Consider the following 57,249-nt stretch of genomic DNA (forward strand, 5'->3'; position numbering starts at 1 on the left):
CGCTGCAGCGCCGCCACCAAAAGGTGCTGGAAGAGGCGCCCGCACCGGGCATCGACGCCGCCGCGCGTGAAAAAGTGCTCAACGCCTGCCGCGATGCGTGCATCGATATTAACTACCGCGGTGCCGGCACCTTTGAGTTTCTCTATGAAGACGGCGAATTTTTCTTCATCGAGATGAACACTCGGGTGCAGGTCGAGCATCCGGTCACCGAGATGGTCACCGGCGTCGATATCGTCAAAGAACAGCTGCGCATTGCCTCGGGGCTGCCGCTTTCGATCACCCAGGACGACGTCAAGCTCAGCGGCCACGCCTTTGAATGCCGCATCAACGCCGAAGATGCCCGCACGTTCATGCCCTCACCGGGCCGGGTCACGCTGTATCACCCCCCGGGCGGGCTGGGCATACGCATGGACTCGCACATGTACACCGGCTACAGCGTCCCGCCGCACTACGACTCGCTGATCGGCAAGCTGATCACCTGGGGTGAAGACCGCGACATCGCCCTGACGCGGATGCGCAACGGCCTCGACGAGCTGCTGGTGGAAGGCATCAAGACCAATATCGATCTACACAAGGATCTGGTCCGCGACAGCTATTTCCGCCGGGGCGAAGTCACCATCCACTACCTGGAGCAAAAGCTGGACGCCTGACGCAAAGTCCTGCCCTTGCCGGCACCGCACGCGGGGTGGCAGCGCCATCCCGTCTTTTTTTGCGCCTTTATCCCTGTCTATTGTTCCACCTTTTGCCGCACCGCGCGGAGATGCACATGCCCTGGCTACAACTCAAGGCCCACGTACCCCCCGAACAGGCCGAGCCGCTGGAAGAACTGCTGCTTAGCGAAGGGGCAACTGCCATTGGCCTGCAGGACGCCGAAGATGATCCGGTATTCGAGCCCGAACGCGGTACCACCCCGCTGTGGCAAAAAACCGTGGTCACCGGTTTGTACGATGATCTGGAAGGCATCAGCGCCATGCTTGAGCGCCTTCATGCCGCCTGGGCCGAGCAGTTTCCCGGCGAGCCCTGCCCCGAGATCAACTACGAACTGCTTGCCGACCGCGACTGGGAACGCGAGTGGATGGACGGCTTCGAGCCGCTCAGGATGGGGACGCGGCTGTGGATTGTGCCCAGCTGGCACCAGCCCCCAGCCCCGGATGCGGTCAACCTCATCCTTGATCCGGGCCTGGCCTTCGGCACCGGCACCCACCCTACCACCGCACTGTGCCTTGCCTGGCTGGACGCGCTGGCCGCAGACGGCGAACTTGCCGAAAGCCGGGTGCTGGATGTCGGCTGCGGCTCGGGCATTCTCGCCATTGCCGCGCTCAAGCTTGGCGCGCGCCACGCCACGGGCACCGACATCGACCCCCAGGCGCTGGCTGCAAGCCGCGATAACGCCGAGCGTAACGCCGTCCACGACGAAAACCTGGCCCTGTTCTACCCGGAACAGCACGATCGTCAGCACCCCGACGCCGACTTTCCCGTGGTAGTAGCCAATATTCTCGCCGGCCCGCTGGTAGAGCTGGCCCCGGCCATTGCCGGCCGCGTGGCGCCGGGCGGGCGCATTGCACTTTCGGGCATTCTGGAAAACCAGGCCGAGCACGTGCTCGACGCCTATCGCGCCTGCGGACTGATCATGGACGAGCCCGCCGTACGCGAAGGCTGGGTGCGCCTGTCCGGTCACCGCCCCGGCGGCTGATATCTTCAACTGGAGCGGGCCTCGGCGTATCATGGCTGTCCCGCTCAAAGACGTTACGGCCCACAACCTTTAGCGCCCCTATGACACCCGCTGACGCTTCTGCTGCTACCGGCCCCGTTACCATCGGCCCCTACACGCTGCCCAACCGCGTGATGCTCGCCCCCATGGCCGGCGTCACCGACCGCCCCTTTCGCCAGCTTTGCCGGCGCCTGGGGGCCGGCTGGGTGGTGGGCGAAATGGTCACCTCGGACCCCGCGCTGTGGCATACGCGCAAGTCTCGCCAGCGCATGGACCACCGCGGCGAGCCAGCCCCCCGCGTTGTGCAGATTGCCGGCGGCGACGCCGAGATGCTCGCCGAGGCTGCACGCCTGAACGCGGAGCTGGGCGCTGAGGTCATCGACATCAACATGGGCTGCCCGGCGAAAAAGGTCTGCAGCAAGGCCGCCGGATCGGCGCTGATGCGCGACGAGGCTCTCGTGGCCGAAATCGTCCGTGCCGTGGTTGGCGCCGTGGACGTGCCGGTGACGCTAAAAATCCGCACCGGCTGGTGCGCGATGAGCAACAACGCCGTGCGCATCGCGCGCATTGCCGAAGACGCCGGCATTCAGGCGCTGGCGGTACACGGCCGCCACCGCCAGCAGCGCTATTCGGGCGCGGCCGAGTACGACACCGTCGCCGAGGTCAAATCCCGGGTAAGCCTGCCGGTGTTCGCCAACGGCGATATCGACACCCCCGCAAAAGCCGCCCAGGTGCTTGACTACACCGGCGCCGACGGCGTGATGATCGGCCGGGGCGCCCAGGGCAACCCGTGGATTTTCGAGCAGATCAACCACTACCTGGCCCACGGCACGCCGCCCGCACAGCCAACGCTTGCCGAGCGCCGCCGGGTGCTTTGCGACCACTTAGCGGCGCTGCACGCCTTTTACGGCGACTTCATGGGCGTGCGCATTGCTCGCAAACATCTGGGCTGGTACATCGCCGGCGACGCGCGTTTTGCCCCTGACCGGCAGCGCGCCCTGAAACAGCAGTTCAACGCCTTGGAAAGCCGCGCGGCGCAGTTCGACTGGGTGCATGCCCTCATGACGGCGGATGCCGCCGCGCGCCTGTCAGCCAAAGGAAGCCACGCCGCATGAACGACCGCGACCCCATACCCTGCCAGAGCCGGCCGGACGCCACCGTAGCGCACGATGCCACCCCTCAACAGAGCGCCCCGCCGCCGCTTCGCGACGCCGTGGAAGCCTCCATGCGGCGCTATTTTGAACACCTCGACGGCGGTGAGACCAGCGACCTTTATGCCATGGTCATCGCCGAGGTGGAAATGCCGCTGCTGGCCGCCGTGCTGGAATATACCCAGGATAACCAGACCCGTGCGGCCAAGGTGCTGGGGCTAAACCGCGGCACCCTGCGCAAAAAACTCAAACACTACGGACTGATCGATCACGATTCTGCCTGATTGCCGACGGTGCCGAGTGCCGGCACCGCCGTTTTTCCGCCCCACCGACAAGAGAGACTGATGGCTACTACCGCGCCCCCCGTTCGCCGCGCTCTGCTGAGCGTTTCCGATAAAACCGGCATCGTTGACTTCGCCCGTGGCCTGCACGAGCACGGCGTCGAGCTTTTGTCCACCGGCGGCACCTTCCGGCTGCTCCAGGAGCACAACGTGCCGGTCAAGGAAGTGTCCGAGCATACGGGCTTCCCGGAAATCATGGACGGCCGGGTCAAGACTCTGCACCCCAAAATTCACGGCGGCATTCTCGCCCGCCGGGGCCAGGACGACGCGGTGATGGCGAAAAACGACATCGCGCCCATCGACATGGTCGTGGTCAACCTCTATCCCTTCGCCGACACCGTGGCCAAGCCCGGCTGCACCCTTGAGGACGCCATCGAGAACATCGACATCGGCGGCCCCACCATGGTGCGCGCCTGCGCCAAGAACCACGCCCACACCACCGTGGTCGTCAACGCGTCCGACTATGACCGGGTGCTTGGCGAACTTGATGCCCACCAGGGCAAGGTCAGCCAGGCCACTCGTTTTGATCTGGCGGTGAAAGCGTTTGAGCATACCGCCGGCTATGACGGCGCCATCGCCGACTATCTCGGCCGCCGGGTCAGCGACGAAGACGCCGCGTTCCCGCGCACGTTCAACCTGCAGCTGGCCAAGAAGCAGGACATGCGCTACGGCGAAAACCCTCACCAGAACGCGGCCTTCTACGTCGACCCGAATGCCGCCGAGCCGGGCGTCGCCACCGCCGTCACGCGCCAGGGCAAGCCGCTGTCGTTCAACAACATCGCCGACACCGACGCCGCCTTCGAGTGCGTCAAGGCGTTTGACGACATCGCCTGCGTGATCGTCAAGCACGCCAACCCCTGCGGCGTGGCCGTGGGCCAAAGCGCGGCCGAGGCCTACGACCGCGCCTTTGCCACCGATCCCACCAGCGCCTTTGGCGGCATTATCGCTTTCAACGTCGCGCTGGACGCCAAAACCGCACGCGCGATTGTCGATCGCCAGTTCGTCGAAGTGATCATCGCCCCGGGGATCGACGACGACGCCGCCGACATCGTGGCGGAAAAACGCAACGTGCGCCTGCTGGACGCCAGCGCCGGCTGGCCGGGAAGCGACGAGCGCGCCGCGCTGGACTACAAGCGCGTCAACGGCGGGCTTTTGGTGCAGGAGCGCGACCGGGGCACGGTGGGCCGGGACGAGCTCAAAGTGGTCAGCGAACGCGCCCCGTCGGAACAGGAACTCAATGACCTGATCTTTGCCTGGCGCGTGGCCAAGTTCGTCAAATCCAACGCCATTGTCTACGCCAAGGGCGGCCAGACCATCGGCGTGGGCGCGGGGCAGATGAGCCGGGTCTACTCGGCGAAAATCGCCGGCATCAAGGCCGCCGACGAGAACCTCGAAGTGCCGGGCTCGGTGATGGCCTCGGACGCCTTCTTCCCCTTCCGCGACGGCATCGACGCCGCCGCCGACGCCGGCATTACCGCGGTGATTCAGCCCGGCGGCTCCATGCGCGATCAGGAAGTCATCGACGCTGCCAACGAAGCCGGCATCGCCATGGTGTTCACCGGCATGCGCCATTTTCGCCACTGATACGGCCGTTTGACCATAAAAAAACCCCAGCGGCCGTGTCGGCTGCTGGGGCTTGCGCCTGAGCCGCGGCGCTAGCTGATATCCATGCACAGATACTTGGTTTCGAGGTATTCATCCAGCCCTTGATGGCCGCCTTCACGCCCCAGCCCCGAGGCTTTCATGCCGCCAAAGGGCGCGGCGGCGTTGGAAATCGACCCGGTGTTAATGCCCACCATGCCGTAGTCCAGCGCATCGGCAACGCGCCAGGTGCGCGCCAGATCCTGCGAGTAGAAATACGACGCCAGCCCGTAGCGGGTATCGTTGGCCATCTCGATGGCGGTATCTTCATCGTCGAAGGGAAACACCGCGGCCAGCGGGCCGAAGGTTTCTTCCTTTGCCACCTGCATGTCCGGCGTCGCTGCGCTGATCAGCGTCGGGGAAAAGTAGTTACCGCCCAGCGGATGCGGATGGCCGCCCAGCATCAGCTCAGCGCCTTTGTCTACCGCATCCTTGACGTGCTCGCTGACCTTTTTGACGGCGGCCTCGTCAATCAGCGGGCCGATGTTGTTGCCGGCCTTTTCCCCGTCGCCCACGCTAAGCTCGCTGTTCATGGCGACCGCCAGCTTTTCACAGAAGGCGTTGACCACGCTTGTCTGCACCAAAAAGCGGTTGGTGCAGATACAGGTCTGCCCGGTATTGCGAAACTTGGCGGCCATGGCGCCTTCCACGGCGGCGTCCAGGTCCGCGTCTTCAAAGACGATAAACGGCGCGTTGCCGCCCAGTTCCAGCGAAATCTTCTGCACGTGCTCGGCGGCCTGGGCCATCAGCTGGCGGCCCACCTCGGTGGAGCCGGTAAAGGTGATTTTGCGCACCTTGGGCGACTGGGTCAGAGCCCGGCCGATGTCCTTGGCGCTGCCGGGCACTACGTTGAACACGCCGCGGGGAATACCCGCCCGCTCGGCCAAAAGCGCCAGCGCGGTGGCCGAAAACGGCGTCTGGCTGGCCGGCTTGATCACGATGGTGCAGCCTGCCGCAAGCGCCGCCCCGGCCTTGCGCGTGATCATCGCGGCGGGAAAGTTCCACGGGGTAATCGCGCCCACTACGCCCACCGGCTGGCGCGTGACGACAATGCGCTGGCTGGCCTTGGCGGCAGGAACGGTTTCTCCGTAGGCGCGGCGCCCCTCTTCGGCAAACCAGCGTAAAAAGCTGGCCGCGTAGGCAATTTCCCCTTCGGCTTCCTTGAGCGGCTTGCCCTGCTCGTGGGTCATCAGCATGGCAAGATCGTGCTGATGCTCAAGCATCAGCTCGTACCACTTCAGCAGCAGGTCGCCGCGCTCCAGCGCCGTCATCGCTCGCCAAGCGGGCAGCGCGGCATCTGCCGCGTCAATGGCGCGTCGAGTTTCCTCTTCCCCCAGGCGCGGCACGTTGCCGATAACCTCGCGGGTCGCCGGGTTATAAACGCTGATCTGCTCGCCGCTGTCGGCGGCGACCCAGCTGCCGTCAATGTAGGCAAACGGGCAGTACAGCTGGGTTTCTTTTAGCGATTCCATGGAGTCTCCAGACCGGGTCGTGGCATTCGGCATACAATACGGATGCCTCCATGCTAAGACGAAATAGCGCTCATGACCAAAAACAACGCGCCCCGGGCGTTAGCTGATCAGCGTTAAAAACTCCTGACGCGTGGATTGGTTGGTACGAAAAGCGCCCAGCATCACCGACGACGACATGCTGGAGTTTTGCTTTTCTACCCCGCGCATCATCATGCACAGGTGCTGCGCTTCGATCACTACCGCCACGCCGCGAGCCTCGGTCACCTCCTGTACCGCTTCGGCAATCTGCAGCGTCAGATTTTCCTGAATCTGCAGGCGACGTGCGAACATATCGGTAATCCGGGCAAACTTGGAAAGGCCCAGCACCTTGCCGCTGGGCATATAGGCGATGTGGCACTTGCCGATAAACGGCAGCAAATGATGCTCGCAGATGGAATACAGCTCGATATCCTTGACCAGCACCATTTCATCGGTTTGCGACTCGAACACCGCCCCGTTGACGATATCGTCAAGCGTTTGGTGATAGCCTGCCGTAAGAAACTGCATCGCCTTGGCGGTACGCTTGGGAGTATCTTTAAGCCCTTCACGCTCAGGGTTTTCCCCCAGCTTTTCCATAATCTGGCGGTAGTGGTGGGCGATGTCATCGGTCATAAAAAAGCCTCGTGGTTCATATAAGGATCACCTGCCGGCCGAACGCGCCTGTAAACGGCGGCAGGCAAGACTATACAGCAGCCGGCCGGCAATGTTTGCTCTTTGCCGACACCGGCTTTTGGCATGGCAAGGGCTGAAAGGCTGTGTGGCACAGTGACGCGACCTGTCATCGGCAAAATCTCATGGTGTGATATAGTCGACAGCGTTTATCCGCCGCCACCCAATGCGAGACAACCGCTATGCCTTTAACGAAAATGTCTTTCCTCTCAGCCCGCACAGGCGTTCGCGCACTGGCAACGGCGCTGCTGGCCGTGCCGCTTAGCGCCGCTGCCGCTACGCTCAGCCTGCCGGACGACGCCACCATCGGCGTTGAGGTAGTGGATGCCATTACCCTCACCGGTGAAACGTCTCGTCGAGAGGGCATTTTATTAAGGCCGGCCGATAGTCGCCGGGCATCCAACACGCTTCCCGAATACTGCGTCATCGTAGGGGACGCTCAGCGCGACGGTGAGCGCGTGCGTATTACCACGCACGATATTACCTGCATCGAAACCGCCGATGCTGACAGCTCGATTTTTTCCGGCCCGATGCAGGCCAGCGCCTACGACAGCGACGGCCAGTACGGCATCAGCTGTGAAAACGGCGCCTGCCGGCTGCCCGCCGGGCACCCCCTGACGCTGACGCTGACCGACGGGCTGGAGATTGTCGAGCAGGCCAACCCCTCAGCAGAAATCAACAAGCAGCGCCGCCAGGCCAACGGCGAAGGGGTCGCCAACCCGATTCCCGCTGAGCGGCCAGCGCCGGCAAGCGAAGCCGCAGACGACTAGCCGGCCCGCTTTCAGGCCAGCCAGCGCGGCGACGCCAGCCGCACTCGCTGCTGTTCCAGCTGGCGAATGTGGCTATCCCAATAGCCGCATTCCCCCACCCAGGGAAACGCCCGGGGGAATGCGGGATCGCTCCAGCGCGCTATTATCCACGCGCTGTGGCGCACCATGCGATAGCTGCGCAGCGGCTCAATAAGCGCAAGCTCTTCGTCAGGGAATCTCCGCTCTTGTGCGTACCCTTCACAGACTTCGCTTAGCTGGGCGCGCCAGGCATCGGGATCCCCGGTCGGCAGCAGCATCCAGATATCCTGAATGGCCGGGGCCATCAGACAGTCGTCGAAATCGACCAGGGTAAAGGCGTCCTCACGCCCCAGAATATTGCCCAGGTGGCAATCACCGTGACAGCGCAGCATGTTCGGCACGGCAACCTCGGCAAGCGCTTGGGTCAACCCTTCGGTCACGCTCTGATACGCACGCCGCTGCTGCTTGCTCAGCCAGCCGCTGGCCAGCACGCTGGCACTTGCGCGCACGGTATCCTCCACCAGCGCCAGCCGCGGCCGATGGGCAAACTCGCCCTGCTCGGCTGTTTTGTGCAACCGCCCGATCACCTCGCCCAGCGCAAACAGGTGGGCCGGGTTATCCAGCTCCGGCGCCTGGCCCGGCTGCTGGGGAAACAGGGCAAACGCAAAGCCGGCGAACCGGTGCAGCGTTTGTCCGCTGTTCAGCCGCGCCGGCGGCGCTACGCTGACACCGGCTGCCCGCAGCTCGTGCAGGTAGTCGTGCTCTTCCTGAATGGCAGCGGCGGTCCAGCGCCCGGGGCGGTAAAACTTGACCACCCAGCGGCCCCCGCTGTCGTCACGCAGCATCAGCACGCGATTTTCGTAGCTGTTCAGCGCAAAAGGCTCGCCCGCCGGATAAACGCCGACCGACTCAATGGCGCCCACAATAGTGGATGGCGATAACGCGCTAAACGCATGGGTCATGAAAAGCTCCGCCTGGCAAAACGCCATGATATCAGGTGGCGGCAAGCGATGTGCGTGCCACAGCGTAAACGACAACCTCGCAGGCCCCGGCCCGCCGGGCTGCATGCGCCAGCGCGTTGAGCGTCGCCCCGGTGGTCATGACATCGTCCACCAGGGCAATGCGTCCGGACAGCGGCGAGGCGACGGTGAAAGCATCCGCCAGGTTAGCAAAGCGCTCGCTGCGGGAAAGCGCGCGCTGGCTGGGAGTATCCACGCGGCGGGTCGCCTCAAGCACCGGAAGGCCAAGCTGCGCACCCAGCTCGTCGGCCAGCCAGCGCGACTGGTTGAAACCGCGCTGCCGTGCCCTGGCCGGATGCAGCGGCACCGGCAGCAGCGCCTGTGCCTCAGCCGGGCCCAGCGCCGAAACAAACAGCTCAGCCAGCAACATGCCGGCGCGCGGCGAAGCCTGAAACTTGAAGTCCTGTACCAGCTGACGCACGGCGCCTTCGTACACCAGCGGCACCTGAGCGCGCGAAAATGCCGGCGCTACGTCGCGACAGTGGCGGCACAGCGCCGGCGCACGGCGCAGCGGTTCGCCGCAAACGCGACAGCCGTAACGATTCCACGCAAGCGCCCGGTAACAGGGGCCACACCAGCTCGCACCCGGCGCCGATGTGCCCAAGCAAAACGCACAGGGCCCGGGCAGCGCCTGATGCAGCATCGCCTCGCCTGCCCGCAGCACGCCGGCGACTCTGCGGCTCATTCGAAAAACGCGCGCAACATGCGGCTTACCTGCCCGTGGCTTCATCGCTTCCTCTGATTTGACAGCACATTCGGTACGCCTAGCCGTTGACTTTAGCCTGATAGCCGGTAAAATTCGCCATCGTTGTGCGGATGTGGTGGAATTGGTAGACACGCTAGATTTAGGTTCTAGTGCCGTAAGGCGTGGGAGTTCAAGTCTCCCCATCCGCACCACCCTGCTCTCTTCCCGCTATTGCCATCTGACGACTTTACATCGTCACACCCGCCGTTACTTCAGCGCACCCCCTTTCTTTTGTGGCCCGGCCACGCTACTGGCTACACTCGTTATTTCACAATAGCGTATCGCTTTACAGCGGATCTTTTTTAACCGCTTGAGCGGCTTTTCTCTTTGAAAAGGATGAGGCAATGGAATGGCTTAATCCCGGCTTATTCACCGGAACGCTGACTGGGCATCCTGAAGCCCCGGGGAGCCGGTAGCTCGTCGCCGAACGCCGATTTCGAGACGGCACCGTCTTCCGGTGACGCTCTGTCCGGCTGCTATCGCCGTTATTCAGCCCCTTCCCTGCCTTGTCGTCGGTCATCCGGGCAGCCGGAACCGCCGGTCATCGACAGGACCGGCGTCTCACTGTCTTGCTTATGCGACCGCTGAGGCGTCAGCGCAACGCTGTCAGTTTTGGTAGCCCTTTCAGCAGAGTCGGCCACCATTTATCGGCTGCGGCGCCGAGGTGGACCGTGATACGTCGGGCGTGGAGGATCAGGGTGGCGGCCACCTTGAGGACCTGCTCACGCATTCGGATCAGGCTCCAGCCCTGTCGGGTTTGCCGTTCCAGCACGCAACGCAGACCATGCAGCACCTGATAGGCGTAAAGGCTCAGCAGAAGACTCGCCTCGTTGCGATCCATCACGTTCTGCTCGGTGGAGGCGCCGCGATCGGTCGACGAGAGGTGAACATCCAGCGCCGACTTGACCTCGCCCATGTGCGCCTCGGCGCTGCCGCGCTTGCGGTACAGTGATAACACCTTTTCCGGCGGCCAGTGGTACCGACTCAGGTTGGTCACCAGGAAGAAGGCGTGGAGCAACAGGTCGTCGGGGCGCTCCTGAACCACCAGCACGACGCGCCGTGGCTCGGGCCAGCTGTCGGCCCGGTATTCAAGGTCATGGCACCATTCCCGGGGCTGGTCCGGGGGTCGGCCGGGCGGCCGCTTGAGATACGGCGCCGCCAGCGTCTGAAGGGTGTTGTTGCTGCGCAGCCGGCCCAGGTACCCGATATCACGCTCTTCCATGGCCAGCAGCGTATCGTTGCCGGTAAACCCGGCATCGATACGCACTGTCACTGTCGCACCGGTGCCTTCATTGAGGCGCCGTACCAGGTGAGGGATCCAGGTATCGGCGTTCTCGGCAGGGCCCGCGTTACCCTCGCGCAGCAGGCCGCCGACCATGTCACCGGTTTCGGCCAGCGAGGCCACCAGCGGCGAATAAATGCGTGTGCCGTACAGCCCGTGAAAGGCCGACCCACCCTGACGACCATGGACCTCGATCGGCAGGCCGTCGATGTCCAGCGTCAGGTTATCGGGCTGCTCGCCGTGGTTCAGCGATGCCAGGCGCCAGATCGCCAGGCGCAACAGGCCTTCATGCACGGTATCGATGTTATCGGGCCCTCCGAGGCAGGCCAGCAGCCGCGACAGCGTCGCCTGCGACGGACGGTCCTGTGCCAGAGGCGTCATCCCGCGTGCATCGCTGCACGCCAGCTGCCAGAGCGGATCGTGACGCAGCGTGTCGGTATCGTCCAGGTCGATCCACCCCATGGCGCGCTGCAACACGACGGTTCGCAGCTGGCTGGCCAGGGAATGACGAATACGCAGTGGATCACGCCGGTCGACCAGGCTCTCTTCCAGCGCCTGGATGACACCGCTGTTGTCGAGGGCTTCACGCAGCAGCAGGGCACCGCTGTCGCTGGTGGTGCGGTGGCCGCTTAGCTCGGCCCGAACAGAACCATTGCAGGAAGGCGTCCACGACGATAATCTTTCACCCATGGCGAGAGGTCCTCTTGAATCAAGTTCTGGCTGGAACATCCTGATTCTACAAGAGAAACCCCTCGCCATCTTTATTTTCAAGCCAGCCTCATGAATAAGCCGGGTTAATGAAAACGGTCGGGCTATTTCGGCCGTTGCCGGCGTCTGCACGTTTTTTCTCTGGGTATTTTACGCTCAGCTGCTCTACGCCGGCTACGTACGCCAGCGGCGGCCGCGCATCATCATTAACCGCGGCAAGGGCATCGGTATAAAAGCGCTGTGCCTGATCAGCAACATGAGCAGCGAAGCGATCTATGTACAGCACCTGATTGCCGTGCTGCACACCGATGAGCGCAGCTATTCGCTGGACGTTGTGGAGTACCAGCAAGAAGGGGAAGAGCAAGAAGAAAGCGGCTATCGCACGCATCAGGGGCCGCTGAATTCGGGAGGGTACCTGCACATCCAGTCGTTCAACGCCATTTTTCAGCAGATTGTGCGCTACTGGAATATCAGCCGCGACGTGCTCAACCGCAGCAGTCTGGCGCTGGAAATACGCGTGGTGGCTATCTACGGCTCTGAAGACATGCCCACCGGCGCCTGGCGCACGTTTCGGCTGGATCTGTCGGCCGCTCCCGCTCACCAGCTGGTGCCCCACTCCATCGATACGCACCGCATGAGCAGCCGACGGCAGCGTAAACAGGTGCTGGAATGGGCAAAAGCCATTGAAATGCACAAGGTATACTAACGGGCAGCCTCTCACATCGGCCGTGAAATCAAGGCGATGAAAGGCAGCGGTTCAGGATAGCGCTATCGCTTGTTTTATCGGAAAAGCGCCACCATATTTTCTTACCCTCGCCGCCTTGACGCTTCAAGGCGTGCCGTTTGCTGAGCGAGTCGGAGCGAGCCATGCCGATACTGATCTTCCTTTCTCTATTTACCCTGCTTGATTTTGTCGTGCTGTTCAGCGTTGGCGGCCAGATCGGGCTTTTGGCCACTTTGCTGCTGGTGCTCATCACCGGTATCGGCGGGGTGCACCTGATCCGCCGCGAAGGCGCCTACACCTTTGCACGCGCGCAAAGGCGCCTCAACGCCGGCGAGCTGCCGTCAGACGAGCTGCTGACCGGCGCGGCGCTGATTTTCGGCGGCGCGCTGCTTATGGCGCCGGGCTTTTTATCCGACGCGCTGGGCCTTGCCTGTCTGATTCCTGACGCCCGGCGCTTGGTGCTCAAACTGCTCACCCGGCTGGGTTTTCGTGCCCGCATGAGCCAGGCCGGCACACGCTGGCACACCCGCAACCCCCATCAGGCAGGCAACCCCGACGACTGGAACGAGGCCCATGCTCGCTATCGAGACAAACGCTCAGCGCCCCACGCTGAGCAGCAGGAAAACGCGCCGCTGGAAGGCGAGTTTATCGCCCGCGACGAGGCATCGCGGCGGCGCTAACCGCAAAGGGCAGTAGCACCATGAAAAAAGCCACTTTTTTTCATTTACGCCCCTTGAAAGGATGCCTCAAGCCCCCATTTTTTAGCCAGCACAAGGAATCGGCCGGGCCGCAAGGCCGGGCCATTAACAAAGAAGGCTCTTTGCCTTCAGCTCTTTCGGGAAGCGCCCGCAAGAGCGTTATAAAAATCGCCTGACAAGGCATTTATAGAGACTTACCGTCACTATCAGGAGAGCGTGAATGAACATCCGTCCCTTGCACGACCGCGTCATTATCCGTCGCGTCGAAGAAGAGCAAACTACCGCTGGCGGCATCGTGCTGCCGGGCAGCGCTCAGGAAAAGCCCACGCGTGGCGAAGTGCTGGCAGCCGGTAACGGCCGGATTCTGGACAACGGCGATGTCCGCCCGCTGGACGTCAAAGTCGGCGACACCGTGATTTTCAAAGACGGCTTTGGCGTCGAAAAAGAAGAAATCGACGGCGAAGAAGTGCTGATCATGAGCGAATCCGACGTTCTCGCCGTCGTCGAAGGCTAAAACGCCCGCGATTTTCGTTTTCCGTTGACCCTTTCACTGTTTTAGGAATACCTCAACATGGCAGCTAAACAAGTCAAGTTCTCCGATGATGCCCGCAAGCGCATGACCCGCGGCGTTGACGTTCTCGCCAACGCGGTAAAAGCCACGCTCGGCCCGAAGGGGCGCAACGTGGTGCTGGAAAAATCCTTCGGTGCGCCGACCGTAACCAAAGACGGCGTCTCCGTCGCCAAGGAAATCGAGCTTAAAGACAAGTTCGAAAACATGGGCGCGCAGATGGTCAAGGAAGTCGCTTCCCAGACCTCTGACGCCGCCGGTGACGGTACCACTACCGCCACCGTACTGGCTCAGGCCATCGTCGCTGAAGGCCTCAAGGGCGTGACCGCGGGCATGAACCCGATGGATCTCAAGCGCGGCATCGATCACGCCGTGACCGCTGCGGTCAAGGAAATCCGTGCGCTTTCCGTACCCTGCACCGAAACCAGCTCGGTCGCCCAGGTCGGCACGATTTCTGCCAACGGCGACAAGAACATCGGTGAGATCATCGCCGATGCCATGCAGAAAGTCGGCCAGGAAGGCGTCATCACCGTCGACGAAGGACGCGGCTTTGACAACGAGCTGGAAGTCGTTGAAGGCATGCAGTTCGATCGCGGCTACCTCTCGCCCTACTTCGTCACCAACCAGGAAACCATGGCGGTCGAGCTGGAAGACCCCTTCATCCTGCTGGTCGACAAGAAAGTGTCCAACATCCGCGAGCTGCTGCCGACGCTGGAAGCCGTGGCCAAGGCCGGCAAGCCGCTGGCGATCATCGCTGAAGACATCGAAGGCGAAGCGCTGGCAACACTGGTGGTCAACAACATGCGCGGCATCGTCAAGGTTGCCGCTGCCAAAGCACCCGGCTTTGGCGACCGTCGCAAGTCCATGCTCCAGGACATCGCCATTCTGACCAACGCTACGGTGATTTCCGAAGAAGTCGGTCTGAGCCTGGAGCAAACGACCCTGGATCACCTGGGCACTGCCAAGCGCGTGACCATGTCCAAGGAAAACACCACCATTATCGACGGTGACGGCGCCGAGGCAGACATCGAAGCGCGCGTCAGCCAGATCCGCGCGCAGATCGAAGAGACCTCTTCTGACTACGACAAGGAAAAGCTCCAGGAGCGCGTGGCCAAGCTGGCCGGCGGCGTTGCGGTTATCCGCGTTGGGGCAGGCTCCGAAGTCGAAATGAAAGAGAAAAAAGCCCGCGTGGAAGATGCCCTGCACTCTACCCGCGCAGCCGTTGAGGAAGGCGTCGTGCCCGGCGGCGGTACCGCACTGGTTCGCGCACTGACCCGTGTTCACGGCCTGACCGGCGACAACGAAGACCAGAACCACGGCATCAACATGGCCCTGCGCGCCATGGAAGCGCCGCTGCGCCAGATCGTCACCAACGCCGGCGAAGAGCCCGCGGTGATTATCAACCGCATCAAGGACGGCGAAGGCAACTTCGGCTATAACGCCCAGACAGGCGAGTTTGGCGATCTGTTCGACATGGGCGTGCTCGACCCGGCCAAGGTCACTCGCACCGCGCTGCAGTCGGCAGGCTCCGTTGCCGGCCTGATGATCACCACCGAGTGCATGATCGCCGACGATCCGGACGAGCAGGACGCCGCTCCGGACATGGGCGGCATGGGTGGCATGGGCGGAATGGGCGGCATGATGTAAGCCGCACGCCCAAGCTTGCCCCGGGCGCCTGCGTGCAGGCGCCCGACCTTAAAAAACCCCGCGAAAGCGGGGTTTTTCTGTTTTCATGGACTTTTCGATCCGACAAGAGGCCTTAGCTGTGCTCCCCCGTATTCGTATCGTACTGGTGCAGACCTTTCATCCCGGCAACATCGGCGCGGCCGCCCGCGCCATGAAAACCATGGGCCTGGCCGAGCTTGTGCTGGTCAACCCTCGGGCGTTTCCCGACGACGAGGCCACCCGGCTTGCCGCCGGCGCCGGCGACGTGGTGGCAAACGCTCGGGTGGTCGCATCGCTGGATGAGGCGGTCAGCGACTGCGTGCAGGTTATCGGCGCCAGCGCCCGGCTGCGCAGCCTGCCGCTGCCCCACTTTAGCGAGCCCGATGCCATGGCAGACAGCGCGTTGCAAAACGCTCAAAGCGCGCCGGTAGCCTTGGTATTCGGCCGTGAACGCTCAGGGCTGACCGCCGAGGAAATCCGCTGCTGCACCCACCAGGTCAGCATTCCGGCCAACCCCGATTACGGTATCCTGAACCTGTCTCAGGCAGTACAGATACTGGCCTACGAGCTTCATCGGGCATGGCGCACTCGCCACCAAAGCAGCTTTATCTATCAAACGCCCGGTGAGGCCACCCCGCCCACGCGGGAGCAGTTCAGCCATTTTCAGCGCCATCTGCACGATGTCATGCAAAAAAGCGGATTTTTATCCCAGCCCCACGCTCGCACCGAAGAGCAGCTGCAGGCGCTTTTTACCCGCGCCGAGCCCAGTCGCAAAGAACTTTCGATGCTGCGCGGGCTGCTAAGCGCGCTACACCCCGATGCCTCGTCTGATCGCAGCTGAGCCTTTAATCGCCTGTAGCAGCCTTAAAGCAGCATTGCCGCTGTCCAGCCAAAGGCAATCATCGGCAGGTTGTAGTGCAAAAACGTAGGTACCACGCTGCCCATGATATGGTCGTGCTGGCCGTCAACGTTGAGCCCTGAAGTCGGCCCCAGCGTAGAATCCGACGCCGGTGAGCCGGCGTCACCCAGAGCGGCCGCCGTGCCCACCAGCACCGTAGTCGCCAGCGGTGAAAACCCGAACTGCACGGCCAGCGGTACAAAAATGGCGGCGATAATCGGGATAGTGGAAAACGACGAACCGATCCCCAGGGTGATGAACAAGCCCACCAGCAGCATGGCAATCGCCGCCAGGCCACGGCTGTCACCAAACAGGGCAAAAGCGCCCTGCACCAGCGCATCGATCTCGCCGGTGGTTTTCATCACCTCGGCGAAACCTGCCGCCGAGATCATGATAAAACCGATCAGCGCCATCATGCGCATGCCGCTGGTGAATAGATCATCGGCCTCGCGCCACTTGAAAATACCGCCGAGTGACAAAATCCCGATACCCACCAGGCCCCCCAAAATCATCGAGCCGCTATAAAGCTGCAGGCCAAGGGCCGCGACGATGGCCAGCCCGGACATCACCAAGCCCAGCGCATGGGGGCCGGTTTCTGAGTGTCCGGGCTGGGCGGCAACGCTTGCCACCTCCCGAGTTTCATAGCGGCGCGGGCGGCGATAGCTGATAAACACCGCCACCAGCATGCCCACCGCCATGCCGCCCACCGGTACGGCCATAGCCAGCGGCAGGGTGCCCCGGGTAATTTCCAGCCCCAGCGGCGCGCCGGCGCTGTTGATGTTGGCAAGCAAAATATCGTTGAGAAAAATGGCCCCGAAGCCTACCGGCAGCAGCATGTAAGGCGCGGTCAGGCCAAACGTCAGCACACAGGCAATCGCCCGGCGGTCAAGCCTGAGCTGATTCATCACCTTCAAAAGCGGCGGAATCAGAATCGGGATAAAGGCGATATGCACCGGAATCAAGTTCTGCGAGGAGATCGACACCAGCAGCACCGCCACCAGCAGCAGGTATTTTACCCGCGCCTGGCGGGCAGCGTCGGCTTCCTGGCCGAGCATATTGATCAGCCGCCGAGCCAGCATATCCGGCAGGCCGGAACGCGAAATGGCCACGGCAAACGCGCCCAGCGTGGCATAGGCCAGGGCCACCTGCGCCCCTCCGCCTACGCCTTCGTTGAAGGCATCCAGCGTTTGTTCAAGAGTAAGCCCGCCGGCAAGGCCGCCCACCAGCGCCCCCACTACCAGCGCAAAAACCACGGAAACCCGCGCCAGCGCAAGGGCGACCATCACCAGTACGGCGAGAATGACTGCGTTCATCGACAATATCCCAGGACGTCAGAAGTAAGAGAAAAGGCATTTGATTTTAGCAAACACCGGTGGCGTTGGGGCCCCGAGAGCGTAAAATGCCGATAACTTTCGACGTTTTTCCGGTTCACAAAGACCGCTGCACGTTCAAGGAGAGACACGCCGCTATGCCCCAGACGCCCGCGCTTACCCACTATTACCGCGATACAAGCTGCGCCATCGCGCTCGTTTTCCATGCTTGAAGTCGTCACGCTATCGTTTGCGTTTGTGTTCGGCATCGCCGTGCGCCAGATCGGCCTGCCCCCGCTGGTTGGCTTTCTTGGCGCGGGGTTTGCGCTCAACGCCTTCGGCCCCGTCATGGGGCTGCCAAGCGATGCCGGGCCGATTCTTGAGCACACCGCGCACCTGGGCGTGCTTTTGCTGCTGTTCACCATCGGACTCAAGCTCAATATTAAAAACCTCATTGAGCCTGTGGTGCTGGGCAGCGCCTTTGCTCATTTGCTGATCAGCAGCGCGGTGTTTACCGCAGGTTTCGTATGGATCGCCGGCCTGACGCTGGAAACCGCTATTCTGCTCTCCATTGCGCTGTCGTTTTCCAGTACGGTGCTGGCGGCCAAGGTGCTGGAGGGCAAAGGCGAGCTGCGCGCTTTTCACGGGCGCATCGCCATCGGCATTCTGGTCATGCAGGATCTGGTAGCGCTGGCCGTGCTCAGCGTCTACAGCGGGCAAACGCCGTCCATCTGGGCGCTTTGGGTGCTCGCCCTGCCGCTTTTGCGCCCGCTGTTCTACTGGCTGATGCGGGTGGCCGCCCACGACGAGCTTTTGGTGCTGATGGGGGTGGTGCTGGCCGTGGCCGCCGGCGGCATGGGCTTTCAGGCGGTGGGCTTAAGCTCTGAGGTGGGCGCGCTGGCCATGGGGCTTACGCTGTCGCAGCACCCCCGGGCGCAAGAGCTTTCCCAGGCGCTTTGGGGCATCAAGGAAGTGCTTTTGATCAGCTTTTTTCTCCAGATCGGCATGTCCGGTTTGCCGGATACCGATGCGCTGCTGTTTGCCGTCGTGATGGCGATGCTGCTGCCGCTGAAAGGCGTGCTGTTTTCCGCACTGATGATTATCTTTCGCGTGCGCGTACGCAACGCTTTTCTCGGCGGGCTGAGCCTGGCGGCGTACAGCGAATTCGGGCTTATCGTCGCCGCCAGCATTCTGGAAGACTGGCTGGTGCCGCTGGCGGTCACCGTGGCGCTGTCGTTTGTGATTGCCGCCCCGGTCAATCGCTTTGCCCACGCCCTGTTTGACCGTCTGGAAAAGCATCTGACGCGGTTTGAAACCAACGTCAAGCATCCCGACGAACAGCCGGTAGAGCTGGGCGATGCCAGCGTACTGGTGCTGGGTATGGGCCGTATCGGCAGCTCAGCCTACGACTTTTTTGCCGAACAGGGCATTCGCGTGACCGGCCTGGATTCTGATCCCAACAAGGTCGGCCGGGACGGGCGTCGAATACGCTATGCCGACGTGGAAGACAGCGGTTTCTGGCAGCAGCTGGATATATCCCGGCTGCAGGCGGTCACCCTTGCCACCCCCAACACTGAAAGCAAGCTGATCGCCTCTCGGCAGCTGCGTAAAGCCGGCTTTACCGGCAGCATCGTCGCCGGCATGCATTTTCAGGATGAAGACGAAAAGACCGCGCTCAAGGCCGCCGGCGTGGATCAGACCTATCAGCTGATGTCCGGCGCGGGTATCGGCATCGCCGAAAAAACCTGCGAGTGCCTGCAGAAATCCACGGCGTAGCCGCACTCCGGGCGCAAAAACCCCGGCACGCTGACGCGCGCCGGGGTAGTTCGATGCGCCTTGCCTTGCGCGCCTAGCGCATCAGGCTGCCGCCGCTGTCGTCATCCAGCGACACGCCTTGTACGCCAAGCTCGGCTTCCAGCGCCAGCAGGTAGTGGCGCAGAGCGCGCCGGGTGGCCTGCTCATGCAGGCTTAGCCGCACCTGTTCGGTTACCGCCTCGTAGGGCAGCCGGCGGCTTTCCTGGCGATCATCAACCATGACCAGGTGCCAGCCGTAGCGCGATGCCAGCGGCCGGTCGTGAAGCCCTTGGGGCAGGTGCTTGAGTGCGCGGTCCAGCTCGGCCACGGTTTGCCCGGGGCTAAGCCGACCGAGTTCGCCACCGTCTTCCCTGGACGGGCAATCGGAATAGCGCTGGGCCAGCTCGGTCATGCGCTCGGGGTGCTCGGCCAGCGCTTCGAGCAGTTCAACGCCCAGATGGTACTGGGCGTCCCGGGCCTCGGCGTCGTCCGGCGGCGCGGCCAGCAGGATGTGGCGCACGTCGAGCTGAACCGGCTGGCTGAAGCGCTCGGGATGAGCGGCATAAAAGCGCCGGCAGTCATCTTCCGAGGGCTCGGGCACGGCAAGCTCGGCCTCCAGCAGCTGAGCCACGGCCTCGTCCACCGCTTCTGCGTCGCTGCCCTCGGCTGTCAGCCCTAGCTGCTGGGCGCGCTGATGGAGAAGCTCGCGCACCACCAGAGCGCGGGCGGCCTTTAACTGAGCGCTGCCGGCGCTGTCCGCCGGGTGGTACTGCATTTCAGCGGCAATATCCGCCTCGCTGATTGCGCGGCCGCCAACGCTCACCGGCGGGGGCGTTTGCGCCCCCGGCAATTCTTCAATATCAATCATCTGCATGGACATGCGTCTTCCTCTCTGCCTGCGTCAACCGTCTAGCGCTCAGCCTCTTTTACGCACCAGCTGGTAGCGCCGCGTAACGTAGCCAAACGGTATGCTCCAGACGTGCACCAGGCGAGTAAACGGAAACAGCAGGATAATGGTCAGGCCGAGGAAGACGTGAACCTTGTAGATCCATGCCACATCGGTCATGTAGTCGGCGGCGCCGCCGCTGAAAAACACGATAGACTGCGCCCAGCCGGCAAGCGTGAGCATCATCTGCCCGTCCAGGTGACCCAGCGAGAAGAACACCGTGGTGGTACCCAGCGCGCCCTGAAACACCAGGATGGCCAGAATCAGCGTATCCATGGTGCTGGAAGACGCCTTGACCCGGGGGTTGGTCAGGCGCCGATACAGCAGCATACCGCCGCCGATCAGTACCATGACCCCGGCAATACCGCCGATGACAATGGCCACGACCTGCTTGGCGCCGGCGCTGATAAACGGCGCGTAGACCCAGTGCGGCGTAAGCATGCCGAACAAGTGGCCGAAAAAAATCACCAGAATGCCGATGTGAAAAACGTTGCTCGCCAGACGCATGTTTTTCGACGAAAGCATCTGGCTGGAACCGGTTTTCCAGGTGTACTGCCCGTGGTCATAGCGCAGCAGGCTGCCGACCAGAAAGACCGTACCGGCCAGGTACGGGTAGTAGCCATAGATCAGGTGTTGCAAATATTCGATAAACATGGCGTTTCTCCTTTAGCCAGCAGACAGGCCGGACGGCATGATTTTCACGGGGTCGCTTGGCGTTTCGTGCTTGCGTTCGGCCAGGCGGCGACCTTCCGCCGACTGCAGCGCGCAGTCCTGGTCGGAGTCGGCGGTAAAACGCACCGCCTCTTCTTCCCAGACGGCGTCCAGCGCTTCGGGCGTATCGTCAGGCGCCTCGGTACGTGCGGCTTCCCGGTGGGCCTCAACGTCGTTTTCAGCGCCGATCAGCGCCAAAAGGCCCAGCGGCACCAGGGCATAATCGGCCTCACGCTCTTCCATGCGCGCCGCCAACAGCGCCAGAATATGGCGGATTTCCCCCAGCCAGCGGCCGATATCGGCCTCCTCCCGGGTCGACAGATATTCCAGAAACAGCGGCAGATAGTCCGGCAGCTCGCGGGCATCCAGCTCAAAGCCGGCGCTTTCATACTCGTTCATCAAATCGACCATGGCCTGGCCGCGATCTCGAGACTCGCCGTGAACGTGCTCAAACAGCAAAAGCGACGTCGCCTTGCCCTTGTCAAAAAGCGCTACGTATTCGGCCTGCAGCGCCAAAAGCTCGGCATCGGCGATGCGCTGACACCAGTCCATCAGCGTACGCCGGCGCGCTACCGACCAGCGGCGCTCGGCGTGGATGATCTCGATCATCTCGCCGGCGGCGTCCTGCAGCTCGGCGGTCGGGTAGTCCAAAAGCCTGGCAAGCACGCGCAGGCTGAGCATGCCGGCCGGTGCCTCAGAAGCACCGGCGGTGGCAGCCGCGTCGGGAGTATAGACTTCGGCGGCGCTACTCATGGGGCACCTCCAGCTTGGTTTCTGCCGGCTTGTGCGCTTCAGGCTCATACACGTCTACCGGCTTGACCAGCGTTGAGGTAGTCGACTGCCCGTTGAACAGGCTCGCCTCGCTCTCGCCGTGGCAGCCGTCGCCAAAGCTGAAACCGCAGCCGCCGCGCTCGGGGAAGGCGTCGGTGGCCAACTCCCGGTGGCTGGTGGGAATCACAAAGCGGTCTTCGTAGTTGGCAATGGCCAGATAGCGGTACATGTCTTCCACTTGCGCTTCGGTAAGCCCTACGTCGTCCAGCACGGCGGTGTCGGCCTTGCCCTCGACGTGCTTGCCGCGCATGTACAGGCGCATGGCCATCAGCCGCTTGAGCGCCAGCACGATAGGCGCTTCTTCGCCGGCGGTGAGCATGTTGGCCAGGTACTTCACCGGGATACGCAGGGATTCAATCTTGGGCATCACGCCGTCAAACTCAACGTCGCCGGCCTCGGCGGCGGACTGAATCGGCGACAGCGGCGGCACGTACCACACCATCGGCAGCGTGCGGTATTCCGGGTGCAGCGGCAGCGCCAGCCCCCAGTCCATGGCCAGCTTGTACACCGGCGATTCCTGGGCGGCCTTGATGACGTTGTCCTTGATGCCGTCCTTTTTCGCCTGGGCGATAACCTCGGGATCGTGCGGATCAAGAAAGATCTCGCGCTGGCGATGGTACAGATCCTGCTCGTCCGGGGTGCTGGCAACCTCTTCGATGCGGTCGGCGTCGTAGAGCAGCACGCCCAGATAGCGAATGCGGCCCACGCAGGTTTCCGAGCATACCGTAGGCTGGCCGGCCTCAATGCGCGGATAGCAGAAGATGCACTTCTCGGATTTGCCCGACTTCCAGTTGTAGTAGATCTTCTTATACGGGCAGCCGGAGATGCACATCCGCCAGCCGCGGCACTTGTCCTGGTCGATCAGCACAATGCCGTCTTCTTCGCGCTTGTAGATCGCCCCGGACGGGCACGCCGCCACGCAGGTGGGGTTCAGGCAGTGCTCGCAAAGCCTTGGCAGATACATCATGAAGGTGTTTTCAAACTGGCCGTAGATATCGGCCTGCACCTTCTCGAAGTTCATGTCACGGCGGCGTTTGGCAAACTCGGTGCCGAGGATTTCTTCCCAGTTGGGGCCCCATTCCACCTTGGTCATGCGCTGGCCGGAGATCAGCGAACGCGGCCGCGCGGTGGGCTGGTGCTCGCCCTGCTTGGCGTTGTGCAGGTGCTGATAGTCGAAGGTAAACGGCTCGTAGTAGTCGTCGATTTCGGGCAGATCGGGGTTGGCGAAAATACTCGCCAGCACCCGCCACTTGCCGCCGATGCGCGGCTCGATCTTGCCGTTTTTGCCGCGCATCCAGCCGCCGCGCCACTTGGCCTGGTTTTCCCATTCTTTGGGGTAGCCGATGCCGGGCTTGGTCTCGACGTTGTTGAACCAGGCGTATTCCACGCCTTCACGACTGGTCCAGACGTTTTTACACGTCACCGAGCAGGTGTGACAGCCGATGCACTTGTCGAGGTTCAAGACCATGCCGACCTGGGAGCGAATCTTCATTTCACGGCCTCCTGAACGTAGTCGTTATTCTCGCCGTCGAGCCAGTCGATGTTGTGCATCTTGCGGACCAGCACAAACTCATCGCGGTTGGAGCCCACGGTGCCGTAGTAGTTGAAGCTGTAGGAAAGCTGGGCGTAGCCGCCGATCATGTGCGTCGGTTTGGGGCACACTCGCGTCACCGAGTTGTGAATGCCGCCCCGGGTGCCGGTTACCTCGGAGCCGGGAATGTTCACAATGCGCTCCTGGGCGTGGTACATCATCGCCATGCCGTTTTTGACCCGCTGGCTGACCACCGCCCGCGCGGCAATCGCGCCGTTGGCGTTGTAGGCCTCGATCCAGTCGTTGTCTTCCACGCCGATGGACTGGGCGTCTTCTTCGGACATCCAGATGATCGGCCCGCCCCGGGACAGCGTCTGCATCAGCAGGTTGTCCGAGTAGGTGGAGTGAATCCCCCACTTCTGGTGCGGCGTGAGGAAGTTCAGCGCGATTTCCGGGTTGCCGTTGTCCTGGGGCACCGAGACGCTGGCCGCCGCTTTGGTGTCAATCGGCGGGCGATACACCAGCAGGCTCTCGCCGAAGGCGCGCATCCAGGGGTGATCCTGATACAGCTGCTGGCGACCGCTCACCGTACGCCACGGAATCAGCTCGTGAACGTTGGTGTAGCCGGCGTTGTAGGACACGTGCTCGTCTTCCAGGCCCGACCAGGTGGGGCTGGAGATGATCTTGCGCGGCTGGGCCACCACGTCACGAAAGCGGATCTTTTCGTCTTCCTTGGGCAGCGCCAGATGGGTGTGATCGCGGCCGGTGATCTTCGACAGCGCCCCCCAGGCCTTCACCGCTACCTGACCGTTGGTTTCCGGCGCCAGAGTGAGAATCATCTCGGCGGCGTCAACGGCGCTGTCCAGTCGCGGCTGGCCTTTGGCCGGGCCGTCAAGCTTGCGATGATTCAGCTTGCCCAGCAGGCCCACTTCGGATTCGGTTTGCCAGCTGATGCCCTTGCCGCCGTTGCCGACGTTTTCCAGCATCGGGCCGATGGAGGTGAAGCGCTCGTAGGTTTCCGGGTAGTTGCGCTTGACTTCCATCAGGTGGGGCATGGTCTTGCCGGGCACCGGATCGCACTCGCCTTTTTTCCAGTCAAGCACCGAGGTTTGCGCAAGTTCGCCGGGGGAGTCGTGCTGCATGGGCAGCGTCACCAGGTCGGTTTCTTCGCCCAGGTGCCCCTCGCAGGCCTTGGAAAATGCCTTGGCAATGCCTTTGTAGATTTCCCAGTCGCTGCGCGACTCCCACGCCGGGTCGGTGGCCGCGGTCAGCGGGTGGATGAAAGGGTGCATGTCTGAGGTATTGAGGTCGTTTTTCTCATACCAGGTGGCCGTAGGCAGCACGATGTCGGAATACAGGCAGGTGGTGGACATGCGAAAGTCCAGCGTCACCAGCAGATCGACCTTGCCTTCCGGGGCGTCGTCGTGCCACTTGACCTCTTCGGGCTTGTGCGCGCCGGCCTCGCCCAGGTTCTTGCCCTGGATGCCGTGGCGGGTGCCCAGCAGGTACTTGAGCATGTACTCGTGGCCCTTGCCCGAGCTGCCCAGCAGGTTGGAGCGCCAGACAAAGAGGTTGCGCGGGAAGTTCTGCTCGCTATCCGGGTCCTCCGCGGCAAAGCTGAGCTTGCCGCTTTTGAGCTGGTCAACCACGTAGTCGGCGGTGCCCATGCCGGCCTTTTCCGCCTCGCCGGCGAGATGCAGCGGGTTGGTATTGAGCTGCGGGGCGGACGGCAGCCAGCCCATGCGCTCGGCGCGGACGTTGTAGTCGATCAGGTTGCCAGCATAGTCTTCGGCCTTGGCCAGCGGTGAGAGCAGCTCCTTGATTTCCAGCTTTTCGTAGCGCCACTGGCTGGAATGGTTGTAGAAAAACGAGGTGCCGTTCATGTGGCGCGGCGGGCGCTGCCAGTCGAGGCCGAAGGCCAGCGGTGTCCAGCCGGTCTGCGGGCGCAGCTTTTCCTGGCCCACGTAGTGCGACCAGCCGCCGCCGCTCTGCCCCACACAGCCGCACATGATCAGCATATTGATCAGGCCGCGGTAGTTCATGTCCATGTGGTACCAGTGGTTCATCCCGGCCCCCACGATGATCATGGAGCGTCCGCTGGTCTTGTGGGCGTTGTCGGCAAATTCCCGGGCGATGCGGATGGCCTGCTCGGCGGATACGCCGGTAATTTTTTCCTGCCATGCCGGCGTATAGGGGCGAATCTGGCCGTAGTCGGTGGCACCGTCGTCTTCACCCTCGGCGCCGAAGCCTCGATCGATGCCGTAGTTGGCGCACATCAGGTCAAATACGGTAACGGCCAGCACCTCCGAGCCGTCGGCTTTTTTCAGCCGCTTGACCGGCAGGCTGTGGTAGAGAATCTCGTCGTGAGCACCTTCGTTTTTCACGCTTTCAAAGTGCTTGCGCTCGATGCCGCCAAAGTACGGGAAAGCGACCCGGGCCACGTCGTCGCGCTTTTTATCCAGGCTCAAAAGCGGCGCCAGCTCGACGCCGTCGGCGTCCAGCGATTCCAGGTTCCACTTGCCGGGCTGGGTCTCGTCTTCGCCCCAGCGGAAACCGATGGAGCCGCGCGGCACAACCAGCTGATCGCGGGCGTCGTCCCACACCAGGGTTTTCCACTCGGGGTTGTTGTCCTGGCCAAGGCTTGCCTCGAAGTCGCTGGCGCGCATCTGCCGGCCGGCGGCGTAGCTGCCGTCTTCCCGGGGCTCAAGCTCTACCAGGCACGGCATGTCGGTGTAGCGACGCACGTAGTCGGTGAAGTAGGCGCTGGGGTTATCAAGGTGGAATTCCTTGAGAATCACATGCCCCATGGCCAGCGCCAGCGCGGCGTCGGTGCCCTGCTTGGCCGACATCCATTCGTCGGTAAGCTTGGAGACTTCGGAGTAGTCCGGCGTGATCGATACCGTCTTGGTGCCCTTGTAGCGCACCTCGGTGAAAAAGTGCGCGTCCGGCGTGCGCGTCTGCGGCACGTTAGAGCCCCAGGCAATGATGTAGCCGGAGTTGTACCAGTCGGCGGATTCCGGCACGTCGGTCTGCTCGCCCCAGGTTTGCGGGCTTGCCGGCGGCAGATCGCAGTACCAGTCGTAAAACGAAAGGCACACCCCGCCGATCAGCGACAGGTAGCGCGCGCCGGAGGCGTAGGAAATCATCGACATCGCCGGAATCGGGGAAAAGCCGATGATGCGGTCCGGGCCGTACTGCTTGGCGGTATAGACGTTGGAGGCGGCGATGATTTCGTTGAGCTCGTCCCAGTCGGCGCGAACAAAGCCGCCCATGCCCCGGGCGCGCTTGTACTGCTTGGTGAGGGCCGGGTCTTCGACAATGGTCGCCCAGGCGTCCACCGGGTCTTTTTTATCCGCCAGCGTTTTGCGCCACAGCTCCAAAAGTGGCTTTCTGATCAGCGGATACTTCAGCCGGTTGGCGCTGTACATGTACCAGGAGTAGCTGGCACCGCGCGGGCAGCCGCGGGGTTCGTGGTTGGGCAGATCAGGGCGGGTACGCGGATAGTCGGTCTGCTGGGTCTCCCAGGTCACCAGGCCGTTTTTAACGTAGATTTTCCAGCTGCACGAGCCGGTGCAGTTAACGCCGTGGGTGGAGCGCACGATCTTGTCATGCTGCCAGCGGCGGCGGTAGCTGTCTTCCCACTGGCGAGACTCCTGGCGCCGTTCGCCGTGGCCGTCGGCAAACGGCTCGCGCGCCTTGCGGAAAAAATTCAGCCGGTCAATGAAGTGACTCATGGTCGATCTCCGTGGCTTTTAATGAACAGCTTTAATCAAAAAGCTGGAGTCAAAGCAATTACCTGATAGCAGGTATCTTGAGACCGATTTTGCCGGATTAGCCTGGTGATTTCTGCCCGGTTACCTCTATAAACTTGCCCCCTACCTCTTAGGTGATACAGGGCAAAAATAAAAACATGCATTTTATATACATGATTGAATCGGCAGGCGTTTTCGGCGGGCGCGGCCCTGCTCTGCGACAATTCACCACGACAAACCGTCAGGTGCAGGGCCGCGCTGCGTTAGCAAACGCCCCCAAAGGTCGTATAATAGAGGGAAAGGTTTTTTTAGGCGATTTTCTATGCATTTAACGCGCTTCACTGACTATTCTGTTCGCGTGCTGCTGTATCTTGCCACCAAAGGCGAGCAGCGCTCAACGATCAGCGAAATCGCCGAGACGTTCCATGTTTCACGCAACCACCTGATGAAAATCGTTCAAGAGCTCAACCAGAAAGGCTACTTGAAAGCAATACGCGGCAAGCACGGCGGGCTTTTGCTTAATCGGCCACCGGCAAGCATCAGCCTGGGGGCCATCGTGCGCGACACCGAGCAAGAAATGGCGCTGGTGGAGTGCTTTCGTCAAGACAACGCCTGCGTCATTACGCCCCAGTGCAGGCTGCAGCCGATTCTTGCCGAAGCCTTGAGCGCTTTTATGGGCGTGCTTGACAGCTATACGCTTGCCGACATGCTCGACGGCCGTAGCGCTGAGCTGGCCCGACTGATGAAAATCCCCGCGGTTAATACCTAGCCTTTTAACAGCGCAGGCTACCTCAGCCCAACGCCTGCCTCGCCCAAAGGGGTAGCTCGGCCACTTCTTATACCTCCAAAGACGTAATACACTGCCCGTGCCGTCAGGCGCGCCGAGTGCGCGCCGTATCAATACACGCCGGCCCACGGGAGATATATGAACGCCTTACGGCATTCGCTGGTTGCGCGCATTGTCGTTTATCTAATGCTGATCAGCTGCCTGGCGCTGGCCAGCATCGGGTTGACCGTGCTCATGGCGAAAAGCACCCAGGGCAATGCAGCAACGATCAACGAAGCCGGCGCGCTGCGCCTTGCCAGCGCCCGCGTTATTACCGCTTTGGAACGCCCGGATGCCGACCCCGTCAGCCAGGCCCAGACCTTACAGCAGCGGCTGGAAAACCCCGCGCTTAAAATCCGCCCCCGTTACGGGGTGATCGGCCGTCAGGCCGCCCGCGAAACCAATGCCGCCCTTGTCACGCTGCGCACTACTTTTCAGCGCCAAATACTGCCCGCCGTCACCGCCGCCCGCCGCGGCGAGCCGGCCGCTGTCTCGCGTGCCCGAACGCAGATTAACGATTTCATCCACCAGATCGATCAGTTTGTCACGCTCCAGGAGCGCGCCACCGAAGCCCGGATTACCCTGATGGGCAGGGTGCAAATGCTGTCTCTTGGCCTGGTCGCCCTTTTGCTGCTTTTTGCCATGCTTGACATGCGCCGCAACCTCGCCCGCCCGCTGCGCCGGCTGATGCAGCTAAGCCAGCACTTCAGCCAGCGCCGTTTTGACTATCGCAGCCATTTCACCTGCCCCGACGAGCTGGGCAGGCTGGGGCGCACTCTGGATCACATGGCCGCCGAGCTGGACGCCAGCTACCAGGCGCTGGAAAACCGCGTCACGCAGAAAACGGCCGAGCTGGAGCGCCATAACCATGCGCTGCAGGTCATCCATGACAGCAGCCGTGACCTTTACGCCAGCGGCAACGATCTGTGTGCCAGTGCCGCACCGCTGCTGCGCCGGCTGGAAAACATCCTCGATATCGGGCCTATCGTGCTGTCGTTGCACAACGAGCACGACGGCAGCGACATCGAGATTCTGGCCACACACTCGCCAAAGCGCCCTCTCTACTGCCGTGACCTTGCGTGCTTTGCCTGCATCGGTGAAAACGACACCGACGCCGCGGATCGGCATATTCCGCTGGTTGACGCCAACGCCCGTGCGCTGGTGTTTCCCGTTGTTGCCGGCCACTTGACGCTGGGCTATCTGACGGTGAGCTATCTGGAAACGCCGCCTCCATCCACCCGCCAGCTCCTCAACACGCTGACCGATCAGCTGGCCACCGCTATCTACCTGGAACAGCGTATCGAGGAGCGACAGCAGCTCTCGCTGATTCAGGAGCGCACCATTTTGGCGCGAGAACTCCACGATTCGCTGGCACAGTCGCTGTCGTATCTGAAAATGCAGGTTGCCCGGCTTGAACGCATGCAGGCCCGGGACTTTCCCGCTGAGCGCCAGAGCGAAGTGATCGGCGATTTACGCGAAGGCCTCAACAGCGCCTATCGCCAGCTGCGCGAACTGCTGACCACCTTTCGCCTATCGCTGGACAAATCCGGCCTGCAGCCGGCCCTTGAGCAGACCGTCCACGAATTCAGTCAGCGGCTGGAATTTCCCATTGAGCTGGTGTATCAAATACCGCCTTACCTGCTGAGCGCCAACGAAGAAATCCACCTGCTGCAGATCACTCGGGAAGCGCTCGCCAACACCGTCAAGCATGCCCACGCCCACTGGGCACGCGTCAGCCTGACCTTCCGCCAGGCACGCCTGCACCTGGCGATCGAAGACGACGGTATCGGACTTGAAAACCATGACTCACCGCCCATGCACTACGGGCTTATCATCATGCGGGACCGCGCACGACACATTGATGCCGAGCTTGAGCTGCAAAACCGCGCAGAAGGCGGTACCGGCGTGCATCTTTACATGTCCCCCCAGGCGGATCGGCTGATTAAAGAAGAGAGTTCGTGAATATGACCCATAACGTAACCGACTCACCTGCAACCATCATGGTGGTTGACGATCATCCCTTGCTGCGCCGCGGGGTGGAGCAGCTGCTGGAGATCGAAGACGATCTCAGGCTGGTATTCGATACCGGCTCGCCCCGCGAAGGGCTCAAAAAGGCCCTTGAACACGAGCCCGACATGCTCTTGCTTGATCTGAACATGCCCGACCTCGACGGGCTTGAAGTGCTCAAGCGCCTGCGCAACGGTGGCTATGCCGGCCGCATTATCATGTACACCGTTTCCGATCAGGAAGACAACGTGGTGGAGGCCCTGCGCAGCGGCGCCGACGGCTACCTGCTCAAGGACATGGAGCCCGAAGAGCTGGTGCACCAGCTGCGCCAGGCCGCGCTGGGGCGCATGGCCATCAGCGATGATTTGACCAGCCTGCTGGCCCGCGCCCTGCGCACCCAGCACCATGCCGAGCGTGCGCCCACGCTGGATGTTTTGACGCGGCGCGAGCGCGAAATTCTGGTCGAGCTTGCCGCCGGTATGTCAAACAAACTGATCGCTCGCAGGCTGGACATTACCGAAGGCACGGTCAAGGTTCACGTCAAGCATCTGCTGAAAAAACTGCGGCTGCGCTCACGCGTCGAAGCTGCCGTCTGGGCGGTACAGCAGGGACTTGCGCCAGATCATTAAAACCGCCGTTTGCGGTGGCTACCTCCAAAGAGCAAGCCGGCGGCCAAGATGCGACCCAAAGCCCTTCTTCCACAGCAAAGCGTATGAAAAACAGCGGCTTATACGAAAGTGCAACTACCCCAAAAGTAGTAGCCAATGGGTACAGATGGTTGGCTCCCCCGTTTATTCTCGTCTCGGCAATGCGTATCTTTCCGTACAGCACTGCTTTTTGCGCTACCTGTATCCAAGGGGATATGCCATGACCAGAAAAAATGCCGATATTGACCAGTGGGATATTGAAGATCCCGATTTCTGGCAAAAAGAAGGCAAAGCCGTTGCCACCCGCAACCTGTGGATTTCCATCCCCAGCCTGCTGCTCGGGTTTGCGGTATGGATGATGTGGGGCATGATCGCCACCCAAATGCAGAACCTGGGGTTTGCTTTCAGCGTCGATCAGCTGTTTTCGCTGACCGCCATTGCCGGGCTGGCCGGCGCCACGCTGCGTATTCCCGCCTCGTTCATGATCCGCGTGGCCGGCGGGCGCAACACCATTTTCCTCACCACCGCTTTGCTGATGATTCCCGCCGCGGGCACCGGCATTGCGCTGATGAATCCGGCCACGCCGTTCTGGGTTTTTCAGGCTCTGGCGCTGCTGTCGGGCATCGGCGGCGGCAACTTTGCCTGCTCGATGAGCAACATCTCCAGCTTTTTTCCCAAAAAGCAGCAGGGCTACGCGCTAGGGATGAACGCCGGGCTGGGCAACTTTGGCGTCACTACCATGCAAATTCTGGTGCCGCTGGTGATGACGGTGGGCATTTTCGGCCCTCTGGCCGGCGGCCCCATGGCGCTGGAAAGCGCCAGCGGCACGCTGATCGGGCGCATTGACGCGGGCACCGATACCTGGATTCAAAACGCTGGCTTTGTGTGGATGCTGTTTTTGATTCCGCTGGCGTTTGCCGGCTGGTTCGGCATGAACAATCTCAAAGCGCTCTCCCCCCAGACCGGCAACCCGGCCACGGCATTCGGCAAAATACTCGGGCTCTACGCGCTGGGCATGATAGCCTCTGTGGCAGGCGTCGTAGCGCTTGACTGGATCAACATGTGGCTGGCTCTGCCGCTGACTATCCTGCTGACGCTGGGTCTTTTGCTGCTGCTTCCCGGCACGCTAAAGCCTGCGATTCGCAATCAGTACAGCATCTTCGGCAACACCCATACCTGGGCGATGACCGTTATCTACACGGCCACGTTTGGCTCTTTCATCGGCTTTTCTGCTGCCCTGCCGCTTTCCATCAACATTATTTTCGGCAACATGATGGACGTAGCCGCTGACGGCACCGTGACCCGCATTACCAACCCTGATGCGCCCAGCGCACTGACCTGGTCGTGGATCGGTGCCTTCGTCGGCGCGCTGATTCGCCCGGTAGGCGGGTGGATTGCCGACAAATTCGGCGGCGCTATCGTCACCCAGATCATCTCGGCTGTCATGGTGCTGGCCTCTGCCGCCACCGGCTATGTCATGATGCTGGCGTACAACGCAACCGATCCCAACCAGTATTTCTGGGCATTTCTCGCGCTGTTCATCGTGCTGTTTGCCGCCAGCGGCATCGGCAACGGCTCTACTTTTCGCAGCATCGGGGTGATTTTCGACGCCAAGCAAAAAGGCCCGGTGCTGGGCTGGACGTCAGCCATCGCCGCCTACGGCGCCTTTATCGCCCCCCAGGTCATCGGCGAACAGATCAAGGCCGGCACACCAGAGCTTGCCATGTATGGCTTCGCTGCCTTCTACGCCGCTTGCCTGGCCATCAACTGGTGGTTTTATCTGCGCGGCAACGCCTATGTGAAAAACCCGTAGCGCTTCAGAGCATGGCCAGACTATGGCACTCCGGGCCATGCCGCCGAGCACGCTTATAGAACACTTCGCCACTGAAGAGGTAACCCATGGAACACCTTAAGGGCGTTACTCGCCCTCAACAGTACCGAGCGCTATCGTTTAGTACCCTGGCCTTTACGACCTGTTTTGCGGTCTGGACGATCTTTTCCATCATCGGGGTGAAAATCAAACAAGACCTGGGCCTGAATGAAACCCAGTTCGGCATTCTGGTGGCCACACCGGTACTCACCGGCTCTATCAGCCGCATCTTTCTGGGCATCTGGACCGAGCAGCTCGGCGGACGGCGCGTTTTCAGCCTGCTGATGCTGGTCACCGCCGCCTGTGTTTTCCTGCTGTCCTACGTCGAATCCTATGCGATGTTTCTCGTCGCGGCACTGGGCGTGGGCCTGGCCGGCGGCTCGTTTATCGTCGGCATCGCCTATACCTCTTACTGGTTTGAAAAGGAAAAACAGGGCACGGCACTGGGCATTTTCGGCGCGGGCAACGCCGGCGCTGCGGTAACCAACTTCGCCGCTCCCTTTTTGCTGCTGGCGGTCGGCTGGGAGAAAACGGCCGTCGTCTACGCCGTTGTGCTGGCGGTGATGGCTGTGGCCTTCTGGGTTTTCACACAGGAAGATCCGCTGACCCGCTCGCGGCGCGGTCAGGGCGGCAAGGCAACGTCTGCCATCGCCCAGCTGGCACCGCTTAAGGATATTCGGGTATGGCGTTTTTCTCTTTACTATTTCTTCGTCTTCGGTGCCTTTGTTGCGCTGGCTTCGTATCTACCCCGCTACTATGTCGGTGCCTACGAAGTAAGCATCACCGTGGCGGGCACCCTGGCGGCGCTCTATACCCTGCCGGCCAGCGTTTTCCGGGCCTTTGGCGGCTGGCTATCGGATCGTTACGGCGCTCGGGTTATCATGTATCTGACGTTTTTTGCCTCTCTGGCCTGCCTGTTTTTGCTGGCTTACCCGGAGACCCGCTACGTGGTACAGGGCAAGGAAGGCGAAATCGCCTTCTCCATGGCTATGCCGCTGTGGGGCGTGGTGATCATCACCGTGCTGCTGGGTTTTTTCATGTCGCTGGGCAAAGCGGCGGTCTACAAGCATATTCCCGTCTACTACCCCCACAACGTCGGCTCTGTCGGTGGCCTGGTCGGCATGATCGGCGGGCTTGGCGGTTTTTTCCTGCCGATTCTGTTCGGTGCAGTGCTTGACCTCACCGGCATCTGGACCAGCTCTTACATGGTGCTGTTCGTGCTGGTCGCCGTTTCTCTGGTTTGGATGCACGCCGCCATTCGCCGCATGGAGCGCCGGCAGATTCCCGAACTCAGCGAGGAGCGCTATCGCTACCTGCCGGAAGTGCAGGACCCAACGCACACGCCGTCTCGTTAACAAACCCTATCGCCGCTAGTATACTGATGGCCGTGACTCTCACGGCTATCAGGAGTGAATCATGGCAGGTGGCTGGACGCGCGACGGCGCCGTACAAGACCAGATTGACGCCAGCGTGGAAGACGCGGTAGAGCGTGCCAGAAGCGACTTGCACGCCGGCGACTCGGCGGCGTTTTGCGAAGAATGCGACGCGCCCATCCCCGAGGCGCGGCGCAAAGCGATTCCCGGGGTTCAACTATGCATTGATTGCCAGGCCGAGCGAGAAAAGCAGCGCAACGCATCGGGCGGCATCAATCGGCGCGCCAGTAAAGACAGCCAGCTGCGCTAGTACCCGATCGCCAGATCGCGGCGGTGCTCTACCAGCCGGCGATGGGTCAAGGCCACACCTTCGCCCTGGGCGGCAAGCGTGAGCGTCGATTGACACCTTCAGGGCACCTATCTGGACCTTGACCTGCTCGAATCACGTTTGCGCGTGCTGGCTCGCCGGGCGTAAGGCCAGCGTTCGCCCCGCCAATGTTCAACAAAGCTAAATACGCCGCTAGACGAGAGCAGCCGGGGAAAGCAAAAATCAGGAGGTCTGAAACGAGGAGTTTGAAACTGAGGCTTTGAGACAAGGGGCTAAAATGGAGGCGGCCCCAAAAGCCACATCCCGGCACACGCATCCACCACTACCGTTGCTCCCTTCCGGGCCTGGCGGGGTTCGCGGTTTCGCGTTGCGAGAGGACCTAAGGGGCCACCATCGCCGCAGGCTGGCGCCTGCGCTTTTCGCCGTGGTGGCTACGCCCTGATTCGAACAGGGGACCCCATCATTATGAGTGATGTGCTCTAACCAACTGAGCTACGTAGCCTTTTCGCCATCAGCGGGGACGTATTGTGCCTTCAGTTTGCGGCAAAGGCAAGCCCTTTTTCCTGCCCTTGCCGCCGATGGCGTTACCCGACTCGCATCAGTTCAGCGCGGAGCGCACGGCCGGCGCGCCCGGTTCACCGTTCACGGTGGTAACCCCGTCAAGCCAGCCATCGAGCACGTCGTCGTTGGCTTTCAGATAGGCCCGGGCGGCATCCCGAGGGTCTTCGCCCTCGTCCATGATGCTGGCCATCAGCCGGTTTTCCATCTCCAGGGTGAACGACAGGTTGTCCAGCAGCGCGCCGACGTTGGGGCACTCTTCCACGTAGCCTTCGCGGGCGTTGGTGTACACCGTAGCGCCGCCGAAGTCAGGACCGAAATACGCATCCGCGCCGGACAGGTAGGCCATGTCGAAGTTGGAGTTCATCGGGTGCGGCTCCCAGCCCAGAAATACCATCCACTTTTCCTTGGGCGTGCGGGCCTTTAGCTCGGAGAGCATGCCCGCCTCGCTGGAATCCACCAGCTGCCAGCCGTCCAGCCCGTAAGCGCCATCATCGATCATGCCCTGGATCATCTGGTTGCCGTCGTTGCCGGCCTCGATGCCGTGGATGCGGGCATCGAACTTGTCTGCGTGATCGGCAAGATCAGTCACCGAGGTCACCCCGGCGTCGTAGACGTACTGGGGAACGGCCAGCGTATACTTCGCCCCCTCCAGATTGGCACTCAGACGCTCAACGCTGCCGCCGTCGACGTAGCGGTCGCTGATGGTCGCCATGGTCGGCATCCAGTTGCCGAGAAAGACGTCGAAATCGTTGTTCTTCATGCCCGAGTAGGCAATCGGCACGGAAACGGTATCCACTCGGGTGTCATAGCCCAGCCCTTCCAGCACCTCAGCGGTCAGTGCCGTCGTTGCGGTAATGTCCGTCCAGCCGACTTCGGCAAAGCGTACGGTATCGCACTGCTGGGCCAGTGCAGATGCCGGCATACCGGCGGCGAACGTCAGGGCGGCAACCCAGCGCAGGGAAGACGAGGCAGACAAGCTCATGGGATTTTCTCCGAACACGTTGTTAATTGAACGTTCAATAAAAAGATGTCACGCTACACAGGTAATCACGCCTTCACGCTGGTTTCAAGGGCAACACGCCAGGCCATGATGCAATACGCGCATTGAACAATGGCATAATCGCCCGCTTTATCATGTCTTGTTCAACACGTTTCAGGAGGTACCGCCGTGCCCAAGGTGGGAATAGAGCCAATACGCCGCCGGCAGCTGATCAACGCCACCATGGGCGCCATTGATGAAGCCGGGCTGGCCGACGCCACCATTGTGCGCATCGCACGACGTGCAGGCGTATCAACAGGCATCATCAGCCATTATTTCGGCGGCAAGGACGGCCTTCTGGAAGCCACCATGCGCCAGATCCTCACCGATCTGGGCAATGCCGTCGGCGAGCGCCGGCGCAGACTTGCCGACGATTCGCCCCGGGCCTGCATCGGCGCGGTGATCGAGGGCAACTTCGATCGCACCCAGGTCACCGGGCCCGCTGCCAAGACATGGCTGGCGTTCTGGACGAGCAGCATGCACAAGCCGGCCCTTGCGCGGCTGCAAAACGTCAACGACCGTCGCCTATACGCCAACCTGTGCTTTCACTTTTCGCGGGTGATGCCCCGCGCCCAAGCTCGCGACGCCGCCCGGGGCCTGGCGGCGATGATCGACGGACTGTGGCTGCGCGGTGCACTCACGCCCGACGGGCTCGACGCCGAAAGCGCCCGGCGCCTGGCGTTTGCCTGCCTTGATCAGCTGTTGGCCCAACACGGCGGCACGCCGGCCGCCGCTACAGGAGAAACTCATGGTTAATGCTATTCAGCCGCTCTATATCGACGGCTCCCCCGTTGTTGCGACGTCAGGCGATACGTTCGATGTGACCAACCCCTTTGATGCCAGCCGGCTGGCCACCGTCGGCCAGGCAAGCCGGGAAGACGTGGATACCGCAGTGGCCAGCGCTGCCCGGGGGCAGAAAATCTGGGCGGCCATGACCGGCATGGAGCGCGGCCGAGTGCTCAACCGCGCCGCCGCCATGCTGCGCGAGCAAAACGACGCCCTGGCCGCGCTGGAAACCCGCAACACCGGCAAGCCGCTGAGCGAAACCGCCGCGGTGGACGTGCAGACCGGCGCCGATGCGCTGGAGTATTACGCCGGGCTGGCACCGGCCATCGAGGGCAGCCAGATTCCGCTGCGCGAGACTTCCTTCGTTTATACCCGCCGGGAGCCGCTGGGCGTGATCGGCGCCATCGGCGCGTGGAACTATCCGCTGCAGATCGCCTGCTGGAAAGCCGCCCCGGCGCTGGCCGCGGGCAACGCCGTGGTGTTCAAGCCCAGCGAAGTCACCCCGCTTACCGCGCTGAAGCTGGCTGAAACCCTCACCGCTGCCGGCCTGCCCGACGGCGTGTTCAACGTAGTGCACGGCGACGGCCGCGTGGGCGAAATGCTCACCGGCCACCCCGGCATCGCCAAGATTACCTTCACCGGCGAGGCCGGCACCGGCCGCCAGGTGATGGCCGCGGCCGGCGGCTCCACGCTGAAAGACGTCACCATGGAGCTTGGCGGCAAGTCGCCCATGCTGGTGTTTGCCGACGCCGATCTGGACCGCGCCGCCGACGCGGCGATGATGGCCAACTTCTACTCCAGCGGCCAGGTGTGCACCAACGCCACCCGGGTATTTGTCGAACGTTCGGTGAAGGACGTTTTCGAACACAAGCTGCTGGAGCGCGTGGCGCGCATTCGCGCCGGCGACCCGCTGGACCCCGAGGTCAACTTCGGCCCGCTGGTGAGCTTCGAGCACCAGCAAAAGGTGCTGGACTACATCGCCCTGGGCCGCGAAGAAGGCGCGCGGGTGCTGACCGGCGACGACGCGGCCTTTACGCAGGGCACGTTCGCCAACGGCGCCTGGGCGGCGCCCACCATCTTTACCGACTGCCGCGACGACATGCGCATTGTGCGCGAGGAAATCTTCGGCCCGGTAATGGCGCTGCTCGCCTTTGACGACGAGGCCGAAGCCGTTCGCCGGGCCAACGACACCGACTACGGGCTGGCCGCCGGCGTCTTCAGCGAAAGCCTCAACCGCGCGCACCGCGTCATCCATCAGCTGGAAGCCGGCATCTGCTGGATCAACACCTGGGGCGACTCCCCCGCGGAAATGCCCGTGGGCGGCTACAAGCGCTCCGGCATCGGCCGGGAAAACGGCGTGGAAACCCTGGCCCACTACACTCAGACCAAATCGATCCAGGTCGAAATGGGCCCCTTCGAATCAGCGTTTTAAAACGCCTCAAGGAGACTGCCATGTCCCGGACACGTGAATTCGACTACGTCATCATCGGCGCCGGCTCGGCGGGCAACGTGCTCGCCGCGCGCCTGACCGAAGATCCCGACACCACCGTTTTACTGCTGGAGGCCGGCGGCCCCGACTACCGCCTGGACTTTCGCACCCAGATGCCCGCGGCCCTTGCCTACCCGCTGCAGGGCACGCGCAACAACTGGGCCTTTGAAACCGACCCGGAGCCGCACATGGGCGGCCGGCGCATGGAATGCGGGCGCGGCAAGGGCCTGGGCGGCTCGTCACTGATCAACGGCATGTGCTACATCCGCGGCAACGCCCTGGACTATGACGGCTGGGCGCAGCGCCCGGGGCTTGAAGACTGGGACTATCTGCGCTGTTTGCCCTACTTCAAGAAGGCCGAACGCCGAGACATCGGCGCCAACGACTACCACGGCGGCGACGGCCCCATCGACGTGGCCACGCCCAAGCCGGGCAACAACCCGCTGTACCGCACCTTCATCGACGCCGGGGTGCAGGCCGGCTACGCCGAAACCGACGACGTCAACGGCTACCGCCAGGAAGGCTTTGGCCCCATGGACCGCTTTGTTACGCCCAACGGCCGGCGCGCCTCCACCGCCCGGGGGTATCTCGACACCGCCAGAAAGCGTGACAACCTGACCGTGGAAACCCACGCGCTGACCGACGTCATCGAGTTTGACGGCAAGCGCTCCGTGGGCGTGCGCTACGCGCGCAAGGGCAAGCCGCAAAGCGTGCGCGCCCGGCGCGAGGTGCTGCTGTGCGCCGGCGCCATTGCCTCGCCGCAGATTTTGCAGCGCTCCGGCGTCGGCGATCCGGCCCTGCTTGAACGCTTCGGCATTGCCCCCGTTCAGGCGCTGCCCGGCGTGGGCGAAAACCTCCAGGACCATCTGGAAATGTACCTGCAGTACGAGTGCAAAAAACCGATTTCGCTCTATCCCGCGCTCAAGTGGTACAACCAGCCCAAGATCGGCGCCCAGTGGCTGTTCGGCGGCACCGGCATCGGTGCGAGCAACCAGTTCGAGGCCTGCGCTTTCATCCGCTCAAGCGAAGACGAAGCCTGGCCCAATCTGCAGTATCACTTTCTGCCCATCGCCATCAGCTACAACGGCAAAAGCGCGGTACAGGCCCACGGCTTTCAGGCCCACGTAGGCTCCATGCGCTCGGAAAGCCGCGGCCGGGTGCAGCTCACCTCCACCGACCCAGCGGCCGCGCCCAGCATTTTGTTCAACTACATGGCCACGGAAAAAGACTGGCAGGAGTTTCGCGACGGCATCCGCCTGACGCGCGACATCATCGCCCAGCCGGCGTTCAACGCCTATCGGGGCCGGGAAATCGCCCCGGGTGCAGATGCGCAAACCGATGTCGAGCTGGACGATTTCATCCGCAACAACGCCGAAACCGCCTACCACCCCTGCGGCACCTGCCGCATGGGCGATGACGATATGGCAGTCACCGACGGCCAGGGCCGAGTGCACGGCGTTGACGGCCTGCGCGTGGTGGATGCCTCGCTGTTTCCGGTGATTCCCACCGGCAACCTCAACGCGCCGACCATCATGCTCGCCGAAAAGATCGCCGACCGGATTCGCGGCCGCGAGCCGCTGCCCCGGGCCGAGGTGCCCTACTACGTGGCAGGCCAGCCGGCCGGCGACGACGCGGCCAAGACCGGCTGATGCGATAGCGGCCCGGCGGCAAACGCCGGCAGCCTGCTACCCGCTCTGAAAAAGCGCTGCGGCCCGATCGCAGCGCTTTTTTGTGCCCGTCTGCGCTCAGCTCTACATTGACAGACAGCGCCGGCCTGCCCGATGCGGTGGCTCATAAAATGCCTCACGAAAACGACACGGCGCTTGCACGCTGCGGGCCGTGTCTGCCACTATCCAAACAGGCATCCAAACAACTGTTTGAAACCGGTTGCAACGCTGAGGCACAACCGCCGTAACGTTCGATGCCCCCACACAGACCGGCGTCTCGCTCGGACGCCATCGGGAGAAAACCTATGCTCACCCTGCTGCTGATCGCGCTGGCCGTGGCTGGCCTGCTGATAACAATGCGGCGCGAAGCCGGTGCCGGCGCCGCCCTGCTGGCCACCGGCATCCCCGGCCTTTTGGGCCTTGTCGCGGGCACGCCGGTCATCGGCGTGCTGCTTTTGATCGTCGCGGCGGCCATTGCCGTGGCCGGCCTTCCGGCGCTGCGCCGGCGCTGGCTCACCCCGCGCCTGTTTGCGCTGTTTAAAAAAGTAGCACCCAAGGTGTCGGCGACCGAGCGCACCGCGCTTGAGGCCGGCACCGTCGCCTGGGACGGCGAACTGTTCTCGGGCCGGCCCCAGTGGCACAGGCTGCTGGCCTATAGCGACGCCGGTTTGACCGACGCCGAGCAGGCGTTTCTCGACGTTCAGTGCGCCCGCGCCGCCGGCATGTGCAACGCCTGGGACATCACCCGGGAGCGCGCCGACCTGCCCCGGGCGCTGTGGGACTATCTGAAACAGGAAGGCTTTTTCGGGATGATCATCCCCGAAGCCTACGGCGGTCTGGGCTTTTCCGCCAAGGCGCAGTCCATGGTGCTGCAAAAGCTTGCCGTCAACGAGACGCTGATGGTCACCGTAGGTGTGCCCAACTCCCTGGGCCCGGGCGAGCTTTTGCTCAAATACGGCACCGAAGAGCAGAAAAACCACTACCTGCCCAGGCTTGCCGACGGCCGGGAGATTCCCTGCTTTGGCCTCACCGGCCCGCGGGCGGGCTCGGACGCCACCTCACTGCCGGATACCGGCATCGTCTGCAAACAGACCGTAAACGGCGAAGAAGTGCTGGGCGTGCGCCTGAACTTTGAAAAGCGCTGGATCACGCTTGCCCCCATCGCCACCGTGGTGGGCCTGGCCTTTCGCCTGTTCGACCCGGATCATCTGCTAAGCGAGGAAGCCGACCGCGGCATTACCCTGGCGCTGGTCCCCCGGGATACCGCGGGCATGGAAATCGGCCGGCGCCACGCGCCCATCGGCAGCCCGTTTTTGAACGGCCCGATCAAGGGCCGGGACGTGTTCGTGCCGCTTTCCACCGTCATCGGCGGCGAGGCGATGATCGGCGAAGGCTGGCGCATGCTGGTGGAATGTTTGTCCATCGGCCGCTGCATCACTCTGCCCTCCGGCGCTACCGGCACCGCGCGCTACGCGCTGGGCTGGAGCGGCGGCTTTACCCGCATTCGCCGCCAGTTCAACGTGCCGGTCGCGGATATGGAGGGCGTGCAGGAGCCCCTGGCGCGCATGGCATCGCTTGCCTACATTGCCCGGGCCACGGTCTACCAGACCGCCAACCTCATCGACCACGGCGAAAAGCCCGCCGTGCCCTCGGCGATTTTGAAAAGCCAGCTCACCGAGTTCCAGCGCGTGCTGCTCGGCGATGCCATGGACGTCCACGGCGGCAAGGCGGTCACGCTGGGCCCGCGCAACTATCTCGGCATCGGCTACAGCGCCAACCCGGTGGCGATTACCGTGGAAGGCGCCAACATCATGACCCGCAACCTGATGATCTTCGGCCAGGGGGCGATCCGCTGCCACCCCTACGTGCTTGACGAGCTCGCGGCCAAGGACGCCGACGACGCCTACGCCTTCGACAAGGCGTTTTTCGGCCACGCCGGGCTGATATTCGGCAACGCTGCCCGTGCGTTCACCATGGGGCTTGGGCTGGGCAGGGCCAAGGTGCCCTTCAGCGAGCCGGCGCGCACCTACGCCCGGGATATTTCTCGGCTTTCCGCCGGTTTCGGCCTGTGCGCCGATGCCGCCATGGCAAGCCTGGGCTCGGCGCTAAAAAAGCGCGAAATGCTCTCCGCTCGACTGGGCGATGTGCTTTCCAACCTCTATCTGGCCTCGATGACGCTCAAACACTGGGAAGCCGGGAACAGAGTCGAAGGCGAAGAGGCGCTTTTGCACTACAGCTGTCGCTTTTTGCTCTATCGCGCCGAGCAGGCGCTTGTGGAGATCTTCGATAATCTGCCCAACCGCGCGCTGGGCAAAACGCTAAGGCGGATCGTCATGCCCACTGGCCGGCGCTGGCATACGCCCCACGACGATCTGGCGCGGGATATCGCCAAGCGCGTATCAACCCACTCGGCGCTGCGCACGTATCTTCTGGAAAACACATGGGATAAAAACGACGGTGACCAGCCCAATCCGCTGGCCACGTACAACGCCCTGCTGGCCGACTACGATCGCGCCGAGGCGCTGTACCGCACGCTCAACCGCGCCTACGCCAAGGGTGAGCTTCCCGAGACTGCGCTGCACCCCGAGCAGCGGGTCGAAGCCGGGCACAAAAAAGGCCTGATCAGCGACGAGGACGCGCAGTTCATGCGCGGCTTTGAAGCCGAAGTGCTGGAGCTTCTCACCGTGGACGACTTCGCCTTTGACGCGCTGGCCAGCAACAAAGACGAGGTGATTGACCACCTCGGCCAAGCGCCCTCTGCCTGAGCGTTCAACGTTTTACCCGCCAACCCGCCAACCCGCATCGCCCCGGCCCGCCGGGGCGATGCGTTTTTGTGGCAGGTTGCAAGGGCGCAGGCGACGGGGGCTAAAGCGGCCAGCGCCACAAAATCACAGGAATGGCCACGGCCATGACGATAAGCGAAAGCGGCAGGCCCAGCTTCCAGTAGTCGCCAAAGCGGTAGCCTCCGGGGCCCAGCACCAGCGTGTTGGACTGATGCCCGATGGGCGTTAAAAAAGCGCAGGAGGCGCTCACCGCAATCACCATCAAAAACGGGTCCAGCGAGACGTTCAACCCGTTTGCCAGGCTGGCCCCGATGGGCGCCATCAAAACCGCCGCTGCGGCGTTGTTGACCACGTTGGACAACAGCATCGAAACGACGAACAGCCCGACCAGCGTCACCACTGCCGGCCACTGGCTCCCCGCCTGAAGCATACTTTCGGCAATCAGCTCAGCACCGCCGCTGCTGTCCAGCGCCTTGCCCACCGGCAGCATCGCGCCCAGCAGCACAATCACCGGGCCGTCAAGCGCCTGATAGCCTTCGCGCAGGGTAAGCACCCCCGCCAGCAGCGTGACCACCGCCGCTGCGCTAAGCGCGACCGCGGCCGGCAGCCAATCCAGCAGCATGGCGATAATCGCCAGGCCGAATACGCCAAGCGAGAGCGCCATCTTGCGCGGCTTGCCAAACGTCAGCTCGCGGTTTGCCAGCGGCAAACAGCCCAGGGTAGCAAGACTTTCATGCATCTCGCTTTCGCTGCCCTGAAGCAGCAGCACATCCCCGGCCTGAAAGCGGATATCACGCAGGCGCTGCTTTAGCCGGGTGCCGTCCCGGGCCACGGCAACCAGGTGCAGCCCGAACTGATGCTGCAGCCGCAGCTGGCGCACGCTGCGATGGATCATCATTGAATCGTTGCGCACCACCGCTTCCACCAGCTGCAGCCCTTCTGTGTCCACTGCGCGGGAGCGGCCGTCACTTTTATCGGCATCGGCACGCGCATCCTGGTGGGCCTGCGGCTTCGAGTCCTTGCCGGTATCGTCGGGCTCACGAACCACGCTCAGGCCGAGCTTGTCTTCGAGCTGCTTGAGCTCATCGGTATTGGCTTCCAGCAGCAAAATATCGCCGGTTTCAAGCGCGCCGTAAAACGCATAGCCGGCGCGGCGCTTGTCATCGCGCACCACGGCCAGCACCGGAACCGCCTCGTCGATCTCCTCGCGCAGCTGCTGCAGCGTCAGGCCGTTGGCCCCGGCGTCTTCGCCGACTTTCAGCTCGACCAGATAGCTTGCGGTATCAAACATGTCGCTATTGGCAGCCTGCCCGGCACGCCGGGGCGTTAAACGCCAGCCCACCAGCACGATAAACCCCATCCCGGCCAGCGCCACTGCCGCCCCGACCGGAAAAAAGCTGAAAAGGCCGAAATTCTCACCGGTAATGTTGCCGCGAAAACTGGCAATAATGATATTGGGCGGCGTGCCGATCAGCGTAGTCAGCCCGCCCAGCAGCGAGCCAAACGCCAGCGGCATCAACAAAAGCGACGACGAGGTATCGTGTTCGCGTGCCAGGCGCAGCGCCACCGGCAGCAAAAGCGCCAGCGCGCCGACGTTGTTCATGACCCCGGAAAGTACCACCACGGTTCCCACCAATACCGTTAGCTGCAGCGTCAGCCGCTCACCGGCTTTGAGCACCTGCTCGGCGATCAGATCCACCACGCCGGCCCGCTCGAAGCCGCGGCTTAGCACCAGCACCGCCGCCACGGTAATCACCGCTGGATGACCAAAACCGGCAAACGCGTCGGCGGCGGGCACCAGCCCCAGCACCACCGAGGCCAAAAGCGCGCAGAGGGCGACCAGATCGTAGCGCACGCGCCCCCACATAAAGGCGACAAGCGTTACCCCCAGAACCACAAACGCCACAGTGCTAGGCGCTATGCCAACGGGCAGCGTGTCCAACATTCCGGTCTCCTGTCAGGACGGAAAGGCGTTATGAAAGCAGCCCGCGATACGCGCGGGCAATAAAAACGGGTACCTGCAAGAATACAGGTACCCGTCGAGGCGTCATGCTATGGCCGTCAGGCTATGCGTTGCCGGCCTTGCCCTGGGGCTCGGCTTTTTTATCCTTGCCGCTTTGGTTCTTGCCGTTTTGCGCGCCGGCTTCGCCACCTTTCTGCTTAGGCGCGGGGTCAACGTTTGCGTCTTGGCCCGGCTTACCGGCGCCGCGCTGGCTATCGGACGATTGCCGGTCTGACATGTGTTGCCCGGCTTTTTTACCTTCGGGTTTTTTGCCTTCGCCCTTCTTGTCTTCAGCCTTCTTGCCTTCAGCCTTCTTGCCTTCGGCCTTTTTACCTTCGCCTTTTTTGCCTTCGCCCTTAGCGCCTTTTTGTCCGGCGCTTTGCGGCTTGGCGCTGTCCTGGGTCAGCTGCTGTTCCAGCGAGCCAAGCTCGGTGCGCCACTGGTCAAGCTGGCTCTGCAGGCTTTCCAGCTGCCCCTGGCGCCGGCTGATACCGCTATTGACCTTGTCTAACGTGCCGCTGCCGGCAGTCAGTTCGCGGGTCAGCTCACCGAGCTTGCTGCGCGTTTGCTCAAGCTCTTGCGCCTGCGCGCCGCGTTTATCTTCCAGCGCGGCGGCTTTATCCCGCAGCGCTTTAATATCGTCGCGCAGCGCGTTACGCGTTTGGCTCAGCTCGTCACGCTCGCGGGTAACGCGGGTGATCTGCTGGCGCACGCCGTCCAGCTCATCTTCTGCGCTGTCGATATCCTGCTTAAGCGCTTGCAGGCGCTCTTCGGCCGCCTGGCGCTGCTCTACCGCCTGCTGGCGCTCGTTTTCTGCCTGCTGGCGGGCCTGCTCCGCCTTTTGCCGCGCGTCTTCCGCGCTTTGGCGGGCTGCTTCGGCTTCCTTGCGCGCCGCTACCGCTTCGTTTTGCGCGGTCTTGATCTGCTCTTCCTGTTCGGCAAGCTCGGCAAGCTCCTGCTCGGTATCGCGCACCTTCTGGTTGAGCGTCTCAAGCTTTTGCTGCTGGGCCTCACGCTCGTCTTGCTGGCTTGCCAGCGCCGCTTCGGCGTCTTCGATCTTGCCGCGCGTCTCGTCCAGGGTGGCCTGGGCGCTGTCCTGCTGCGCTTTAAGCGAGGCAATCTGCTCTTCCAGCCGGGCTATATTCTGCTCGGCTTGTTGCTTTTCGGAGAGCTGATCGTTGAGCTGGCTGTTTTTCTGCTCGATATCGGAGAGCCGGTCGTTAAGCTGGCTGTTTTTCTGCTCGACATCGGAAAGCTGGTCGTCGAGCTGGCGGTTTTCCTGCTGGGCATCGGCCAGCTGGCCTTCCAGATTTTCGATGCGCTCACCGCGAGAGCCGGCGCTGGACTGGGCGATAATCGCCCATACCACGGCAATGGCGGCCAAACCGGCAATCGCCTTGACGCGGTTGTCTTTCATCAGCGAGCCCGCCGCAGGCGCAGCCGGCGACGCTGGCGTGCGCGCCTGAGACGCGCCGCTGTCGGCGGCCGCGCCGGACTGGCTGCTCTGGCCATCGGCCGACGGCTGCTGCGTATCCTGCGTCTCGCCTTTGGCATCGGGCTTGCTTTCTGCCGGGTCCGAATCTTTCGCGTGATCGTCTTGTGAGCGCTGATCTTCTGGACGATGATCATCTGCCATAGTGGACTCCCCTTTGCATTGACGCGGTCAATAAAACGTGATGAATGAGACGATACAGTAAGACTGCGCATACCGCCCGCTTGAACGGCCGCCCCTTACCAGCATACACACCGAGTCGCGTCTGGCTACCCGCAGCGCCGTTGCTAGGTCACACCGCGCGCCGGCGCGGGCCGATCCTCGTCGATAAAGCTGTAGGCACGGCCACCGGGCGCATTAAACCAGGCAAGCGAGCGATGAAGCTTGACCACCTCGCCGATGAGCAAAAGCGTCGGCGATTGGATCGCATCGGCCCGGTCGCATTCAGGCAGGGCCCCAAGGGTGCCAATATGCACGGTCTGGTCTCGCGTGGTGCCCTGGGAGACCAGCGCCAGCGGCGTATCCGGGGCCAGACCGTGCTCGATGAGCCCCGCGCTGATCGCCGCCAGGCTGGTCAGGCCCATATAAAACACAAGCGTTTGCCCCGGCCGCGCAAGCGAGGCCCAGTCAAGCTCGCAGCGCCCGCTTTTCAGATGCCCGGTGACCAGCCGCACCGACTGGGCATAGTCGCGGTGCGTCAAAGGGATACCGGCATAGCTTGAGCAGCCCGAGGCGGCGGTAATGCCGGGGATGACTTCCACCGAAATCCCCTGCTCGACCAGCGTTTCCAGCTCCTCGCCGCCGCGGCCGAAAATAAACGGATCCCCGCCTTTAAGCCGCACTACGGCGTACCCTTTAAGCGCCCAGTCCGCCAGCGCCTGGCTAATATCTTCTTGCGCTACGCTATGGTGGGAGCGCACTTTACCCACGTACCGTCTGTGCACGCCGGCCGGAATAATCGCCAGCACTTCCTGGCTGATCAGGCGATCGTGAAGCACGATATCGGCGTTTTGCAGACGCTGATAGGCTTTCAGCGTCAGCAGCTCCGGGTCGCCGGGGCCGGCACCGACCAGGCTGACGCTGCCGGACGGCTGGCGAGAAATTTGATCCAACAAAGCCACTAAACACCTCGACAAGAGTCTACAACCGGGGAAATTCCAAAGAGAACAAAAGCAAGATAGCGAACTTTACGCCGTCTCAGAAGCAATCCATCACAAAAACACAAGATTGAAAAAAATCGCGATGCGATCGATAAAACATGGACAGTGGCAGAGTATCCGCCACGATGGCATGATGATGGACCCATGGGGCCGGCGCTTTGGCGTTATCGGCAAGCGTTTTGTCAACGCCAAAGCCGCTTCATTACCACACCGCCAGCAACGAGGTAGTTCTATCCATGTTCGAGCATATTGAGCGAGTCCCCGGCGATGCCATTCTCGGGCTGATTGAGGCCTTTAAAAAAGACACCAATCCGCAAAAAGTTGATCTCGGCGTCGGCGTGTATCGCGATGCCGCCGGCAATACGCCGGTCATGCGGGCGGTGAAAGATGCCGAAGCTCGCCTGCTCAACAATGAAACCACCAAAGCCTACATCGGCTCTCACGGCGCGCCGGCCTACGCCGATGCGGTGCTGCCGCTGGTGCTGGGCGCCGACTCTCCGGTGCTGGAAGCCGATCGCGCCAGCGCTACCCAGTCTCCCGGCGGTACCGGCGCACTGCGCCTTGCGGCAGACTTCATCGCCAAGGAGCTGCCCGGCAAGGGCATCTGGGTCAGCGATCCGACCTGGCCCAACCACCACGGCATCTTCACCGCGGCCGGCATCACGCTGCACAAGTACCCTTACGTGGACGCCGACAACCGCCTGGACTTCGACGGCATGCTGGCCGCGCTGAAACAGATCCCCGAAGGCGACGTGGTCGTGCTTCACGCCTGCTGCCACAACCCCACGGGCTTTGATCTCTCTGCCGAGCAGTGGCACGCCGTGCTGGAAGTGGTGCGCAAGCGCCGCCTGCTGCCGCTGATCGACTTCGCCTACCAGGGTTTTGGCCAAGGCCTCGACGAAGACGCCTACGGCGTGCGCCTGTTTGCCGAGCAGCTCGACGAAGTGCTCATCACCAGCTCCTGCTCGAAGAACTTCGGCATCTACAACGAGCGTACCGGCTGCTTGATCGCCGTGGCCAAGGACGCCGAGCAGAAGGACAACGTGCGCTCGCAGTTTGCCATTGTCGCCCGGGAGAACTATTCCAACCCGCCGGCCCACGGCAGCTCGATTGTGGGGGAAATTCTCCACGATCCGGAACTTGCCGCCACCTGGCGCGAGGAGCTCACCGAGATGCGCGACCGGGTCAACGGCCTGCGTCAGGACTTCGTCAAGGCGCTGGAACCTTACGGCCTGGCCGACAAGTACGCCTGCGTGGGCGAGCAGCGCGGCATGTTCTCCTACACCGGCCTGACGCCGGATCAGGTAGACCGCCTGCGCGACGAGTTCGGCATTTACATGGTGCGCTCGGGTCGGGCCAACGTGGCCGGTTTCTCCCGGGAAAACCTGCCCTACATCGCCCGCGCCATTGCCGTGGTCAACGGCGTCAAGGTCGACTGATGCTGCATTGATTCGGCGCCGCGATTGCGCGCCGCCTCTACACGCCCGGCCGTGCCCTGCACGGCCGGGCGTTTTACTGCAAAGCTCGCCGCCAGCGTGTACAATCCGCGCCTTCGCCGCCAGAGCCTGGGGCGCCCGTGCGGCGTCTCACGCTTGCGCAGCGCTTGACCGTTCAGTCAGCAATACGCTGCGCCTCCCACTCAAGCGCAACCAAGAGGCTTACCATGGCGGCCGACCACTCTCACGACGCTTCTCTTTCTACCCACCCTCGCATCCGCTATCCCTGGTACAAAAAAGAAGATACCGACGCGTTTTTTGCGCTGTTTCAAAACAACATTGCCAATTTCGTCATTATTGCCATCTCCATGCTGGGCATGGGCTTTCCGGCGTCTATCGTCTACGGTCAGGTGCTGCCCGGTGCTGCCATGGCGGTCATGGTGGGCAATTTCTACTACGCTTTTACCGCCGCGCGGCTGGCCCGGCGCGAAAACCGCAGCGACGTCACCGCGCTGTCCTACGGCATTTCCACCCCGGTCATGTTTGTATTTTTGTTCGGCGTGCTGCTGCCGGCCAAACAGCTCACCGGCGACGCTGAGCTTGCCTGGAAAGTCGCCGTGGCGGCGTGCTTTATCAGCGGCGGCATCGAAGCGGCCATCAGCCTGGTGGGCCGCTGGGTGCAGTATCACCTGCCCCGGGCCGCCATGCTGGGGGCCGTGGCCGGGGTGGCGCTGACGTTTATCGCCGGCGAGATGCTGTTCAAAACTCTGGAAATTCCGCTTGTCGGACTGGTGGTGCTGGCACTGATCATCGTGGGGCTAATCGCCCGGGTCAGCATGCCGCTGCGCATTCCCACCTCGCTGTTTGCGATTATTCTGGGCACGCTGCTGGCCTACCTGATCGGCGAAGCCGACGGCAACACGTTCAGCGATGCCTTCACGCACCTGGGGTTTTATCCGCTGCTGCCCAACGCGGCGTGGTTTGAAGGGCTGGGGCTTTTGTTTACCGGAATGCTGGCCGTTCTCACCGTGGTGCTGCCCATCACGCTGTATAACGCCATTGAAACCATGAACAACGTCGAGGCCATGGAAGCCGCCGGCGACAAGTACGACGTGCGCGAGTGCCAGGCCGTGGACGGCGCCGGTACGATGATCGGCGCGCTGTTTGGCGGGGTGTTCCCGACCACGGTATACATCGCCACCGTCGGTGCCAAATGGATGGGGGCCGGACGCGGCTACAGCCTGCTCAACGGCGCGGTATATGCGCTGGCCACCATGTTCGGCCTGATCGCCGCGCTGGCGGCGATTATCCCGGTCTCGGTGGTCGCACCGATTCTTGTGTTTGTGGGGGTGTCCATGATCGCCACGGCGTTTCAGTCCAACGATACCCGCTACTATCCGGCCGTGGCCCTTGCCATGCTGCCCTACTTTGCCAACTACCTGATGACGCGGTTTAACCGCGACGCCGGCGAGGTGGTCAGCGGTATTTCCAGCTCGATTGAAGCGATGGGCCAGGGGGCCATGTTCATGGCGATTTTCCTCGGGGCGATAACGGTATCGGTCATTGATCATCAGTTCCGCCGGGCTGCGGCTTTTGCCGTACTGGCCGCCGGCTTTGCCTTTGTCGGGCTGATGCACGCGTCGAAAATGGCCTTCAACGCCGCGCCGGACTTTGTCATCGGCTATCTGGCCATGGCGGTGTTGTTTATCTACTTTGCGTTCCAAAAGCGCCGCAGCAGCGAGATGTAACCCCTGCTGGCCGTCAAAGACTCATAGCCTGCCGGAGGGCTGCCCCAGCGGCAGGGCTATGCCTTGATCATTCGCCGCAGCAGCTGCCAGGCCACAAAGCCCGCCAACAGGTTGCCCAAAGCCGCCCCCGCGGCGAGCCCTGCCCAGCCGCCAAGCTGCATACCTGCCCACAGACAGGGCAGGTAGCACACAAACAGCCGTACCCCCGACATGGCCATGGACCACAGCGGAAAGCCCAGCGCGTTGCCCGCCGACACCACCAGCATGCACACTCCCAAAGCGGCGTAGCTGGGCAGCAAAAAGCGGATCAGCAGCGTAAGCTCTTGCTGCACCGCGGGCTGGCCGGCCAGCACCGTGGCGACCCAGTGCCCGGCCAGCGCCATGATGCCCCCAAGCGCCAGCTGCCAGACCACCGCAACCGTTAGCGCCAGCCGCATCAGCCGGCGTATCTGGGGCCAGTCGCCGGCCCCGTAGCAGCGCCCGAGCCACGGCGGCAGCGACATGGTCAACGCCAGAATCGCCATCAGCGAAAGCGTCTCCAGACGGCTGGCAAGCCCCCAGGCAGCCACGAAGGTTTCACCCAGCGAGGCCACCACGGCCACCGCCAGCATGGCAGAAAGCGGCGGCATGAGCTGGCTGATCATCGCTGGGCCGGCAATACCGGCAAAGGGCCTGAACGATTGTCGAGCCTCGGCGCCAAGCCCCCGGCGGGTCAGCCACTGGCGGCGGGTCAGCCGATGCAGGGTAATGCCCAACCCCGCGGCAAAGGCGATGACGCTGGCCCAGGCCGCACCGGGCAGGCCCAGCCCGCCAACGGGGCCAACGCCAAAAATCAGCACTGGATCAAGCGCCAGGTTAATCAGGCTGGTCACCAGCATCATGTTGCCGGGCAGGCGCGTGTTGCCGTGAGCGCGAAAAACGCTGTAGGCAAAGTACGCCAGCGCGCCAAGCCAGCCGGCCAGCAGCTGCACCGGCCAGTAGCGGGCAATATAGCCAAGCGCGGCATCGTCTGCGCCCATGGCAATAAACACCGGCCGCTGGCCTAGCCAAAGTCCCAGCGCCAGCGCGCCGATCATCGCACTGCCTGCCATCAGCACCAGCGTACTCAGCCGCCGGGCACGCGCGTGCTGCAGCGCGCCCAGCGCCCGAGAAATCAGCGCGGCGATGGCAATGCCGATACCCACCTGAAAGCCGATCAGTAAAAACGACAGCGGAAAGGTAAACGACTGGGCCGCCAAGGGCCCGGTACCCAGCCGGGCAATAAAGGCGCTGTCCACCAGCTGAAAGCCCAGAAGCGAGAAAACGCCGATCGCCATAGGCCAGGTTTGCTGCCATAGCTGCCGGCCCAGCGATGCGGATGCCGGCGGCACGGTTGTCTGCGGTGCTGCTGCCAAGGGGGGCTCCTGTGTAAAAAACCGCTTTTTGAACGCAAAACGCCACCGCCTCGGCCAGGCCAAGGCGGTGGCGTTTCGGGTATCAGGCCGGGTTACTGACGAATGCCCTCAAAGGTAACGTAAAGCTCCAGCTCTTGCATGGGCTCGGGAAATTTCTGCATATTGATGCCAAAGTCCGAAAGCGTAAGCGTGGTGCTGCCTTCAAAGCCGGCGCGATAGCCGCCCCAGGGGTCTTCGCCTTCGCCCACCAGCGTCACCGGCATGTCGATGGTTTGGGTTTCGCCGTGCAGCGTCAGCTCACCGGTGATGACCCCTTCTCCCTCGCCGGTGGATTCAAAGTCAGTAGAGGAAAACGTTGCCGTGGGGTATTTATCGGCGTTGAGAAAGTCCTCGCCCAGAATATGACGATCGCGCTCGGCGTGGCTGGAGTTAAGGCTTGCCACGTCTACTTCAAACTCAACGGAGGAGGCTTCAGGATTGGCCGAGTCGTAGTCGAACTCGCCGCTGTATTCCTCAAAGCTGCCGAGGATGTAGGAATAGCCCAGGTGGGTGATCTTGAACTGGACAAACGCATGCTGGCCGTCCACGTCCACCTTGTAGGTATCGGCCTGGGCCTGGGTGAACGGCAGCAGTACAGCGGCAACGGCCGCCGCCGTGGCGGTCTTTTTAAGCGTATTGACGGTCGACATTCTGTGTTCTCCTTGCAGAAATGGTCTGTGTTAATCACGTTTTGCGTACTGGGCGCTGATCATGCGCACAAGCGTTTGCCGCTTGTCGATCCAGTGGTGTTTCAGCGATATCAGGCCGTGGCCGGCGGCCAGCACCAGTAGTGCAAGCGCGCTGTACCAGTGAACGGTTCCGGCGATCTCTGCCTGGTTATCGTAGCCGTATAGCGTCGCCGGCAGCTCAAACCAGCCAAAAACGCTCACCCCGCTCCCCTTGGCCGTGGTAATCAGATAGCCGCTGACCAGCGCCACCAGCAGCAAGACATACAGCAGCAGATGGCCGGCGCGCGCCGCTGCGGCCTCAAAGCGGCTGCCGTCTTCCCGAGGTGTCGGATGAAAAAGCCGCCAGACCAGCCGGAAAACGGTCGCCAGCAGCAGCAGCGCACCTACCGAGCGATGAAGCCACGGGCCCTGGTTATACCAGGGGTCGTAGTAGTCCAGCCCGGTCATCCACCAGCCCAGGGCAAACAGGCCAATAACGGCCAGCGCGCTAAGCCAATGCAGCGTAATGCTGACCCACCCCCAGCCGCTACGCGTGTTGCGCCACATATCCACGTTCCTTTTTTAATAGTTCAAGGTGACGTAGCAGCATAACCAACGGGCGACGCTACAGCATTGAAAATACTCGTACGCTGTCGTGCAAAAAATCGTTGCCGGCCCGCGGACTCAGCTGCGCGCCAGCGCGTCCAGCCCTCGCGCCAAATCCGTACGAATATCGGTCAGCGCCTCAAGCCCGACCGACACGCGCAGCAGGCCGGGAACAATGCCCGCGGCCTGTTTCTGCTCGCTGGAAAGCCGCCCGTGGGTGGTGCTCGCCGGGTGGGTAATGGTTGATTTAACATCGCCCAGATTGCCGGTAATCGAGAGCAGCCGCGTGGCGTCGATCACCTGCCAGGCGCCCGGCTGCCCGCCTTTGACGGTAAAACCCAGCACCGCGCCGAAGCCTGCCTGCTGGCGCGATGCCAGCGCATGCTGGGGATGGCTTGCAAGGCCGCTGTAGTAGACCCGCTCCACCGCCGGATGCGCCTCCAGCCATTCGGCCAGCCGGGCGGCGTTGTCGCAGTGGGCGCGCATACGCAGCCCCAGGGTTTCCAGCCCCTTGGTGAAAATCCAGGCGTTGAACGGGCTCAGGCACGGCCCGGCGGTGCGCACCGCGCCGAACACGCCTTCGAGCAGGTCATGGCCGCCGACCACCGCGCCGCCAACCGCCCGGCCCTGGCCGTCAAGGTATTTGGTCGCCGAGTGAATGACCAAATCCGCGCCCAGCGCCAGCGGGCGCTGCAGTGCCGGGGTCAAAAAGCAGTTGTCGATGGCCAGCCACGCCCGGTGGCGATGGGCAATATCGGCAAGCGCGGCGATGTCGGCGACTTCCGACAGCGGATTGGACGGCGTTTCGGCAAACAGCAGCTTCGTCGCCGGCGTGATCGCCGCCTCCCAGGCGTCAAGGTCGGAAAGCTCGACGTAGCGGGTGACGATGCCGAACCTGGCCAGGTACTTGTCCAAAAGGCTCACCGTGGAGCCGAACAGCGAGCGCGAGGCGACGATTTCATCGCCGGCGGACAAAAGCGCAAGCGCGGTACATAAAATGGCCGACATCCCTGAGCTTGTCGCCACGCAGCGCTCGCCGCCTTCCATGGCCGCCAGGCGACGCTCAAAGGTGTTGACCGTAGGGTTGGTAAAGCGCGAATAGATATTGCCCGGCTCTTCGCCGCTGAACTTGCGCGCCGCCTCGGCGGCGCTTTGGTAGACAAAGCTTGAGGTAGGGAAAATCGGCTCGGCGTGTTCCTGCTCAAAGCTGCGCTCGTGGCCTGCGCGAATGGCCAGCGTTTCCCGCGACCACGGCGCCTCGTATGCGCCGTCGTGCGGTGAATGATCGTGCGATGAATCGTCGTGCGATGAATGATCGTGCATACAGGCTCCCGGGTAATCGCTCAGTCGTCCAGATCGTCGTCCTGGTTGTGCATGCCGACCAGCGCGTGGTCCCCGGCGCTTTCGTCCATGGCGGCGTCGCTGCGGCTGGCTTCCAGGGCATTCAGGTAGGCCGCGTCGATGTCGCCGGTCACGTAGTCGCCGTCAAACACCGAGCAGTCAAAGCCTTCAAAATCGGGATTGACCTCGCGGCAGGCGGCCTTGAGGTCGTCCAGGTCCTGATAGAAAATCCGGTCAGCGCCGATCAGCTCGCCCACTTCGGCCTCGCTGCGGCCGTGGGCGATCAGCTCGCTGGCCGCGGGCATGTCGATGCCGTAGACGTTGGGATAGCGCACCGGCGGCGCCGCCGAGGCAAAGTAGACGTTGCGCGCCCCGGCGTCCCGGGCCATCTGGATAATCTGCTGGCAGGTGGTGCCGCGCACGATGGAGTCGTCCACCAGCAGCACGTTTTTGTCCTTGAACTCGATGTCGATGGCGTTGAGCTTTTGACGCACGGATTTCTTGCGCTGGGTCTGCCCCGGCATGATGAAAGTGCGCCCGATATAGCGGTTTTTCATAAAGCCTTCGCGATAGGTCACGCCCAGATGCTGGGCCATTTCCAGCGCTGACGTCCGCGAGGTATCGGGAATGGGGATGACCACGTCGATGTCGTGGTCGGGCCATTCGTTGAGCACGCGATCACCCAGCTTGCGCCCCATGTGCATGCGCGTGCCGTAGACGTAGGCGCCGTCGAGAATCGAGTCCGGCCGCGCAAGATAGACATGCTCAAAGATACACGAACGCAGTCGCGGGCGGTCGGCGCAAATCTGGGTATGCACGCGGCCGTCCATGTCGACAAACACCGCCTCGCCCGGCGCCAGATCACGCGCAAGCTCGAAGCCGCCCACGTCCAGCGCCACGGATTCCGACGCCACCATAACTTCCTGCTTGCCCTCGATTTCCCGAGTGCCGAACACCACCGGACGAATGCCGTTGGGATCGCGAAACGCCACCATGCCCACGCCGTTGATCACAGCAACCGCCGCGTAGCCGCCGTTACAGCGGCGATGCACCCGGCGCACGGCATCAAACACGTCTTCGGGTTCGAGATGAAGCCCCTGCTTGCCAAGCTCATGGGCAAACACGTTAAGCAGCACTTCCGAATCCGAGCTGGTATTGATGTGGCGCAGATCGGTGGAAAAAAGCTCCTGTTTGATCCGATCCGAGTTGGTCAGATTGCCGTTATGCGCCAGCGCAATACCGTAGGGCGAGTTGACGTAGAACGGCTGGGATTCCGCCTCGCTCGACGAGCCGGCCGTTGGATAACGCACATGCCCGATGCCCAGGTTGCCTTTCAGCCGCGCCATATGGCGGGTGTGAAACACATCGCGCACAAGACCGTTGCTTTTGCGCAGAAAAAAGCGTCCTTCGTCCCAGGTCATCATGCCGGCGGCGTCCTGGCCCCGGTGCTGAAGCACGGTCAGGGCGTCGTAGATCGCCTGGTTCACCGCCTGGGTAGCCATAAGGCCAACGATACCGCACATGCTATTTACCTCGCGTTGTCACGACTTGCCAAGCAGGCCTAAGCCATTGGAATTCATAAGCGCCCGGCGCCCGGGCGGATGCTGCGTTGGCCGGTGCGCGTCAGGTCGCGTCGCCCCGGCTGAAACCCGGCAGTCCAATATCGCGAATGGATCGCGGCGCTTCCGGCAGCGGCTGGCCCCACTGCTCAAGCTGGCCCAGCGCCCAGCCGTGCAGCTGCTCGAAGGTCGGGCGCAGGCGCGCGTCCTGCCACGCCTGAAGCTGCTCAAGCGGGGTGAGCGTCAAAAGCACAGTGGCGACCAGCAGCACCGCCACACCGCGTATCACCCCGAATACTGCGCCGGCCAGGCGATTGAGAAAACCCATGCCTACCCAGACAATCGCTGCGTGCAGCAGGCGAATGACCAACCCGGCAAGCAAAATGACCGCCAGCACCACCAGCACAAACGCCAGCACCAGGCGCGCATCGAAGCTTTCGATAACGCCGTCAAGCATCGCGGCCACAGGCTCCGCCAGCGCCTTCGCCGCCACCAGGGCCGCCACCCAAGCGGCAAGCCCCAGCGCTTCGCGCACCAGCCCCCGGGCAAACCCGGCCAGCATGGAAAGCGCCATCACGGCAAGAAACAGCATGTCGATCCAGGTCAGCGCCACGGAGTCTAGTCCTTGATGCGAATCAGCAGGCCCTGCTGATTGGCCTTTTGCTTGATCAGCGCACGGGCTCGCTCGCCGTCTTCGGCGCTGCCGTAGGGGCCTGCCAGCACGGTGGTCAGGTCGTTATCCCGGGCGCGGGTATACACGCGAAAGCCTTGGTCTTCGAGCCGTTTTTTCAGCCGACGGACGTTGTCGGCCTGGCCGAAACTGCCGACCTGAACCGCCCATTCCCCGCTCTCGACGGCCTCGGGGCCCCTGCCGCCCTGGCGCACCAGCGCGGCGATGGGATCGTTTATCGTATCGCTGCTTTGCGGCCGGCGACCGGCCTCGGGCGAGGCCTCGGCGTTTTGCGCATCGTCGACGGTGCCGGCCGGCGGCTCGGCGGCGGCCGGCGCATCGGCCCGGGCCCTATCCGGGTCAGTCCTATCCGCCTCAGTCCTGTCAGGCTCGGTTCCAGCAGAGTCGGCCACACTGGGGCCTTGCGTGCCGAGCTCAGGGGCCGCCGGCTCGGGCGCAGTGGGCTTTGCAATGGACGCGGGCTTTTGCGGCGCGGAGATGTCGCGACGCGGCGCATCCACGGGCGTTTCGATGTCAAAGGACGGCGGGGGCGACGCGTCGCGCGGGGCCGGATCGCTCATCAGCCAGGGAACGAGGATCGCGGCCAGCGCCAGCAGGATAACCATACCGCAGATACGTTCGGTCTTGCCGTATTTCATAGCTGTCCCCTCCAGGTCAGTCCCTGCCGAGCCGTCTTACGGCGGTTAAACGTCGGCGGCAAAGCGGGGCATAGCCAGCAGCGCCCCAACGGTGAAAAACGAACC

General features: G+C 62.7%; 48 protein-coding genes, 2 tRNA genes and 1 other RNA gene (2 of these 51 only partly in view). 26 read left to right on the forward strand and 25 right to left on the reverse strand.

Annotated elements, in window-relative coordinates:
- The 5 genes from accC to purH form a co-directional block, all read left to right on the forward strand.
- Positions 1 to 650: the 3' portion of an acetyl-CoA carboxylase biotin carboxylase subunit gene (gene accC, locus ACZ415_RS11380; protein ID WP_344704794.1), read on the forward strand. It extends 691 nt beyond the left edge of the window; only the last 650 of its 1,341 coding nucleotides appear in the window; its start codon lies beyond the left edge, outside the window; the stop codon is at positions 648 to 650.
- Positions 651 to 766: 116 nt separating this feature from the next.
- Positions 767 to 1,693 carry a 50S ribosomal protein L11 methyltransferase gene (gene prmA / locus ACZ415_RS11385; RefSeq protein WP_344704795.1) on the forward strand — a complete coding sequence of 309 codons (927 nt, stop codon included), beginning with the start codon at positions 767 to 769 and terminating at the stop codon, positions 1,691 to 1,693.
- A gap of 80 nt (positions 1,694 to 1,773) precedes the next feature.
- The gene (dusB, locus tag ACZ415_RS11390; protein WP_344704796.1) at positions 1,774 to 2,826 is read left to right on the forward strand and encodes a tRNA dihydrouridine synthase DusB; all 1,053 of its coding nucleotides are present in this window, start codon (positions 1,774 to 1,776) and stop codon (positions 2,824 to 2,826) included.
- A complete protein-coding gene (fis, locus tag ACZ415_RS11395) occupies positions 2,823 to 3,146 on the forward strand; it encodes a DNA-binding transcriptional regulator Fis (protein ID WP_344704797.1) in 324 nt (107 codons plus the stop codon). Before dusB ends, fis begins: the two co-directional genes overlap by 4 nt.
- Positions 3,147 to 3,206: 60 nt before the next feature.
- Positions 3,207 to 4,787: a bifunctional phosphoribosylaminoimidazolecarboxamide formyltransferase/IMP cyclohydrolase gene (gene purH, locus ACZ415_RS11400; protein WP_344704798.1), complete on the forward strand. Its 1,581-nt coding sequence runs from the start codon at positions 3,207 to 3,209 to the stop codon at positions 4,785 to 4,787.
- A 71-nt stretch (positions 4,788 to 4,858) separates the two neighbouring features.
- On the opposite strand, the gene ACZ415_RS11405 is transcribed toward purH, so the two are convergent.
- Together ACZ415_RS11405 and folE are read right to left on the reverse strand one after the other, a co-directional pair.
- Positions 4,859 to 6,316 (reverse strand): NAD-dependent succinate-semialdehyde dehydrogenase, encoded by a 1,458-nt coding sequence (locus ACZ415_RS11405; protein WP_344704799.1) that lies wholly within the window; start codon positions 6,314 to 6,316, stop codon positions 4,859 to 4,861.
- Between the two features lie 99 nt (positions 6,317 to 6,415).
- Entirely contained in the window at positions 6,416 to 6,967 is a 552-nt protein-coding gene (gene folE, locus ACZ415_RS11410; protein WP_344704800.1) for a GTP cyclohydrolase I FolE, read from the reverse strand.
- Positions 6,968 to 7,206: 239 nt separating this feature from the next.
- On the opposite strand from folE, the gene ACZ415_RS11415 reads away from it, so the two are divergent.
- Entirely contained in the window at positions 7,207 to 7,794 is a 588-nt protein-coding gene (locus ACZ415_RS11415) for a hypothetical protein (RefSeq protein WP_344704801.1), read from the forward strand.
- An 11-nt stretch (positions 7,795 to 7,805) separates the two neighbouring features.
- On the opposite strand, the gene ACZ415_RS11420 is transcribed toward ACZ415_RS11415, so the two are convergent.
- Both ACZ415_RS11420 and ACZ415_RS11425 read right to left on the reverse strand, forming a co-directional pair.
- Positions 7,806 to 8,774, reverse strand: a complete 969-nt coding sequence (locus ACZ415_RS11420; protein ID WP_344704802.1) for a serine/threonine protein kinase — start codon at positions 8,772 to 8,774, stop codon at positions 7,806 to 7,808.
- 31 nt (positions 8,775 to 8,805) lie between these two features.
- On the reverse strand, positions 8,806 to 9,516 hold the full coding sequence (locus ACZ415_RS11425) for a ComF family protein (protein WP_344704803.1): 711 nt from the start codon (positions 9,514 to 9,516) through the stop codon (positions 8,806 to 8,808).
- 127 nt (positions 9,517 to 9,643) lie between these two features.
- Here ACZ415_RS11425 and ACZ415_RS11430 point away from each other — a divergent pair.
- A tRNA-Leu gene (locus tag ACZ415_RS11430) sits at positions 9,644 to 9,728 on the forward strand.
- A gap of 440 nt (positions 9,729 to 10,168) precedes the next feature.
- Here ACZ415_RS11430 and ACZ415_RS11435 read toward each other — a convergent pair.
- Positions 10,169 to 11,587 carry an IS1380 family transposase gene (locus tag ACZ415_RS11435; protein WP_464387729.1) on the reverse strand — a complete coding sequence of 473 codons (1,419 nt, stop codon included), beginning with the start codon at positions 11,585 to 11,587 and terminating at the stop codon, positions 10,169 to 10,171.
- Between the two features lie 235 nt (positions 11,588 to 11,822).
- Between ACZ415_RS11435 and ACZ415_RS11440 the strand changes: the two genes are divergently transcribed.
- The 6 genes from ACZ415_RS11440 (at position 11,823) to ACZ415_RS11465 (ending at position 16,062) form a co-directional block, all read left to right on the forward strand.
- Positions 11,823 to 12,272, forward strand: coding sequence for a hypothetical protein (locus ACZ415_RS11440; RefSeq protein ID WP_344704670.1), 450 nt, complete (start codon positions 11,823 to 11,825; stop codon positions 12,270 to 12,272).
- Positions 12,273 to 12,433: 161 nt separating this feature from the next.
- On the forward strand, positions 12,434 to 12,970 hold the full coding sequence (locus tag ACZ415_RS11445; RefSeq protein ID WP_344704669.1) for an FxsA family protein: 537 nt from the start codon (positions 12,434 to 12,436) through the stop codon (positions 12,968 to 12,970).
- Between the two features lie 20 nt (positions 12,971 to 12,990).
- On the forward strand, positions 12,991 to 13,164 hold the full coding sequence (locus tag ACZ415_RS11450; RefSeq protein ID WP_344704668.1) for a hypothetical protein: 174 nt from the start codon (positions 12,991 to 12,993) through the stop codon (positions 13,162 to 13,164).
- A 44-nt stretch (positions 13,165 to 13,208) separates the two neighbouring features.
- Positions 13,209 to 13,502, forward strand: a complete 294-nt coding sequence (locus tag ACZ415_RS11455) for a co-chaperone GroES (RefSeq protein ID WP_344704667.1) — start codon at positions 13,209 to 13,211, stop codon at positions 13,500 to 13,502.
- Between the two features lie 57 nt (positions 13,503 to 13,559).
- Entirely contained in the window at positions 13,560 to 15,203 is a 1,644-nt protein-coding gene (groL, locus tag ACZ415_RS11460) for a chaperonin GroEL (RefSeq protein ID WP_344704666.1), read from the forward strand.
- 118 nt (positions 15,204 to 15,321) lie between these two features.
- A complete protein-coding gene (locus ACZ415_RS11465) occupies positions 15,322 to 16,062 on the forward strand; it encodes an RNA methyltransferase (protein WP_344704665.1) in 741 nt (246 codons plus the stop codon).
- Positions 16,063 to 16,085: 23 nt separating this feature from the next.
- On the opposite strand, the gene ACZ415_RS11470 is transcribed toward ACZ415_RS11465, so the two are convergent.
- Positions 16,086 to 17,432 carry a Na+/H+ antiporter family protein gene (locus ACZ415_RS11470; RefSeq protein WP_344704664.1) on the reverse strand — a complete coding sequence of 449 codons (1,347 nt, stop codon included), beginning with the start codon at positions 17,430 to 17,432 and terminating at the stop codon, positions 16,086 to 16,088.
- A 222-nt stretch (positions 17,433 to 17,654) separates the two neighbouring features.
- Here ACZ415_RS11470 and ACZ415_RS11475 point away from each other — a divergent pair, with 222 nt between their 5' ends.
- Entirely contained in the window at positions 17,655 to 19,205 is a 1,551-nt protein-coding gene (locus tag ACZ415_RS11475) for a cation:proton antiporter domain-containing protein (protein ID WP_344704663.1), read from the forward strand.
- A 73-nt stretch (positions 19,206 to 19,278) separates the two neighbouring features.
- Here the strand turns inward: ACZ415_RS11475 and ACZ415_RS11480 are convergent, their stop codons facing one another.
- From ACZ415_RS11480 to ACZ415_RS11500, 5 genes are read right to left on the reverse strand one after another with little or no spacing between them, the layout of a single operon-like run.
- Complete coding sequence (locus ACZ415_RS11480; protein WP_344704678.1) at positions 19,279 to 20,097, reverse strand: peptidylprolyl isomerase; 819 nt, start codon at positions 20,095 to 20,097, stop codon at positions 19,279 to 19,281.
- Positions 20,098 to 20,139: 42 nt separating this feature from the next.
- Positions 20,140 to 20,823: a respiratory nitrate reductase subunit gamma gene (gene narI / locus ACZ415_RS11485; RefSeq protein WP_344704662.1), complete on the reverse strand. Its 684-nt coding sequence runs from the start codon at positions 20,821 to 20,823 to the stop codon at positions 20,140 to 20,142.
- Between the two features lie 12 nt (positions 20,824 to 20,835).
- Positions 20,836 to 21,633, reverse strand: coding sequence for a nitrate reductase molybdenum cofactor assembly chaperone (narJ, locus tag ACZ415_RS11490; RefSeq protein WP_344704661.1), 798 nt, complete (start codon positions 21,631 to 21,633; stop codon positions 20,836 to 20,838).
- Positions 21,626 to 23,203: a nitrate reductase subunit beta gene (gene narH, locus ACZ415_RS11495; protein ID WP_344704660.1), complete on the reverse strand. Its 1,578-nt coding sequence runs from the start codon at positions 23,201 to 23,203 to the stop codon at positions 21,626 to 21,628. The genes narJ and narH overlap by 8 nt, the downstream gene beginning before the upstream one ends.
- Complete coding sequence (locus tag ACZ415_RS11500; RefSeq protein ID WP_344704658.1) at positions 23,200 to 26,976, reverse strand: nitrate reductase subunit alpha; 3,777 nt, start codon at positions 26,974 to 26,976, stop codon at positions 23,200 to 23,202. The genes narH and ACZ415_RS11500 overlap by 4 nt, the downstream gene beginning before the upstream one ends.
- A gap of 340 nt (positions 26,977 to 27,316) precedes the next feature.
- On the opposite strand from ACZ415_RS11500, the gene ACZ415_RS11505 reads away from it, so the two are divergent.
- The 6 genes from ACZ415_RS11505 to ACZ415_RS11530 all read left to right on the forward strand — a co-directional run bounded on the left by ACZ415_RS11505 (position 27,317) and on the right by ACZ415_RS11530 (position 34,027).
- Positions 27,317 to 27,763, forward strand: a complete 447-nt coding sequence (locus tag ACZ415_RS11505; RefSeq protein ID WP_344704656.1) for an RrF2 family transcriptional regulator — start codon at positions 27,317 to 27,319, stop codon at positions 27,761 to 27,763.
- 156 nt (positions 27,764 to 27,919) lie between these two features.
- Positions 27,920 to 29,782, forward strand: coding sequence for a histidine kinase (locus ACZ415_RS11510; protein WP_344704654.1), 1,863 nt, complete (start codon positions 27,920 to 27,922; stop codon positions 29,780 to 29,782).
- Positions 29,783 to 29,784: 2 nt separating this feature from the next.
- Positions 29,785 to 30,456 (forward strand): two-component system response regulator NarL, encoded by a 672-nt coding sequence (gene narL / locus ACZ415_RS11515; RefSeq protein WP_344704652.1) that lies wholly within the window; start codon positions 29,785 to 29,787, stop codon positions 30,454 to 30,456.
- Between the two features lie 238 nt (positions 30,457 to 30,694).
- Positions 30,695 to 32,287 carry an MFS transporter gene (locus ACZ415_RS11520; RefSeq protein ID WP_344704650.1) on the forward strand — a complete coding sequence of 531 codons (1,593 nt, stop codon included), beginning with the start codon at positions 30,695 to 30,697 and terminating at the stop codon, positions 32,285 to 32,287.
- Positions 32,288 to 32,373: 86 nt separating this feature from the next.
- On the forward strand, positions 32,374 to 33,699 hold the full coding sequence (locus ACZ415_RS11525; protein ID WP_344704648.1) for an MFS transporter: 1,326 nt from the start codon (positions 32,374 to 32,376) through the stop codon (positions 33,697 to 33,699).
- Positions 33,700 to 33,760: 61 nt separating this feature from the next.
- A complete protein-coding gene (locus ACZ415_RS11530; RefSeq protein WP_344704646.1) occupies positions 33,761 to 34,027 on the forward strand; it encodes a DksA/TraR family C4-type zinc finger protein in 267 nt (88 codons plus the stop codon).
- A 305-nt stretch (positions 34,028 to 34,332) separates the two neighbouring features.
- Here the strand turns inward: ACZ415_RS11530 and ffs are convergent.
- The 3 genes from ffs to ACZ415_RS11545 form a co-directional block, all read right to left on the reverse strand.
- Positions 34,333 to 34,429: signal recognition particle sRNA small type (ffs, locus tag ACZ415_RS11535), an RNA gene on the reverse strand.
- Positions 34,430 to 34,470: 41 nt separating this feature from the next.
- Positions 34,471 to 34,547, reverse strand: a tRNA-Met gene (locus tag ACZ415_RS11540).
- A 96-nt stretch (positions 34,548 to 34,643) separates the two neighbouring features.
- Positions 34,644 to 35,588 carry a choline ABC transporter substrate-binding protein gene (locus ACZ415_RS11545; protein WP_344704644.1) on the reverse strand — a complete coding sequence of 315 codons (945 nt, stop codon included), beginning with the start codon at positions 35,586 to 35,588 and terminating at the stop codon, positions 34,644 to 34,646.
- 186 nt (positions 35,589 to 35,774) lie between these two features.
- Here ACZ415_RS11545 and betI point away from each other — a divergent pair, with 186 nt between their 5' ends.
- The 4 genes from betI to ACZ415_RS11565 all read left to right on the forward strand — a co-directional run bounded on the left by betI (position 35,775) and on the right by ACZ415_RS11565 (position 42,352).
- On the forward strand, positions 35,775 to 36,401 hold the full coding sequence (gene betI, locus ACZ415_RS11550) for a transcriptional regulator BetI (RefSeq protein ID WP_344704642.1): 627 nt from the start codon (positions 35,775 to 35,777) through the stop codon (positions 36,399 to 36,401).
- Positions 36,394 to 37,863: a betaine-aldehyde dehydrogenase gene (gene betB / locus ACZ415_RS11555; RefSeq protein ID WP_344704640.1), complete on the forward strand. Its 1,470-nt coding sequence runs from the start codon at positions 36,394 to 36,396 to the stop codon at positions 37,861 to 37,863. The genes betI and betB overlap by 8 nt, the downstream gene beginning before the upstream one ends.
- A gap of 20 nt (positions 37,864 to 37,883) precedes the next feature.
- Positions 37,884 to 39,569, forward strand: coding sequence for a choline dehydrogenase (gene betA, locus ACZ415_RS11560; RefSeq protein WP_344704638.1), 1,686 nt, complete (start codon positions 37,884 to 37,886; stop codon positions 39,567 to 39,569).
- A 323-nt stretch (positions 39,570 to 39,892) separates the two neighbouring features.
- A complete protein-coding gene (locus ACZ415_RS11565; RefSeq protein ID WP_344704636.1) occupies positions 39,893 to 42,352 on the forward strand; it encodes an acyl-CoA dehydrogenase in 2,460 nt (819 codons plus the stop codon).
- A gap of 100 nt (positions 42,353 to 42,452) precedes the next feature.
- Here the strand turns inward: ACZ415_RS11565 and ACZ415_RS11570 are convergent, their stop codons facing one another.
- The 3 genes from ACZ415_RS11570 to cobA form a co-directional block, all read right to left on the reverse strand.
- Entirely contained in the window at positions 42,453 to 44,315 is a 1,863-nt protein-coding gene (locus tag ACZ415_RS11570) for an SLC13 family permease (RefSeq protein WP_344704634.1), read from the reverse strand.
- Positions 44,316 to 44,436: 121 nt separating this feature from the next.
- Positions 44,437 to 46,008, reverse strand: coding sequence for a coiled-coil domain-containing protein (locus ACZ415_RS11575; protein WP_344704632.1), 1,572 nt, complete (start codon positions 46,006 to 46,008; stop codon positions 44,437 to 44,439).
- A gap of 143 nt (positions 46,009 to 46,151) precedes the next feature.
- On the reverse strand, positions 46,152 to 46,985 hold the full coding sequence (cobA, locus tag ACZ415_RS11580) for a uroporphyrinogen-III C-methyltransferase (RefSeq protein WP_344704630.1): 834 nt from the start codon (positions 46,983 to 46,985) through the stop codon (positions 46,152 to 46,154).
- Positions 46,986 to 47,260: 275 nt separating this feature from the next.
- Between cobA and ACZ415_RS11585 the strand changes: the two genes are divergently transcribed.
- Entirely contained in the window at positions 47,261 to 48,463 is a 1,203-nt protein-coding gene (locus ACZ415_RS11585; protein ID WP_344704628.1) for an amino acid aminotransferase, read from the forward strand.
- 224 nt (positions 48,464 to 48,687) lie between these two features.
- Entirely contained in the window at positions 48,688 to 50,208 is a 1,521-nt protein-coding gene (locus ACZ415_RS11590) for an NCS2 family permease (protein ID WP_344704626.1), read from the forward strand.
- Positions 50,209 to 50,264: 56 nt separating this feature from the next.
- Here the strand turns inward: ACZ415_RS11590 and ACZ415_RS11595 are convergent, their stop codons facing one another.
- From ACZ415_RS11595 to folC, 8 genes are all read right to left on the reverse strand, one after another.
- Positions 50,265 to 51,524, reverse strand: a complete 1,260-nt coding sequence (locus ACZ415_RS11595; RefSeq protein WP_344704677.1) for an MATE family efflux transporter — start codon at positions 51,522 to 51,524, stop codon at positions 50,265 to 50,267.
- A gap of 170 nt (positions 51,525 to 51,694) precedes the next feature.
- Positions 51,695 to 52,291, reverse strand: a complete 597-nt coding sequence (locus ACZ415_RS11600) for a YceI family protein (protein WP_344704624.1) — start codon at positions 52,289 to 52,291, stop codon at positions 51,695 to 51,697.
- Positions 52,292 to 52,321: 30 nt separating this feature from the next.
- Positions 52,322 to 52,876: a cytochrome b gene (locus ACZ415_RS11605; RefSeq protein WP_344704622.1), complete on the reverse strand. Its 555-nt coding sequence runs from the start codon at positions 52,874 to 52,876 to the stop codon at positions 52,322 to 52,324.
- Positions 52,877 to 52,993: 117 nt separating this feature from the next.
- On the reverse strand, positions 52,994 to 54,238 hold the full coding sequence (locus ACZ415_RS11610; protein ID WP_344704620.1) for an O-succinylhomoserine sulfhydrylase: 1,245 nt from the start codon (positions 54,236 to 54,238) through the stop codon (positions 52,994 to 52,996).
- Between the two features lie 20 nt (positions 54,239 to 54,258).
- Positions 54,259 to 55,779 carry an amidophosphoribosyltransferase gene (purF, locus tag ACZ415_RS11615; RefSeq protein WP_344704617.1) on the reverse strand — a complete coding sequence of 507 codons (1,521 nt, stop codon included), beginning with the start codon at positions 55,777 to 55,779 and terminating at the stop codon, positions 54,259 to 54,261.
- Between the two features lie 100 nt (positions 55,780 to 55,879).
- Positions 55,880 to 56,428, reverse strand: a complete 549-nt coding sequence (locus tag ACZ415_RS11620) for a CvpA family protein (RefSeq protein WP_344704615.1) — start codon at positions 56,426 to 56,428, stop codon at positions 55,880 to 55,882.
- Positions 56,429 to 56,433: 5 nt separating this feature from the next.
- Positions 56,434 to 57,144 (reverse strand): SPOR domain-containing protein, encoded by a 711-nt coding sequence (locus ACZ415_RS11625; protein WP_344704613.1) that lies wholly within the window; start codon positions 57,142 to 57,144, stop codon positions 56,434 to 56,436.
- 45 nt (positions 57,145 to 57,189) lie between these two features.
- Positions 57,190 to 57,249: the 3' portion of a bifunctional tetrahydrofolate synthase/dihydrofolate synthase gene (gene folC, locus ACZ415_RS11630; RefSeq protein ID WP_344704676.1), read on the reverse strand. 1,248 nt of this gene lie beyond the right edge of the window; 60 of the gene's 1,308 nt are visible here — the last part of the coding sequence; the start codon falls outside the window, past its right edge; it ends in the stop codon at positions 57,190 to 57,192.

This window comes from Halomonas cibimaris, from assembly GCF_055379665.1.

What these genes read in the sequence shown, in the direction of transcription:
- prmA (WP_344704795.1), top strand. Translation starts at nt 767, where the DNA reads ATGCCCTGGCTACAACTCAAGGCCCACGTACCCCCCGAACAGGCCGAG.
- dusB (WP_344704796.1), top strand. Translation starts at nt 1,774, where the DNA reads ATGACACCCGCTGACGCTTCTGCTGCTACCGGCCCCGTTACCATCGGC.
- fis (WP_344704797.1), top strand. Translation starts at nt 2,823, where the DNA reads ATGAACGACCGCGACCCCATACCCTGCCAGAGCCGGCCGGACGCCACC.
- purH (WP_344704798.1), top strand. Translation starts at nt 3,207, where the DNA reads ATGGCTACTACCGCGCCCCCCGTTCGCCGCGCTCTGCTGAGCGTTTCC.
- ACZ415_RS11405 (WP_344704799.1), bottom strand. Translation starts at nt 6,316, where the DNA reads ATGGAATCGCTAAAAGAAACCCAGCTGTACTGCCCGTTTGCCTACATT.
- folE (WP_344704800.1), bottom strand. Translation starts at nt 6,967, where the DNA reads ATGACCGATGACATCGCCCACCACTACCGCCAGATTATGGAAAAGCTG.
- ACZ415_RS11415 (WP_344704801.1), top strand. Translation starts at nt 7,207, where the DNA reads ATGCCTTTAACGAAAATGTCTTTCCTCTCAGCCCGCACAGGCGTTCGC.
- ACZ415_RS11420 (WP_344704802.1), bottom strand. Translation starts at nt 8,774, where the DNA reads ATGACCCATGCGTTTAGCGCGTTATCGCCATCCACTATTGTGGGCGCC.
- ACZ415_RS11425 (WP_344704803.1), bottom strand. Translation starts at nt 9,516, where the DNA reads ATGAGCCGCAGAGTCGCCGGCGTGCTGCGGGCAGGCGAGGCGATGCTG.
- ACZ415_RS11435 (WP_464387729.1), bottom strand. Translation starts at nt 11,587, where the DNA reads ATGTTCCAGCCAGAACTTGATTCAAGAGGACCTCTCGCCATGGGTGAA.
- ACZ415_RS11440 (WP_344704670.1), top strand. Translation starts at nt 11,823, where the DNA reads ATGAGCAGCGAAGCGATCTATGTACAGCACCTGATTGCCGTGCTGCAC.
- ACZ415_RS11445 (WP_344704669.1), top strand. Translation starts at nt 12,434, where the DNA reads ATGCCGATACTGATCTTCCTTTCTCTATTTACCCTGCTTGATTTTGTC.
- ACZ415_RS11450 (WP_344704668.1), top strand. Translation starts at nt 12,991, where the DNA reads ATGAAAAAAGCCACTTTTTTTCATTTACGCCCCTTGAAAGGATGCCTC.
- ACZ415_RS11455 (WP_344704667.1), top strand. Translation starts at nt 13,209, where the DNA reads ATGAACATCCGTCCCTTGCACGACCGCGTCATTATCCGTCGCGTCGAA.
- groL (WP_344704666.1), top strand. Translation starts at nt 13,560, where the DNA reads ATGGCAGCTAAACAAGTCAAGTTCTCCGATGATGCCCGCAAGCGCATG.
- ACZ415_RS11470 (WP_344704664.1), bottom strand. Translation starts at nt 17,432, where the DNA reads ATGAACGCAGTCATTCTCGCCGTACTGGTGATGGTCGCCCTTGCGCTG.
- ACZ415_RS11475 (WP_344704663.1), top strand. Translation starts at nt 17,655, where the DNA reads ATGCTTGAAGTCGTCACGCTATCGTTTGCGTTTGTGTTCGGCATCGCC.
- ACZ415_RS11480 (WP_344704678.1), bottom strand. Translation starts at nt 20,097, where the DNA reads ATGCAGATGATTGATATTGAAGAATTGCCGGGGGCGCAAACGCCCCCG.
- narI (WP_344704662.1), bottom strand. Translation starts at nt 20,823, where the DNA reads ATGTTTATCGAATATTTGCAACACCTGATCTATGGCTACTACCCGTAC.
- narJ (WP_344704661.1), bottom strand. Translation starts at nt 21,633, where the DNA reads ATGAGTAGCGCCGCCGAAGTCTATACTCCCGACGCGGCTGCCACCGCC.
- narH (WP_344704660.1), bottom strand. Translation starts at nt 23,203, where the DNA reads ATGAAGATTCGCTCCCAGGTCGGCATGGTCTTGAACCTCGACAAGTGC.
- ACZ415_RS11500 (WP_344704658.1), bottom strand. Translation starts at nt 26,976, where the DNA reads ATGAGTCACTTCATTGACCGGCTGAATTTTTTCCGCAAGGCGCGCGAG.
- ACZ415_RS11505 (WP_344704656.1), top strand. Translation starts at nt 27,317, where the DNA reads ATGCATTTAACGCGCTTCACTGACTATTCTGTTCGCGTGCTGCTGTAT.
- ACZ415_RS11510 (WP_344704654.1), top strand. Translation starts at nt 27,920, where the DNA reads ATGAACGCCTTACGGCATTCGCTGGTTGCGCGCATTGTCGTTTATCTA.
- narL (WP_344704652.1), top strand. Translation starts at nt 29,785, where the DNA reads ATGACCCATAACGTAACCGACTCACCTGCAACCATCATGGTGGTTGAC.
- ACZ415_RS11520 (WP_344704650.1), top strand. Translation starts at nt 30,695, where the DNA reads ATGACCAGAAAAAATGCCGATATTGACCAGTGGGATATTGAAGATCCC.
- ACZ415_RS11525 (WP_344704648.1), top strand. Translation starts at nt 32,374, where the DNA reads ATGGAACACCTTAAGGGCGTTACTCGCCCTCAACAGTACCGAGCGCTA.
- ACZ415_RS11530 (WP_344704646.1), top strand. Translation starts at nt 33,761, where the DNA reads ATGGCAGGTGGCTGGACGCGCGACGGCGCCGTACAAGACCAGATTGAC.
- ACZ415_RS11545 (WP_344704644.1), bottom strand. Translation starts at nt 35,588, where the DNA reads ATGAGCTTGTCTGCCTCGTCTTCCCTGCGCTGGGTTGCCGCCCTGACG.
- betB (WP_344704640.1), top strand. Translation starts at nt 36,394, where the DNA reads ATGGTTAATGCTATTCAGCCGCTCTATATCGACGGCTCCCCCGTTGTT.
- betA (WP_344704638.1), top strand. Translation starts at nt 37,884, where the DNA reads ATGTCCCGGACACGTGAATTCGACTACGTCATCATCGGCGCCGGCTCG.
- ACZ415_RS11565 (WP_344704636.1), top strand. Translation starts at nt 39,893, where the DNA reads ATGCTCACCCTGCTGCTGATCGCGCTGGCCGTGGCTGGCCTGCTGATA.
- ACZ415_RS11570 (WP_344704634.1), bottom strand. Translation starts at nt 44,315, where the DNA reads ATGTTGGACACGCTGCCCGTTGGCATAGCGCCTAGCACTGTGGCGTTT.
- ACZ415_RS11575 (WP_344704632.1), bottom strand. Translation starts at nt 46,008, where the DNA reads ATGGCAGATGATCATCGTCCAGAAGATCAGCGCTCACAAGACGATCAC.
- ACZ415_RS11585 (WP_344704628.1), top strand. Translation starts at nt 47,261, where the DNA reads ATGTTCGAGCATATTGAGCGAGTCCCCGGCGATGCCATTCTCGGGCTG.
- ACZ415_RS11590 (WP_344704626.1), top strand. Translation starts at nt 48,688, where the DNA reads ATGGCGGCCGACCACTCTCACGACGCTTCTCTTTCTACCCACCCTCGC.
- ACZ415_RS11595 (WP_344704677.1), bottom strand. Translation starts at nt 51,524, where the DNA reads ATGGCGATCGGCGTTTTCTCGCTTCTGGGCTTTCAGCTGGTGGACAGC.
- ACZ415_RS11600 (WP_344704624.1), bottom strand. Translation starts at nt 52,291, where the DNA reads ATGTCGACCGTCAATACGCTTAAAAAGACCGCCACGGCGGCGGCCGTT.
- ACZ415_RS11605 (WP_344704622.1), bottom strand. Translation starts at nt 52,876, where the DNA reads ATGTGGCGCAACACGCGTAGCGGCTGGGGGTGGGTCAGCATTACGCTG.
- ACZ415_RS11610 (WP_344704620.1), bottom strand. Translation starts at nt 54,238, where the DNA reads ATGCACGATCATTCATCGCACGACGATTCATCGCACGATCATTCACCG.
- purF (WP_344704617.1), bottom strand. Translation starts at nt 55,779, where the DNA reads ATGTGCGGTATCGTTGGCCTTATGGCTACCCAGGCGGTGAACCAGGCG.
- ACZ415_RS11625 (WP_344704613.1), bottom strand. Translation starts at nt 57,144, where the DNA reads ATGAAATACGGCAAGACCGAACGTATCTGCGGTATGGTTATCCTGCTG.